The organism is Acidaminococcus timonensis (genome assembly GCF_900106585.1).
Taxonomy (GTDB): Bacteria; Bacillota; Negativicutes; order Acidaminococcales; family Acidaminococcaceae; genus Acidaminococcus; species Acidaminococcus timonensis.
This window is the reverse complement of record NZ_FNWH01000006.1, coordinates 1381783-1439301: the sequence shown is the minus strand read 5'-3', so window position 1 is coordinate 1439301 and position 57519 is coordinate 1381783. Positions and strand designations below refer to the sequence as shown.

Genomic DNA, 57519 nt, shown 5'->3' with positions numbered 1-57519 from the left:
AAGCGGAGGAAACACGGAAACTCCTGGTTGGTCCGGAACCCTGGAATGCAAAGGACACAAGGAGGAATCTTCATGAACAAGAAACTGGTAATGGCTCTGGCCATGGCACTGGGGGTCAGCGCTACGGCATTTGCCGCCAACCCCTTTTCCGATCTGCCGGCCGGTCACTGGGCCTACGGCGCCGTAGCCAAACTGGCGGCTGCCGGCGTAGTGGATGGCTATCCGGATGGTACCTTCAAAGGGGACAAGACCATGACCCGGTACGAAATGGCCCAAATCGTGGCCAAGGCCCTGGCCAAAGGCGCCATTGGTGCTGATGACAAACTGGTCAGCGAATTTGCCGACGAGCTGGACAACCTGGGCGTTAGAGTTGCCAAACTGGAAAAGCACGCCGACAACGTGGCCATCTCCGGGGAAGTCCAGATGAGCTACCGGAACGATTCCGGTTCCGCCACCGGCAAGGGCAGCGAATCTGATCTGCGGACCCGTCTGTGGTTCACCGGGGAAGTGAATGACAACTGGCATTATGTTTCCATGCTGGAAAACCACCAGTACTTCGGCGGCCGGAACGAATCCGGTGACAGCGACACCGATTTCCAGAGAGCCTTTCTGGATGGCCGGATCGGCGCAGTGGAACTGAAAGCCGGCCGGTATGACGAATTCCTGGCGGATGGGAACGTCTATGATAACCCGGTGGATGGGATCAAAGCCAAGGTACCTCTGGGCCACGGTTCCTATCTGCAGGCTGCTTATGGGAAAATGGCCGATGTGTCCGGGTTCGGTTATATGAGCGATGAGGAAAAGGTTTCCACGGCAGACAAATTCTGGACGGCCGAACTGGGCGGCGACACCGGAAACCTGCACCTGGCAGCCACCTACACCAAAGCCGGTAACCTGACCTTCCTGGACGGGGACGACAACAAGATCTGGACCGCCGGAGCCGGTTATACCGCCGGCAAGCTGGGCATCAACGCCATGTACCTGCGGGGCAGCAATGACTATGCCGATGCCCGTGACTGGGACAAGGACGGCTGGGTGGCCGGACTGACCTACGGCGGTGCGGACAGCGACAAGCCGGGCAGCTGGGGCCTTCTGGCAACCTATTATGACCAGAGCGCCTCTACGGTGATCGACCACACCATGGATGGCAACTGGGATGCCTTCATCCCCGGGGACAACGGCGTCACCAACGGCTTCAAAGGCTGGAAAGTGAGCGGCAACCTGACCCTGGCCAAAAACATGGTGGCCGAAGTGGATTACTACGACCTGAAAGGCAAGGAAGGGGACCAGAATGGCAAGCACGCCCGGACCCTCTGGAGCCAGTTCGTAGTAACGTTCTAATTCATTCCATAAAAAATAGACCGTCTTCGCAACGGTCTATTTTTTTTGATCGAAACCCTCCGGGAGACCTGGATTCGGACTCCCCTTACGGGTAGTCCCTACGCATGCATCGTAACTGGTGTGTATTCGTAGGGACGGTCCATGAGGGACGTCCGTTCCCAGGTCGGCCAGCGGCCTTTTTTTGCCAGCGTCAGCTGGCTTCCATCGGCTAGTGACTAGTGACGGGGTGTGAAAAAGCATTTTTTCACAGCGCTTTTTTTACCTCTTTTGTCCTTCCCGCGACGGCCGTGACGAAGAGGAACGGCCTAGTCCCGGGGAAAAGGGAAGGGGGACCAGCCCAATGGCTGGTGGATGGGTTTTTACACCTTCTGTGAGACTCCTTTTATCTCCACGTATTGCATTGTGTCATCTGGTCCACCAGCGGGGTTCCGCTGCCGGCCATTAGGTCCACTTTGCTGACCACCACCTGCATGATCCGGTTCTTCACCACCCCATCACCGGTATTGACCCCGTAGGACGCCAGCGAATGGATCATGTAAGGTGTACCGTTCTTGTTCCCCAGCAGCATCATCACATGGTAGGGGGTGAACAGCAGGGAACCGGGGGCGGCCGTCCTGATATAGGCCAGCTTCTGGTCGTGGCTCATACCGTAGAAGCTCTTGCCCGGGAAGGACTGGGCCTGCTCATCTCCATTCCGGGGCAGCTGGATGCCCATGGTCTTGTACACGTCCTGGACAAAGGCGGAGCAGTCCACACTGTTGTGCATGCCGCCCCAGCCGTAGGGGGCACCCAGGTGCTTGAAGGCCATCTGGATGGTATTGTTGGTGGTGTAGGGCAGGTATCCCTGGTGCAGGTCGGCCCCATAGGTGGCCTTCACTGGTACGATCTGCAAATAGCCCCTGTGATCCCGGGTGGGCAGCAACAGATTGCCGTTGGAAGTGGGGATGGCCGTGCCCATCTGGTACAGCTGGGTGTCGGTGCCGGCCTTGAAGCTCAGCAGCTTGCCGGTGACCACGGCGGGAGAGGCCGGGCTGGCATAGGTCTGCCAGGTTTTGGCATCGGTGATGGCCACCTTGTTCCGGGGGACCCAGCCCCGGTAATGGGGGGTACGGACAAAGATGAAGTTGCCCTGGGGATTGGTATGGTACACCCGCACCGGTGTGGAGGGATCCACTGCCGTTTCCTGCCAGTTGTCGAACTCCCGGTCGGAGGCGGAATCAAAGGCCCGCTGCAGGGTGGGGAACGAACGCAGATCCACCCGGTCCACCACCACGCCGTATTTTACCGTGTTGGTGGGCTGGATGTTGGCTTTGGCGTCGGATACCAGCTGCCGGGCGAAGCTGTGGCTCAGGGGTGCGCCCTGGACGTACTGGTCTTCATCCATGGTAAAGGCGTTTACATAGGCGGTGAGCTTGTCGCCGGAAATGGTGGCGCCCAGATCCTGGATGGAATCCCCGAAGATGGCCTTGTCCATCTGGGCGTTCATGGCCCGGATCCGTTCCGGGGTGGCCAGCACGGTATTGCCCTGGGCCGAAGTCCAGGCAGAAGGGGAATTCAAGGCGGCTGGCGTGCCGGGCATGGCAGCAGCCCCCAGGGCCACAGAAGCCGAAAGGCAGAGAGCCCCGGTAAGGACAGAAATCCGTTGCAATGTATGGGTAAACAAAACAAAAACCTCCTTTGGGATATCGGGTACTATTATAACATACAGAGTATAAGATGTCAGATGCCAGACTCGGCTCTGACGAGCCTCCAGATGTCAGAAAGCAGAATATGGTATAATAGATGGGATTTGAAAATCGAGTTGTGAAAGGAACTGTAATCATGGGAAAATATGTCATTGCCCAGCCGGCGGTCAGTGAGCTGGTGGTGGAAAAATCCCGCTTCATCTGCACCCTGGCCCGGGTGGAAACGGAGGCCGAGGCCCAGGCCTTTGTGAAGGCCATGAAAAAGAAATACTGGGACGCCCGGCACAACTGCTCTGCCTACATCGTGGGGGCCGACAACCGGGTGGAACGGTCCAGTGATGACGGAGAACCCGGTGGTACCGCCGGCTCTCCCATGCTGGAGGTGTTGCGGCGGAAGGGATTGTACAACACGGCGGCCGTGGTTACCCGGTACTTCGGGGGCATCAAACTGGGGGCCGGGGGCCTGACCCGCACCTACGGAAAATCCGTGGCTCAGACCGTGGAAAAAGCCGGTCTGGCAGAACGGATCCCCATGGGGGATTACACCTTCCTCTGGTCCCTGGACGATGTGGGACGGGTGCTGAACCTGCTGTATCAGCAGGACCTGTTCACCGTGGGCGATGTGGAATATGACAACCGGGCAAGACTCCACCTGATCATGCCCGAAAAGGACAGGGCAAAGGCGGAAGCCTGGCTGACGGAAGCCCTGAGCCGGCCGGTGGAGCTGGAGGAGAAGAGAAAATTCTTTAAAGAGTGCAGAGTGAAAAGCGACCCTGTATAAGATGCCAGATGTCAGACTCGGCTCTGACGAGCCTCCAGATGTCAGCTTGTCAGGCGACAAGAAAATCTTGCCAGTGCTGCTTGGCAAACAAAGCTGACTTCTGACTTCTGGAAGCCCGTAAGGGCGCTCTGCGATTTCATCCAGTCCCGTCCCCTTGATTTTCCCACCCCATTACAGTACACTAATACTATTGACTCCAATGGATGATTGGATGAGGGAAATCCATTTTATAGAAGAAAGCAGGCTTTACTGATGTTGAAAAAAACGTGTGCGGTCCTGATGAGCTGTCTGGTGCTGGGCACCACGATGGCTCCGGTATGGGCAGCGGATCTGGAGGTACCGGTCAAGACGGTGACCAGTACCCAGAATAAAGTGACCGTTGAATGTCCCCAGGTGGTGGGGGGCAGCAAATCTGCCGACGAGAAGATCAACCGGGCCCTGAGCAGCCAGGTGGCTTCCTTTGCCAGCGAGGCCTCCACCCTGGGCGGCGGCAAGGTCCATTACGATGTGCACAAGGCGGATGGGGATGTGATCAGCTTCACCATCGTCATGACCCCCAACATGGGGGTGGAAGAAAGCCAGGGTATGACCTTCGACCGGAAGAGCGGTCAGCTGCGGCCCCTGAGCTATTACTACACGGACGACCAGCTCCATGTGCTGGCGGAAAATGGCCTGAAATACCTGTATGACGTGGATCCGTCTAGGCTCCAGACCCTGCCCGACACCTATTACATTGACAAGGATGGCAGCCTGATCGGGCTGTACCATGCCGGTGCCGTCCTGGACAAAAGTGAAGGGGAAATCGAAGTGAACCTGTCTGCAGCCGGGGTGGATGAGGACGGCAATGTGGTGGAGACGCCCATTGCCCATCCTTCCGATGCTTCTGCAACAGCTGTAAAGCAGGAGAATCACGAGGAAGAGGTTCCGGCTGAAACCGGCAGAGGCAAGGGCCTGGCCAATCTGCAGAAACGGGCTGCTGCCCGGGAAGCCGCCCGGCAGAAGGCTGCAGAAGAAAAGGCCCGGAAAGAGGCTGAGAAGCAGGCTGCTAAAGAGCAGGCGGCAAAAGACGAAGAACAGCTGGACGACGATAGCCAGGCCAAGGCAGATATTTCCCGCCTGGCTGCCAAGTACCGGGCCGCCAAGGCTGCCGATGCCAAGTTGGATGCCCAGATCGCCGCAGACCAGAAGGCCCAGCTGGCCCAGGAAGCGGCTGCGAAGAAGGCAGCGGCTGAAAAGGCCAAGCGGGATGCCCGGGAAAAGGCTGAGGCAGAAAAAGCCAGAGCCAGAGCGGCAGAACTCCGGAAGGAAGCTGCCGCCGCAGCGAAAACCGCTGTAGAAGCAAAGAAGGAAACGAAACCGGAAGCCAAGGCAGAAACCAAAGTGGAAACACAGGCCAGACCTATGACCGTAAAAGAAAAGGTGGCCATGATCCAGGCGGAAGAAGCCAGGAAGGAAGCGGAAGAAGAAGCCGCCCGGATGAAACAGCTGGTGGCCATCAGGGAAGCCGCTGAAAAACGGGCTGCCGAAGAAAAAGCCCGTCAGGAAGCCGCCGCACGGGCTGCTGCCGAAGAACGGGCCCGTCAGGAAGAAGCGGAACGGCAGGCTGAGGCAGAACGCCAGGCCGCTGCTGCCGAAGCCGCCCGCCAGGCGGCCGTGGATTATGACACCAACGGTTCCGGGGTGATCACCGGCACCGAGGTGCGGATGCGTTCCGGTGCCGGCACGGATTATAATGTCATCGGAGCGTTTGACAACGGCGAGACCGTACAGGTCCTGGGCAGCGCCCAGGCTGATGGTGCGACCTGGTACAAGGTGCAGCGCAGTGACGGCAGCACCGGCTGGGTGTCCGCGGATTACTGCAGCCTTGGCGGGGATACCGCCAGCAGTTCCACCGGGACCATCAGCGGCACGGATGTCCGTATGCGGGCCAGCTACAGCACTGACAGCGACGTGCTGGGGTATTTCGACAACGGCGAAAGCGTCACTATCCTGGACGACGTGACCAGTAATGGCCAGCGCTGGCTGAAAGTACAGCGCAGCGACGGAAGCGTAGGCTGGGTGGCCGCCGATTTCGTGGCAGAAGGATAAAAGTTGTCCTTTCCCCCTTTCAGGGGGACACAAGTATTAAATCCTGCTGGTTCTCTTGTAAACTTCGTGATACAATGACTACATAAAAGAAAGAAATCGATCGCATAAGCGTGAGAGGAGGCAGACCATGATGAAGAAATTGGTACGGATCGTCGCTGCAGCCTGCTGTCTTTTCGGTCTGACATTCCCCCTGGAACGGAAAGCAGATGCGTCTGCCACCGGGACCATCATCGGGACGGAAGTCCGGATGCGCAAGGGGGCAGGGACAAATACGGAAATTATCGGCTATTTCGATGACGGCGAAAAGGTGGAAGTCCTGAAAAGCAATGTGAACGAAGGCCGCAAATGGTACGAAGTGAACCGCCAGGACGGTACCCAGGGCTGGGTGGCCGGCGAATACTGCCGGGTGCCGGAAGGTTCCCTCATCCCTTCGGAAACCCGCCTGCAGGACCGCAAAGGCAAGATCATCGGTACGGAGGTGCGCATGCGCAGCGACCCTAACCAGAATGCCGATGTGCTGGACTACTTTGAAAAAGGCGAAGTGGTCACCATTCTGGATGCTGCCGATGGAGGCGGACTGCACTGGACCCGGGTGGAACGGGAAAACGGAGATATCGGCTGGGTGGCTTCGGACTACCTGCAGGAAATTTAATTGACTGGTCAAATACCGGCTCCTATGATACAATATATAGAACGACAACTAGGAGGTTGTAGCAATATGAAAAAATTCTGGCACACTTTGTCTGCCGTCGCTTTTTGTGCAGCGCTGACGCTGCCGGTACTTCCGCAGGCGGAAGCCGGGACCTTCACCTTTACCCCGACCAAGCCGGCGGAAACCACTTCCCAGCAGCAGACCCCTGCTGCCACTCCTCAGGTCAAATCCCTGAAACTGGCAGTGGTCCCTCTGATGATCGGTGAAAAGGTGGAAGACAACGAGGGCATGAAACCTATCGTATACAGCAACGAAATTGCCAAGAAATTCCAGTATCCGGAATATGACATGGTGGATTCCGATACGGTCCGGAAAGTGGCCCTGCAGGAACAGGACAACCTGTTCACCAAAGAAGGTCTCCAGGCCGTAGCCAAGGCCAGCGGAGCGGATGTGGTCATTGCCATGGCCGTGGACAAGTTCGATGTGACGGAAGACAATTTCCGCCGGGAACCCATGACCATCCTGGATTACAGAGGCCGGTTCGCCACCCTGAACACCATCAATGGCAAGTTCAAGGATGACCACTGGAGCTACAGCCGCGAAATGGAAAGCGGCGCCATCAATCCCCGGTCTGACTGGCCTCACCACGAATTTGGCCTGTTCGTGCGGAGAGAGCTGAACAAGGTCATCAAGAACAACAAATAACAGACAGAGGGCTATCGCACCAGCGGCGACGGCCCTTTCTTCATGAAGAAAGGAATGGCACAGCATGGATTGGGCGGAAATCAAAGCGGCGGGAAGGGCCTGCTACAATTTGGAACATTTGAAGGAACGGAAGCGGTACTGGGTGTACCTGCTGCGCTGCCGGATCCACAGCCAGCAGATGGCGGCACTGCAGAAGTTTTTCCAGGCCACGCCCCTGCGCCGGGAAGTGCTCCAGGGCATGCCCTGCCTGCTGGAACAGGCGACCCGGGCCTTTTTCTACAAGGGGGCTTCCTGGGCGCAGCGGTGCCGGCTGATCACGTACCACATCTTTGCCCTGGAACAGCTGCTGCAGCCGGATTTTTTACGGCGGATCTATGTCGAACACGGCCGGGTGAACCTGTGGACCGATGCCTTCCAGGACAGGCCCCTGACCCTGGATCTGCTGTTCCACCCGGGCCAGCGGAAGGAAGGGTGCCTGTCCCTGGTGCTCCACTGGGGCGACCTGGATTTCTACCAGATCATGTTCTGGCTGAGCCCGGATCCGGAAACCGGGAAGCCCTGCGTGTGGGTGGGGGCCCTGCAGGGAACCACCCTGGGGAATGATGCAGTGAAGGCCATGACGAAGAAATTCTTTGGCTACCGCACCAAGAACCTGATCTTCTACGGGCTGCGGACCCTGGCGGACCTGATGGGCTGCGAATCCATCTATGCCGTGTCCAATGCAGGGTACTATGCCATGAACCATGTGCGCATGGACCGGAAATTGAAGACGAACTTCGGGGATTTCTGGGAGGAATGCGGAGGCACGGCCTGTGCCGATCCCCGGTTCTACAAGATTCCGCTGGAGGAGAAACGACGGGAACTGTCGGAATTCAAACCGTCCAAGCGGGCCAACCATCGCCGCCGCTACGAACTCATGGATCGCATGCGGGCGGAGATGGAAGAAAAGCTGGCCCCGTGGAAAAAATAAGGCAACTATGGTACAATGAAACTACATTATTCTGAAATTACCCTGACGGAGGTGTCTGGAGTGAAGAAAAAATTCATCAGCCTGTTTTTGACAGCGCTTCTTTGTCTGACCTGCCTGGTCCCGGCCTTTGCCGAGGAAATGGCAACCAGCAATACGGTGGCTGGGAAGCTGGAAACGGCGGAAAGTTTCCTGTATGGTGCGGTGCAGACCGGTTCCCTGGTGTCCCGGGTGGACAAGATGGAAATGGAAATGTACGGCCAGAAGAGCACCGGATCGGTGATGAGCCGGGTGGATCACCTGTATAACGGTCTGGAGGGGGCTCCGGCCAACGGCAAGCTCTCGGCTGCCACCATGCTGAATGTGATCGAATGGCAGTTCTCTGACCGGATGAGTACAGAGGCCGCCAGAGAACGGATCGGTTCTCTGGAAACCCAGATTTTCGGAACCCAGTATACGAAGGATACTTTCAGCAGCCGCCTGAACCGGCTGACCAAGGCCGCCTTCTCCAGTGGCAGCCTGACCTCCAGTACGGTGGTATTGCCCAAGGACTCCCTGATCAAAGTGAAATTCATGCAGGATATCAGCAGCAAGACGAACCAGCAGGGCGACAGCATCGACTTCATCGTGGACGATAACGTGTATGTGGGCGATGCCCTGGTACTGCCCAAAGGTTCCAAAGGCTATGGCCAGATCAAAAAAATCGTGCAGCCCCGGATTTTCGGCCGGGATGCCCGGATCGATCTGGACTTCTCCCATGTGGTAGCCGTCAATGGCGGGGCCATCCCTGTCACCGTGGGTGAACTGGCCAAACAGCAGGCCAAGACCGCAGCCGGTGCTGCCGGTGCCTCCATTGGGGGCATGGTCCTGTTCGGGCCGGTGGGCATCGTAGGCGGTGCTTTCGTGAAGGGCTCTTCCGTGACCATCCCTGCCGGGACCAATACCTATGTGCAGGTTTCGGAAGACACCAGCGTGGACGGCGTGATCCTGGCCGGGAACACCGCCAGGGGCCAGCAGCTGGACAGCAATGCGGTGGTGAATGGTCCCGCAGCTGCCGAACCGGCTTCCGGCGTGGCTGTGGCCGCCGGTGAAAACGCAGCGGCCCAGCAGCCCGCTGTCAGTGGAGACACTTCCACGAAAGAACCGGCCGCTGCCGTGACTCCCAAAAAGGACAGCGGCATCTCTCTGGATGAATCCGATGCGGATGTGGTGGCAGCCCAGGACAAGACTATTTCTCAGGATACCACCGAAGCCAACGCTGCAGACAAGGCAGAAGGCGGCGACAAAGCGGATGCGGAAACGGAAGCCGCGGCAGACGCTGCCCAGAAGCAGAAGGACGACGATGCCGGAAAACGGGTGCGCAAGAACGACAGCAGCAACCAGCCCCTGCTGGATGAAGACGACGGTTCTGCCTACGACGCCAGCACTCTGTAAGACAAGGAACAAAACGGTGGGTACCGATGGTACCTGCAGCCGGGACCCGGCTCTTTCACACAAAGTTGCGGAAGAGCCGGGTCTTTTGTGTTATAATGATGAAGAGTGTATCTTTGTTTATGAATTTGATGGAAACGATTGACAAGCGAATTTTACCAGTGGAGGACAAGATCCTATGAACAAGAAGGCATTGGCCTTAGGAATTACATTGGCGCTGTCGCTGCCGGGGATGGCCAGCGCAGCTGTCACCTATGACGGGGGCAAGCTGAGCAGCAAGGATGGCCCGGCGTATCAGCCGCGGGCGTTTCTGAACGAGCCCCAGAGCCTGGATGAAGTGGAATCCTATGCCCACCAGCATGAGGGAATCCGCCGGATCCAGGATCAGCCCGATGCCAAAGTGGAAGCCATCACCCAGGCTGGAAAAGAAACGTCCAAAGAGCAGAAGGAACGGGAAAAAAGAGGGGAGACCGTCCCCAGTGAATCCACCCTGCCCATTACCATCTATGGGGATCAGGTGAAATACAATACGGAAACCGGCGATTTTGCGGCTTCCGGGAATGTGCGTCTGTACCAGGGCAATCAGAAACTGTATACGGCCCAGGCCCAGGGCAATTCCAAAACCGGGGATGTGTACCTGCTTACCGGCGGCCGGATCGTGGATGACACCAGTACCGGCACCAGTGTCACGGATGGGAAATGGGGACACTACAATTTCCTGGACAAGACCGGAACGGTGAAGAATATTTCCGGCCATAACGGGAAGGATATCTACAAGGCGGATATCGGGGAAATCTACCCCGACCGGGTGGAACTGACCAGCGGCGGGTCCACCACCCGCTGCCCGGCCATTTACCATCCCCCCTGTGTGGAAGTGAAGGCAGACAAAGTGGTGATCTATCCCAAGGACAAGATCATTGCCTACAACGTCAAGGTGTATGTAAAGGGCAAGCATATCTACTCCCGGGATCGCTGGATCAACCGGATGCAGGATGACGGGAGCAAACAGAGCCTGCTGCCCCATATCGGATATGATACGGATCATGGGGTGAAGATCCGCTACAATCTGGACATTCCGGTGAGCAACAAAAACAACCTGGATGCGGAATTGAAATATTATTCCAAGATCGGCTGGCGGCCCCTGTTCACGGATGTGCAGAATGAAAAGAATTTTTACGTGCAGATCCAGGACGGCCATACGGAAGACTCGGACAACAACTGGATCCGCAAAGAGCGGGATGTGAAGTTCGTTTACAAGAGCCACAAGTTCGATAAGAATGTACCGGTGAACTATTCCGCCTACATCAGCCACGGCCTGTGGAAGGACAACTGGAAGCGCAGCTGGCATACGGAATACGGGGTCTATCTGAATCATGATCCCATCCGGCTGACCCGGGAAAAACAGCCTCTGTACCTGAACCTGGGTGTGGGCCACAAGTGGGTCCGGGAAAGCATCAACGACGAAACGAAGAAGACCATGCTGTATTCCGCCACGTTGAATAAGGCCTTTGAAGGCGGCTGGAACACCTGGCTGGGCTACTACTACGAAAAAGAGCACAGTTCCGTCTTCTCCTACTCGGATCCGGATATGGCCAAGGAGCTGCAGTGGGGCCTGTCCAAACAGCTGGGGAAGAACGACTGGGTGAACTTCGTAATGCGGTATGACCAGGGCAAGAGCGGCGTCTATGAGTACATCTATCGCTGGTACCATGATTTCTGCTGCTTCCGGCTGGGACTGGAATACCGGGATAAGAAATATGACAATGATCATGAATGGAGTGTGACTTATGACCTCTATCGGTGGTAAGGTGCAGGAAACGATCAGCGCTCGGCTGCTGGAACATGAGAAGCTGGTCCATAAAGTCATGGGCAGCAAACGGCTGCTGAAGGCGGTGGAGGAAGCCGCAGGGATGATTTCTCTTACCCTGGCTTCCGGCGGCAAGGTGATGTTCTGTGGCAACGGCGGCTCGGCAGCCGATGCCCAGCACTGGGCCGCGGAGATCGTGGGACGGTTCCAGAAAGAACGGCCGGGGATGGCAGCGCTGGCGCTCACCACGGATACGTCCATCCTGACGGCCATTGGCAATGATTACGGCTATGACAAGATCTTCGCCCGGCAGGTGGAAGGCCTGGGCCGGGAAGGGGATGTGCTGGTGGGGATTTCCACTTCCGGCAACAGCGGCAACGTGCTGGAAGCCATAGCCAAGGCCCGGGAAAAGGGCATACGGGTGATCGGTTTCACGGCCAAGGGGGGCGGCAAAATGGCTGACCTGTGCGACGTGCTGCTGGATGTGCCGTCCACCAATACGGCACGGGCCCAGGAAATCCATGAGATCCTGGGACATATTCTCTGTGAGCTGGTGGAAGACTATGCGTAATACGAAAAGCACCCGGTTCTTAACGGAAACCATCCAGAAACTGCGGATTGCCGTTATCGGCGACGTGATGCTGGATCGGTATATCTACGGGGAAGTGAAACGGATTTCTCCGGAAGCCCCGGTGCCGGTGAACCATGTGCGCCATATGGAAAGCGTGCTGGGGGGCGCCGGTAACGTGGCAGCCAACCTGGCCGGCCTGGGGGTGCAGGTATATGCGGCCGGGGTCACGGGCCTGGATGCCCATCGGGAAGACCTGGAACAGAAAATGGCCGGCGCCGGCATTGATTTTTCTGGCCTGTTTCCCATGCCGGGACGGAAGACCATTACGAAACTGCGGGTGATCGGTGGCCGGCAGCAGATGCTGCGGCTGGATTTCGAGGAACCCGGGGACCTGGATCCGGACGAGGAGAAACAGCTGCTGGACTGGCTGCAGAAACGGCTGCAGCAGGGCCTGGACGGCATCGTACTCAGCGACTACGCCAAGGGTGTGTGTTCGGATCATTTCTGCCAGACGGTGATGGCCCTGGCCCATCAGTCCCAGGTACCCGTGCTGGTAGATCCCAAGGGCAGTGACTGGCGGAAATACACGGGCTGCGATTTCATCACCCCCAACGTGAAGGAAATGTGTGAAGCAGGGGGCAAAGTGGTCCCCAATGAAACAGGACCTCTGGTGGAACTGGCGGCTAAAGCCCGGGATACCTTCCACATCAGGAATGTGGTGGTGACCCGTTCCGAAAAAGGGGTGTCCCTGATCAACAAACAGGAAGTCATCACCGAAGCGGCTACGGCCCGGGATGTGTTCGACGTGTCCGGGGCCGGAGATACGGTGGCAGCGGTGCTGCTGGCAGCAGTGGCCGGTGGCCTTTCCCTGGGGGAGGCCCTGAACCTGTCCAACAAGGCAGCCGGGATCGTGGTGTCCAAAGTGGGGACCTACCCGGTGCACAGGGAGGAACTGCTGAAGGAAGTGCTGGCCAGCGAAGAACGGGAGGGCCGGGACTACCGGCCTTTGAGCTGGGAGGAAGTGACCAGCCTGGCCCGTACCTGGCAGGCAGCCGGGGAACGGATCGTGTTCACCAACGGGTGCTTCGACATTTTGCATGCCGGCCATGTGCAGTATCTGGAACAGGCAGCCAAACTGGGCCAGCACCTGATCGTGGGTGTGAACACCGATGCGTCAGTGAAACGGCTGAAAGGGGAGACCCGTCCCCTGAATCAGGAAAACGACCGGGCACGGCTGCTGGCCGCCCTGGCCTGCGTGGATGCCGTAGTGCTGTTCGGGGAAGATACCCCCACAGAGCTCATCAAACGGATCCGTCCGGACATCCTGGTGAAGGGCGGAGATTACAGGCCGGAGGAAGTGGCCGGCCGGGAATATGCCGGCAAGGTGGAGATCCTGCCCTTCAAGGAAGGGTATTCCACCACCGGTGTGATCCAGAAAATCGTGAAACTGGTCAAGGAGGGCAAATTATGATCATTGTAACCGGCGGCGCCGGTTTTATCGGCAGCAATATTATCAAGGGCTTGAACGACAGGGGACGGGATGACATCCTGGTGGTGGACAACCTGACCAATATGGTGAAGTTCAAGAACATCCAGGGTCTGAAGGTGCTGGATTACCTGGATAAATATGATTTCATCCAGCGGGTGCGGGACGGCAAATTCGATTATGAACCCATCGACGTGATCTTCCATGAAGGGGCCTGCTCCGATACCATGGAATACAACGGCAAGTACATGATGGAAAACAACTTCGAATATACCAAGACCCTGATGCACTTTGCCCTGGATCGGCGCATCCAGTTCCTGTATGCCTCTTCTGCCTCTACCTACGGCAGCGGCAAGAACGGGTTCCGGGAAGAACCGGCCTGCGAGGAAGCCCTGAACGTGTACGCGTTCTCCAAGCTGTTCTTCGACAACTATGCCCGCCGGTACTTTGACAAAGCGGAAAGCCAGATTGCCGGGTTCCGGTATTTCAATGTATTCGGGCCCCAGGAGAACCACAAGGGCAAGATGGCATCCATGGTGCGCCAGATGTTCCTGCAGTGGAAGGCAGAACATAAGGTAAAATTATTCGGAGAATACGACGGCTACGGCCCCGGTGAACAGACCCGGGACTTTGTGTACGTGAAGGACGTGGTGAAGGTCCTGCTGTACTTCTGGCAGCACCCGGAACTGAAGGGCATCTACAACCTGGGCACCGGCCATGCCCATACGTTCAATGATATGGCCAGAGCCGTACTGGAATTCTTCGGCAGCGGCGAGCTGGTGTACGTTCCCTTCCCGGAAGTGCTGAAGGGCAAGTACCAGAGCTACACCCAGGCCGATGCCACGAAACTGCTGGCCACCGGCTATGACGGCGGGTTTACGGACTTCAGCCAGGCCGTGAAGGAATACTGCCAGGTGCTGCAGGATTCCGACGGTTATTACAAGGCATGACAACGGGCAAGAAAGCGGTGTTCCTGGACCGGGACGGGGTGCTGGACATGGATAAGGGCTACATCTACCGTCCGGACCAGGTGGAATGGGTGCAGGGTGCCAGAGAAGCGGTGGCCCTGCTCCACAGCCTGGGCTATGCCATCTACGTGGTGACCAACCAGAGCGGCATCGCCCGGGGCTACTATACCCAAAAAGACATGGAAGCCCTCCATGCCTATATGGCAAAAGAAATGGAGAAAGCCGGCGGTCAGATCGACGGCTTCTATTTCTGTCCCCACCATCCCACCAAAGGGGTGATCCGGTCGCTGACCATCGAGTGCAACTGCCGGAAACCCAAACCGGGGATGATCCTGCAGGCGATGGCGGACCATGATCTGAGCCGGGAAGGGTCGTTCCTCATCGGGGACAACGAAAGCGATGTACAGGCGGCCCTGGCGGCCGGCATCCCGGGCTATCGGTTTACGGGCACGGATCTGAAGACCTTTGTGGAACGGGTGCTGCAGCGGCAGGCGGAGGTATGATGGACTACAAGAACATCCTGATCATCAAAATGAGTTCCCTGGGGGACGTGATCCACGCCCTGCCCTTTGCGGTGGCCCTGCGGCAGACCTTCCCCCAAAGCAGGATCAGCTGGCTGGTCCATCCCCAGTTCAGCGCTTTTGTGCCTGAACCGCCCATCATTGACGAAATCCTGTATTTTGACAAGGCGGCCTTTGGGAAGATGGGCTGGGGCAAACGCTGGGAGACCCTGAAGAAGACCCGGGCCATGCTGCACAGCAAACACTTCGACCTGGTCATCGACCTCCAGGGGCTGTTCAAGAGCGCGGTCATGGCCTGGCTCACCGGTTGTCCCAACCGGATCGGCTACTGTGAGATGCGGGAGGGCAGCGGACTGATCTCCAAAGCTATTACCGGGCCCAACGCCCATAAACACGTCATCGAACGGTACCTGGATGTGGCCCGGTACCTGGGGGCGAAGGTGGAGTCCATTACGTACCCCATGCCGGCTCTTACTGAAGAAATGGAAGAAATCCGTCTGCGGCTCATTGGGGCGGGGATTCCGGATAAGGAGGGACCGCTGCCCTATGTGGTGTTCGTGCCCGGCGCCCGCTGGGATACGAAGCGCTGGCCCCTGGACCATTATGCGGCCCTGGCGAAGAAGTTCCTGGAACGGGGGCTTTATGTGGTGCTGGCCGGCGGACCGGGGGATGCTCCCCTGGGCGAGGCCATCCTGCAACAGGTTGGAGAAGATCCGCGGCTCATCGACTTCATCGGCAAGACCAGCCTGCGTGAGTTGGGGGCGCTGATCAAGGGAGCCCGATTCTATGTAAGCGGGGATACAGGGCCGCTGCACATCGCCACGGCGCTGCAGAAGCCCCTGGTGACCATGTACGGTCCCACCCGGCCGGACCGGACGGGCCCCTATGGCAATCCCAACGCTACGGTACTGCTGAGCCCCGTGGAGTGTGCCGGTTGCCTGAAGAAACATTGTGACCACTGGACCTGTATGGGGGCTGTGACCCCGGAGCAGGTGTTCATGGATTTTTTGAAGAAGGAGGGGAAGGCCTGTGATTGAACTGGCAGGAAAGAAGATCATCGTCACGTTTTTGATGCATCTGGGGGACCTGGTGCTGACCACGCCTTTCCTCCACGCCCTGCGCAAAGCGGCGCCGGGGGCGGATATCACCTATCTGGTGGATGAGAAGCTGAAGGACATTGTGGCCCATAACCCCAACATCGACCATGTGTGGACCATCGACAAGAAGGGAAGGGACAACAACCTGCCCGCCCTTTGGCGGATGAGCCGGAAGATCACTGACGCTCATTTTGATGTGCTGATCAACCTGCACCCCAACGAGCGGTGTTCGTTCATCGATGCCATGGCTGTGGTACCGGTGAAGGTGGGGGCCTCCCACTTTCTGTTCCGGGGATTTTTCCATCCCTGGCTGAAACTGAACCGGAAAATCCATGCGGCCGATATGTACCTGGATGTACTGAAGCGCATAGGGGTCCGGGACCTTTCCAACAACGGGCTGGAGGTATTCCCCGGACCGGAGCACAAAGCCCGGGCCGAAGCTTTCTGGAAGGAACAGGGTCTGAATCCGGGCGCCAAACTGGTGGGCTTCAATATCGGCAGCGCCGTGGTGACCAAGCGCTGGGCACCGGAACGGTTTGCCCAGGTGGCGGATACCCTGGCGAAGGAAGGGGACCGGACCGTGTTCTTCGGCGGAACCATGGATGAAGAGATGGTACAGGAAGCCGTGGGTTTCATGAAGAGCCAACCCATCATCGCCACGGGAAAATTCGGGCTGGGAGAACTGGCGGCGGCCATGAGCCGGTGCTGTCTGATCATCACCAACGACAGCGGCCCCATGCATGTGGCCATCAGCCAGAAGGTGCCCATTGTGGCCATGTACGGCCCCAGCCATCCGGAACTGTACGGTCCCTATACGAAGCAGGCCACCATTGTACGGGCCATTCCACCCTGCGACGGGTGCCGAAAGGGCATGAAGCACCATTGTGAGGATATGCGGTGCATGAAGGAACTGACCGTGAAACAGGTGCTGAAGGCAGCTCATAAATGGCTGAAATAAAAAATCTGGATTTTTTTTGAAAAAGGGCTTGCCAAAATTATAAAAATCGGGTATACTAACATAGTCGACGGTTGAGAGATACCGAAAGACATGATGGTCCGCTAGCTCAGCTGGTAGAGCACCTGACTCTTAATCAGGGTGTCCAGAGTTCGATCCTCTGGCGGATCACCATTTTTTTTGGCCGGATGGTCAAGCGGTTAAGACACCGCCCTTTCACGGCGGTATCGAGGGTTCGATTCCCTCTCCGGTCACCATTTTATGGGCGCTTAGCTCAGCTGGGAGAGCGTCTGCCTTACAAGCAGAATGTCAGCAGTTCGATCCTGTTAGCGCCCACCACAAAGAAGACGATACATGCGTAACGCTGTATCGTCTTTTTTTATTGCCCAAAAGAGCGGAGCGGGCGAATCGGCTGCCAATTAGCAGGGATTTCCTCTTTGGTCTCGAATATATCTTCTATAACTTTTTCTCTGTGGAAAGGAGGAGGCTATGAGAATCCCATTGGTAGTTGCCGGGCTCCTGTTCCTGGTCATCGAAGCCTTTATCCCCGGATTCGGGGTTTTCGGGTCCCTGGGGATCCTTTGTCTGCTGGGCTCTCTGTACCTGTATCTGGGTGCCACCACCCAGGCAGCGGCTCTGGTGGGCGGTCTGCTGGTGGTGCTGGTACTGGCGGTGCTGTGGCTGGTGCGCCGGGGACCCGGAAGCTGGCTGGGGCGGCATTTGACTCTGCACCTGCGTTCCACGAAAGCCAGGGGCTATACGGGGAACCGGGAACGGACGGACCTCATAGGGAAGAGCGGCGTGGCCCAGACGGTGCTGCGGCCTTCAGGCCGGGCCCTGATTGACGGTCAGCTGGTGGATGTGATCACCGATGGAGAATTTTATGAACCGGGCACCCGGATCAAAGTGGTTGCGGTGACCGGGGGTCGGACAATCGTCCGGAAGGAGGCGTAATATGGTTGCAGTGTTAGGCAGTTCTGTTTTGATTGTGGCCCTGCTGGCGGTCATCCTGCTGTTTTTGCATTTCGTACCGCTGGGCCTGTGGATCTCGGCCATGGCGGCCGGGGTCAATGTCCATATCTTTACCCTGGTGGGGATGCGGCTGCGCCGGGTGGTCCCGTCGAAAATCATCCTGCCCCTGGTGAAGGCCAACAAGGCCGGGCTGGACGTGAATGTGGACCAGCTGGAGGCCCATTTCCTGGCCGGAGGTGACGTGGACCGGGTCGTGGATGCCCTGATCGCCGCAGAACGGGCAGACATTCCCCTGACCTTCGAGCGGGCGGCGGCCATCGATCTGGCCGGCCGTGATGTGCTGGAAGCTGTCCAGATGAGCGTCAATCCCAAAGTCATCGAGACCCCGCTGATTTCTGCGGTGGCCAAAAACGGCATCGAACTGAAGGTACGGGCCCGGGTAACGGTGCGGGCCAACATCGACCGCCTGGTGGGCGGTGCCGGGGAAAGTACCATCATTGCCCGTGTGGGCGAGGGCATCGTTACCACCGTAGGGTCTTCGGAGGAACATACGGATGTGCTGGAGAATCCGGATCACATTTCCCGGACGGTACTGAGCAAGGGTCTGGATGCAGGCTCTGCCTTTGAAATCCTGTCCATCGATATTGCCGACGTGGACGTGGGCCGGAACATCGGGGCCCAGTTGATGACGGACCAGGCGGAAGCGGACAAGAACATCGCCCAGGCCAAGGCAGAGGAACGCCGGGCCATGGCTGTGGCCAAGGAGCAGGAAATGCGGGCGTATACCCAGGAAATGCAGGCCAAGGTGGTGGAAGCCCAGGCCCAGGTGCCCCAGGCACTGGCCCAGGCGCTGCGGGAAGGCCATCTGGGGGCCATGGATTACTACAACCTGAAGAACCTGATGGCGGATACCAAAATGCGGGAAAGCCTGGTCAGCAGCGGTCAGGAGGAACTGCCGCCCACCAGGGATCCCGGCAAGTAACAGGAGGCTGCCATGGGCTCTGAATTTTTATTCTTTGTGCTCTGGATGGCGTTTGTGATCGGCATCCAGGTATGGAACAGGCGGAAGCGGCAGCGGCCCCGGATGGCCAGGCCCCTGCCCCCGCTGAAAAAGAAAAGAGAAGTCGCCCAGCCCGGAACGTTTGTATGCCGGGAGGCCCAGGAACCGGAAAAGTGGTCGGATACAGGAGTGGAACCTACGGTGAAGCCGGTGCGCAGCGACCTGGTGGACGAAATCCGGGACCTGAAGCCCACGGTGGCACCCCAGGTGGTGGAACATTCCCGGAAAATGGCGGCAGCAGGGCCTGTCCATCCGGCGCTTACAGGCAATCTGCGGGAAGGGATGGTCTGGACCATGATCCTGGGGCGGCCCCGGTGCAGGCAGAGCTGGATGCAGGAGAGGAACAAACCTGTATAAGAACCCACCACCAGCCATGCGGCTGGTCCCCCGCCCTTGAAAAGGGCGGAGAAGGGTGGGATCTCTGAAAGGAAGGGATGATTTATGGAAGAAATACAGCCAAAGCAGAACTGGGTGGACCGGTTCCTGAACGGAGTGGAGAAGGTCTGCGATAAACTGCCGCCTCCGGCCATCCTGTTCTGCCTTCTGTTTGTGCTGACAGCCATTGCCGGAGCCCTGCTGACGGCCTCCGGACTGAGCATGGTGAACCCGGCCAACGGTAAGGTGGTCACGGCCCAGAATCTGTTTTCTCCGGCCGGGGTGGACTGGCTGCTGAAGAATATGGTGAAGAATTTCTCCGGGTTCGCCCCTCTGGGACTGGTGATCACCATGACCCTGGCCATTGGCTTCTGTGAGGAAAGTGGCCTTCTGGTCAGTCTTTTGCGGCGCAGCATGAAGGACGTGCCTCCGGGCATCGTACCCTATCTGATCGCTTTTGTGGGGACCCTGGGGAACATTGCCTCCGATACGGCGGCGGTAGTGATTCCGCCCCTGGCAGCCCTGGTTTACATCGGGGTGGGGAAGAATCCTCTGGCCGGCATGATCGTGGGGTATGCAGGAGCCAACGCCGGCTTCACCGCCAACCTGATGATCGCCGGCACCGATACCCTGCTCCAGGGGCTGACCAACCAGGCCCTGGACGGCTTTCTGGGCAAAGGGGCCTATGCCGTGGATGTGACCTGCAACTGGTACTTCATGGCGGCTTCCACCTTTCTGGTGGCCCTGGTGCTGGGCTATGCTTCTCAGAAAATCGTGGAACCCCGGTTTGCTCCCTATGAAGCCAGAGAACTGGAAGCCGTACAGGATCTGACGATGGACGAAAAACGGGGGCTGCACAACGCCGGTCTGGTCACCTTGGTGTACGTGGCCCTGATTGCTGTGGGCTTTTTCACAGGCATCCTGTCCAGGGACGGCCATACTCTGGTGGGGTCCCTGCTGCTCAAGGGACTGATCCCCATCCTGTTCTTCCTCATGAGCCTGGCCGGCATTGCCTATGGGCTGACCACGAAGAAATTCAAAACGGTGAAGGACATCAACGGGGCCATGGTGAAGCAGATGTCCCATATGGGATCCTATGTGGTGTTCTGTTTCTTCTGCGGTCAGTTCCAGGGGCTGTTCAACTGGAGCCATATGGGGACCCTGCTGGCCATTGGCGGGGCGGACTTTTTGAAGGGGCTGGGCTTTACGGGGATGCCCCTGTGCGTGGTGTTCGTGCTGGTGTGCGCCTTTGTGAACATCTTCATGTCCTCCGGGTCTGCAAAGTGGGCCATCTTCGCGCCCATCTTCGTGCCCATGTTCATGTTGCTGGGATATCATCCGGCTTTTGCCCAGCTGCTGTACCGGCTGGGGGATTCTCCGGGCAACAGCGTGACGCCCATGATGCCCTATCTGTGGATGATGCTCAGTGTGGCCCAGGAAAAGTATGATCCCAAGTGCACGGTGGGGACGTTTATTTCCAACCTGATCCCCCTGGCGGTGATCCTGCAGATTGCCTGGATCCTGTTCATGATGATCTGGGTGGGGCTCAACATCCCTCTGGGACCGGGTGTTACGGTCCATCTGCCGGCTGGGATTTTGTAAAAAGGAAGGATTGTATGAAACTGAATCCGGAAATTCAACAATCGATCATTGATCTGGCAAAAGAACATGGGATTGGGAAAGTGATCCTGTTTGGCTCTCGTGCCAGAGGAGACTGCCGTGAGCGCAGTGATATTGATCTGGCCATCCAGGGGGGCGATACCCTTCGTTTTTCTCTGGATGTGGAAGAAAAAGTACCCACACTGTTGTTTTTCGATGTAGTCGACCTGGATGCATCGGTTCAACCAGAACTTTTGGAATCCATCAAAAGGGAGGGAATCACCCTGTATGAAAAAATATGACAATTTTTGCCGTGCCCTGGAAAACTTGAAAAAGATACAGCATGTCGAACCTCCTTATGATACGATTACGCAGACAGGAATGGTGGCTTTGTTCGAAATCTGCTTTGAACAGGCATGGAAAGCCATGAAGGAACTGCTGGAACAGAGTGGCTACAGTGAAGCAAGGATGGGGTCACCCCGGTCAATCCTGAAGCTGGCGTATCAGGCGGGAATGATCAGTGAGGAAACGGTATGGCTGCAGGCTCTCAAAGATTGCAATGATGTAACCCATTCATACAACGAACTGATTGCATTACGGATCATCCAGGATTGCCGGGAAAAATATCTGGGACTTTTTGAACGGCTTCAAAAGACAATGCAGGAAGCATGGCTGTAGGCCGGTTGTTTCTTTCCCTGGCAGCCGGTATAATAAGGGTTGTATTATCAGGAGGGGAGAATGATCCGATGAACGAAACATCCAAACGGGCGGAAAAGGCCGTGGAACTGAAACATTCCACCGGTGTGCATACCAACTGTGCCCAGGCAGTACTCCTGGCTTACCAGGACGAACTGGGAAAATCCACCGAAGAGCTCCGGGCTCTGGGGTCCGCCTTCGGAGGCGGCATGGGCGGCATGGACGCCACCTGCGGGGCACTGACGGGAGCGGCAGTGGTGTTGGGACTCCTGGACAAAAGCGGCCGGGAACCCAAACTGGTGATAAATGAGATCCTGCAGGAATTCAGGGAAAAGGCCGGTGCCACCCTGTGTAAGGACCTGAAAGGCGTGAAGACCGGAAAGATGCTCTGTTCCTGCGACGACTGCGTACGGCTGGCGGTCCTGGGACTGGAAAAACACCTGGGCTGAGTAGTCAACATATCCGGTGGAAAAAAGGGGAGTTATCCACGATTTGGTGGATAACTCCTTTTTTTTGCTTTTCTCTTTCTTTCTTCTTCCAGATACGGTATAATTTAAATTTGTGAGTCCGCACGGAACTGTTTTTTCCGGCTGCGGATTTCCCCAGAACTGTACTTTTTGGAGGATTGATCAATGAGAACCAAAGAAGAATTGCGCGGTGTCACAGAACTGGGCAGCGGCCATACGGAATACCGGAATACCTATGCCCCGGAAGTGCTGGAGTGCTTCCCCAACAAACATGAAGAAGCGGACTATATGGTGAAACTGAACTGTCCGGAATTTACCAGCCTGTGTCCCAAGACGGGCCAGCCGGATTTCGGCCGGATCGTGATCAGCTACATCCCGGACCACAAACTGGTGGAAAGCAAATCCCTGAAACTGTACCTGTTTTCTTTCCGGAACAACGGGGATTTCCACGAAGACTGCGTGAACATCATCAAAAACGACCTGGTGGAACTGCTCCAGCCCAAGTACCTGGAAGTGGCCGGATATTTCAATCCCCGGGGCGGCATCAGCATCCTTCCCTTTGCCGTGTATTACCAGCCGGACTACAAAGACATGGCCCAGCGGAGAATGGAGGCGTTCGTCCATGAATAAGAAAGCCCTGGTCCTGTCCAGCGGCGGCGTGGATTCCACCACCTGCGTCTCCGTGGCCATCGAGGAATTCGGAAAAGAGAATGTATCCACCGTATCCATTTTCTATGGCCAGAAGCATCGAAAGGAACTGGAATGTGCCCGGAAAGTGGCTGATTACTATGGGTTGCCCCATTATGAATTGGACCTGTCCAGGATTTTCCAGTATTCCAACTGCTCTCTGCTGAGCCATTCCACGGACGAAATCGTCCATGAAAGTTATGAACAGCAGATTGCGGAAAACGGGGAAGGGAAGGTATCCACCTACGTGCCTTTCCGCAACGGGCTGATGCTGTCTGCCGTTGCCAGCCTGGCCATGAGCATCTACGAAAACGATGATGTATCCATCTTCATCGGGGCCCATGCAGACGATGCGGCGGGGAATGCCTATGCGGACTGCAGTGAAGCCTTCATCCAGGCCATGGGGCAGGCCATCTCCATCGGTACCTACAACCAGTGTCACATTGTGGCACCCTTTGCGGCCTGCAATAAGGCCGGGGTGGTGAAACGGGGACTGGAGCTCCATACCCCCTATGAACTGACCTGGAGCTGCTATGAAGGCGGGGACAAACCCTGCGGCACCTGCGGGACCTGCATCGATCGGGCCCGGGCGTTTGCTGCCAACGGGGTGAAAGACCCGGCACTGGAGGACTGACCATGTATACAGTAACGAAACGGATCGAAGTCAGCGGGGCCCACTGCCTGCAGCTGCCCTATAAAAGCAAATGCACCCGTCTGCACGGGCACAACTGGATCATCGATGTGACCTGCAGGCGACAGGAGCTGGATGAGAACGGCATGGTGGTGGATTTCACCAAAATCAAGGAAGTGGTCCAGCAGCTGGATCATGCCTTCATCAACGATGTGATCAAGGTAAACCCCACGGCGGAGAACATTGCCAAATGGCTCCACGACCAGATACCCTATTGCACCCGGGTTTCCGTCCAGGAATCAGAAGGGAATGTGGCCATCTATGAAGAGTGAGGAATTTCCCATTGTTGAAATCTTTGATTCCGTGGAAGGGGAAGGGAAGCGGACCGGTTATATGGCCGTGTTCGTCCGGTTCGCCGGCTGCAACCTCCGTTGCAGCTATTGCGATACCGGGTACGCTCTGAAGCGGGAGGATGCAGTGGAGACCCTGGACCGGTCCCGGCTGCTGGAACGGATCCACCGGTATCCCTGGAAAAGAATCACCCTGACCGGGGGAGAACCCATGCTGCAGCCCCTGGAAGGGCTGTGCCGGGACCTGAGCGCCGAAGGGTATGAAATCAACATCGAGACCAATGGGGCTGTACCTCTGCTGAAGGACCGACCCCGGAACCTGTTCTACACCATGGATGTGAAGTCTCCGTCTTCAGGGATGCGGGGCCGGATGCGCATGGAGAACCTGACCCGGCTTACGGAGGACGATGTGGTGAAGTTCGTGGTGGGCAGCCGGGAGGACCTGCTGGATATGGCACAGGTGCTGCAGGAGTATCCCATCCGGGGACAGATTTACGTCTCCCCGGTCTATGGGGCCATCCAGCCGAAAGAACTGGTGGAGTTCGTAAGAGAGCATCAGCTGGCCCGGGTCTGTACCCAGGTGCAGCTGCACAAGGTGATTTGGGACCCCAACGAGCGAGGGGTGTGAAAAAGGAGGAGGACATCGAGTCCTCCTCCTTTTTTCATACCCGGAACCGGGTGGTGCTTCCCTGGTTGGTGGGGATGATCTCCAGCTGGGCGGAGATCCGTTCCTTCAGTTCCGCCACATGGGAGATGATGCCCACCAGCCGGCCCCCCTGCTGCAGTTCCAGCAGGGCGCTGACGGCGCTGTCCAGGGTCTCCGGATCCAGGGATCCGAACCCTTCATCCACCAGGATGGTATCCAGATGCAGCCCGCCGGCATAGGATTCCAGCACATCGGACAGCCCCAGGGCCAGGGACAGGGAGGTGAAGAAGATTTCGCCCCCGGACAGGGTGGTCACGGCACGGGCCTGTCCTGTAAAGGCGTCCATGATCTCCAGTCCCAGTCCCTGTTCCTTCCGGGCATCCACAATGTCCTGGCTGCGGTACAGGCTGTAGCGCCCCTGGCTGATTTTGCCCAGCCGCAGGTTGGCGGTCTGGAGCACATCGTCCAGCACCGCCTGGAGGACAAAGGAGGAAAAGGTCAGCTTCCGGCTGTTATTCCCTTTGGCTGTATCCGCCAGAAGACCGATGGGCCCGTAGGCTTCCTGGAGCTTTTCCAGTTCTTTGCCCAGTCTGGCCAGTTTTTTCAGGGTTTCCTCTTCCCGGCGCAGGGTTTCCTGCAGGGCTCCTGCCCGGGTGACCAGTGCCTGGGCCGTATTGCGGGTTTCCCCGGCTCTTTTTTCCAGGGGCTCCAGTTCGGGCAGCGTCCGTCCGGCAATCTGCTGGTCCAGCAACTGGAGTTCACCGGCCAGGCTGCTGCGCTGATCCTGGTACTGCTGCACCTGCTGCTGCCACAGGGGCTTTTGGGAAAGGGCCTTGTGGGCGGCCAGGAAGGAACGCTGATCCGGGAAGGGAGAGGCAGCCAGGGTCGCTTTATATGCTTCCACATCTGCGTCGAAAGCCTGCTGGGCAGTGGCTCGGCTCTCTTCGGCGGTACGACAGGAACCGGCGGCCTGGTCCGCGGTTTTCTGGGCCTCTTCCAGGGCTTTCTGCTTCCGGTTCAGTTCCCGGATCTGTTTTTCCATGGCCTGGGTCTTCCGGTCCAGTTCTTCCCGTTCCTTCCGGGTCTGGGTGGCAGGCCGGGGATGATCCGGGGAGCCGCACACCGGACAGGGCTGGCCCGGCTGCAGTCCCTGGGCCAGGCGAACCGTTTCACCGGAAACGGCGGTCATCCGGGCCAGCTGTTCCCGGACCCGGACCACCTGCTCCTGCAGGGCCTGGGTGTGATCCTGGGTGGCGGCCGCCAGCAGCTGCTGCAGGGTCTGCCGGGAAGTGGTTTCCTCGGCCCGGGCCTTTTTCAGGATTTCATCTGCGGTATCCAGCTGGTTTTTGGCTTTCCGTGTGCGGTCGTAGATGGAATGGATTTTCTGGGCCTCTTCCAGCCAAGCCAGTTTTTTCTTCAATTCCACCATGGCCGGTTCCTGGGCGGCCATGGCGGCCTGGCGTTTCTGGCAGGATTTCCGGTCCTGGAACAGCTGGGCCAGCTGCCGGGCCTGCTGCAGGGCGGTCAGGGCCGTGCTGGCGGCCTGCTGGGCCTTTTGGGCCTGGGCGGCCAGGGTTTTGTTTTCGGCTTTCTCCTTTTCCAGCCGCTGCTCCAGTTCCTCCGTTTTTTCCACCTGGGCGCTTTCCAGCAGCAGGTCGTACCGGCTGCGGCAGTCCTCATACTGCTTTTTCAGGGCTTTGGCCCGGGCATCCAGGGCGTCTTCCAGGGCACTGTACTGCCCGGTCTTGAACAGGGTCTCCAGGATGCCCTTTCGTTCCTTGGAATCCGCCACCAGGAACCGGCGGAATTCACCCTGGGGCAGCACCATCAATTGGCGGAACTGCCGGGCCTGGAATCCCAGCAGGCTTTCCACCGCACGGGTCACCGTGTTGTTGGTGGTACCCAGTACTTTCCGTTCTCCAGCGGGCAGCAGTTCCACCAGGGAGGCTCCGGCGGGAACGGTTCGGGTGCCTTCTCCCCGCTGTTTGTTCAGCACCTGCTCCGGGGTCCGGGTCACTTCAAAAGTCCGGTCCTGGTTGGTGAACCGGAATTTCACTTCCGTTTTCTGGTCCGGGGTGGCGTAATCGCTGCGCAGGGACCGGTTGTCTCGCAGGTCTCCGCTGGGGGTGCCGTACAGGGCAAAGGTGATGGCGTCCAGGATGGTGGTCTTGCCGCTGCCGGTGGGACCGGTGATCAGGAAGAACCGCTTGTCTCCCAATTGGGTGAAATCGATGGTCTCCACGCCGGCGTAGGGACCGAAAGCCGTCATGGTCAGGATCTGGGGCCGCATCAGGCATTCCTCCCTTCTGCGTCATTGTCATTGACCACCTGATGGAACAGGGCTTTTTCGGCTTCCGTCAGGTCCCGTCCCTGTACTTCCCGGAAAAAGGCCTGGAACAGGTCGTCGGTGGAAAGCCCCTTCCGCCGAGCGGTTTCCTGTTCCTCCGTTTCCCGGGGCTGCAGCCGCTCATAGCCCAGCTGCAGGATTTGGGGATAGACCTGCTCCAGCCGGTGTTTGGCATCCAGTACCGGGGTGGGGTCCGTCAGGACGATCTGCAGGTAATCGGAAATATGTTCAGTGCGGGGATTTTCCAGCAGGTCCTGGAAGGAGCCCTTCAGCACGGCCAGTTCGTGGGGCGCCGTAAGGGGGATGGTTTCCACGGAAACGCTGCCGTCACCGGAGAGATCCACAATATGGACGGCCTTTTTCTGGCTGGCTTCCGCAAAAGAGTATTTCAGCAGGGAACCGCTGTAGCGCACGATGGGGCTGTTGTTCTGACAGGCGTGGAGATGGCCCAGGGCTGTGTAGTTGAAATCTTTGAAGCAGTGGATGCTGACGGTGGTGGCTCCTCCGGCCGCCAGGGGCCGTTCGCTGTCCGGGGTGGTCCGGGCACCGGTCAGGAACACATGGGCCAGGGCCACCTTGCGGGCCCCTTCCGGAATCTGCAGGAGCATCCGGTCCACCTGCCACTGGAGGGCGGCTTCGTGGGTGGGCTTCTTTTTCCCGCTGAGTTCCGTGGCGGTCAGGGGTTCGCAGTAGGGCAGGGGGGCGAAGTAGACAGGGCCGGTTGCGTCCTCCAGCACAATGGGAGGGGTGTCCGCCGCCACCGGACCCACAATGTACAGCTGCCGGGTGGCAAACAGGGTGCGGCCGAAGTTCAGCCGGTCCGGGTTGTCGTGGTTGCCGGCAATGAGGATCACCGGCAGTTTCAGGTCCACCACCAGCCGGCGCAGGGTTTCGTCCAGCAGGTTCACGGCTTCCGTGGGGGGGACGGCCCGATCGTAGATATCCCCGGCCACCAGCAGGGCATCCACTTTGTAGTCCCGGGCCAGGGTGATGATCTGATCCAGGGCAGCCCGCTGGTCCTCCAGAAGATGGAGACCATGGAAGATCCGTCCCAGATGCCAGTCAGAAGTATGTAAAAATCGCACAGCAAAGCCTCGCTTTCCTTAGATGGGTTCATTGTGTACATCATACCATGGACCGGGGGAAGGGGACAATGGTACCATGTATGCGTGGGGCGGCCCATAAGGGACGCCCGGACCCAGGTCATCAACGGGATCCGGTTCCGAAAGGTGGACCTGGATGGCCCTCTGGGTGACCTGGGAACGGTCTCCCCTGACGGGTAGACCCTACGGAGATAAGTCGAACCGTACGCTACTTGCGTAGGGGCGACCCATAAGGGGCGCCCGGACCCAGGTCGCCCAGAGGGCCTGATTCATTTGCTGATTCCCTGTAATATTCCTTGTCCAATTCCCACTTCTGGGGATTGTTCGTCATATATTCCCGGATCCGCATTTCGTCCTGCTCATTCCGTACCAAATGGTCATAATATCCCCTTTGCCAAATGGAGCATCCACAGGCGCGCGTGGACCACCCTTTGAAGAGGTTCACGAATTGGCCCAGGGCAATCCCCTCCGATGACCGGGCCAGCAGCATATGGAGGTGATTGGGCATCAATACAGATTGTTCAATGGAAAGGCCTTCATATCGGTGCTGGAATGCATCCAGCTGCCGGGAAACCATGATTCCGATGGGAGTGGGGTGCAGCAGGTCGTTTTCAATGTACCCAAAAATCGGTTGTTTTCCTTTGGCACACAAGGTCAGGAAGACCCGTCCATTTTGGGCATAGACATCAGGACGGAGCCGGGTCCAGCGGCGTTTGGGATGGAGAAGGACAGGGGCTGACATGGAAACACCTCCAATAAAAACATATGTTCATAATTACGATATTATGTTCATTATAACAAATCACAAAAGAAAGACAACCCCCATCGACAAAAATACCCAAAGCGGCGTGTATATGCGTAGGGGCGGCCCATAAGGGACGCCCGGACCCAGGTCTGGTGGTTTTCTGTTTGCCAGGGAATTGAAAAGGGGCAGGGTATGCACACCCTGCTCCTTTTCGTGTATAATAGCAACGTACGACTCAGGAGGAACCTTTCTATGTTGAAAATCATATTTACCCTCTTACTCTGCCTGTTTTCTCTGCTGCCCCTACCCAAAGCGGAAGCAGCCATGATCAGCCAGAAACAGGAAATCGAAATGGGCCGGGAAGTGGCCAAACAGCTGGAAAACCAGTATGGACTGGTCCAGGATGACGATGTCCAGGCCCGGGTGGACCGGATCGGCCGAAAGCTGCTGGAACACGGCACCCGTCCCGGACTGGACTATACCTTCAAGGTATTGAACACCCCGGATGTGAATGCCCTGGCCTGTCCCGGGGGTTTCATCTACGTGTACAAAGGGCTTCTGGACTACATGACCAGTGACGATGAAGTGGCGGCGGTGCTGGGCCATGAAATCGGACACATCGAAAAGCGCCATACGGTACACCAGATGGAAAAACAGATGGCCCTGTCCCTGCTTACCCTGCTGGCCGGGGTGGCTTCCGGGGATCCGGGAGCCGGTTTTGCCCTGTCCACGGTCACCAGCCAGGCCCTGATGGCCGGCTACAGCCGGGCGGACGAAGGTCAGGCCGATCAGGAGGGCTTCCGCCTGTCCATCCTTGCCGGGTACAATCCCTATGCCTCCTATGTGACCATGTCCAAACTGGAAGATATGAGCAAGGATTTGGGGGACGCGGCCGGCGGCCTGTTCGCCTCCCACCCGGATCCGGGCCTGCGGATGGTCCGGGCCCTGAAATGGACGGAACCCTTCCATATCCCGGAAACGGTTACCGTGGCCAAGGACGGAGCGGCCACGGTACGGCTGGGCACATGGTCCTTTACGTTCACGGAAACTGCAGGGTATGACAAACCGGAATACCGGGCCCGGATGCTGGCCGGGGGCCTGTACCTGGCCCAGAAGCGGGGGAACCTGGATGAATCCCATTTCATGACCGTGGACGGAGACAATTGGACCGATATTTATTATGAAGACATCCACCTGCTCCGGGTCTATCCCCAGGATCACCAGGAAGGGGATACCACTGGCAGTCTGGCCCTGAAAATCGCCGGAAAACTCCAGGAGTGGGCAAAAATCGCGAAAACCATACCTGTGATCCAGGTGGATCCGGCGGCTGCCATCCAGCAGGCCATCAGAGAGAAAGGAAAGAAAGCAGCATGAACTGGCTTGATTCGATCTTACAACAGCCTTATTTCTGGGAGCATCTGTCCCGGGCATCCAAACCCATCGTCCTCTACGGCATGGGCAACGGGGCCGATGCCATCCTGGACCGGTGTGCCGCTCTGGACATTCCTGTAGCCGGGGTCTTTGCCAGCGATGAATTCGTCCGGGGCCAGCAGTTCCGGGGGTACCAGGTCCTGACCTACAAACAGGCCAGGGCCCAGTGGGGAGACTTCGTGCTGCTGATTGCCTTTGCCAGTGAGCGGCCTGAAATCCTGCGCCGGTTCTTCCATCTGGCGCAGCAGCAGGAAACCTATGCCCCCCATCTGCCCCTGTTCGGCGATACCACTGTGGTGACGCCCCAGTGGCTGCGGGAAAACCGGGGCGTCCTGGAGCGGGTCCATGACCATCTGGCCGATGACACCAGCCGGCAGGTGATGGAGGACATCCTTTCCTATAAACTTACAGGAAAACTGGAATATCTGTCCCGGGTCACCTGCCGGCAGGACGATCTCACCAGCCTGTTCACCTTCGGGGAAGAGGAAACCTATGCGGATCTGGGAGCCTACAATGGGGACACCCTGCGGGAATTCCTGGAGCTGACCGGCGGTCATTACGACCATTTGTATGCGGTGGAGCCGGACCCGAAGAACTTCCACAAGCTCCAGGCCTATGTGGAAGGGGAGCAGCTGGGCCGGTGCACCCTGGTCCCGGAAGGCATCTGGGCCCAGCCGGCGGCACTGCCCTTTGCAGCCAGGGGGGGACGGATGTCTTCTCTGGAGGAAAGGGGCAAAAAAGTGGTACCGGTACCGGTGACCAGCCTGGATGCCCTGGTGGGGGACCACAACCTGACCTACGTGAAGATGGATGTGGAAGGGGTGGAAAAAGAGGCCCTGGCAGGGGGCGCAAATGTCATTGGCCGCTGCGCTCCCAAGCTCCTCCTGGCAGGCTATCACCACGACGATGATCTGTGGGCGATCCCCCTGGAGCTGTGGTCCCTGCGGCCGGATTACCGGATCTACCTGCGCCGGCATCCCTATGTACCCTGCTGGGAGATTAATTTTTTCGTCACCTTGTAGAATGGCAAAGTGACTTTACAAAAATATACTTTTGATTGCCCCTGTTCACAGGATATGATAAAATGAAAAAATAGACCAAAGCAACTGGAGGAGAGGATCCTCTGCAGCATCACACCTTTCCGGAAGCGCCGGAAGGAAACCAGTGTAGAATGGTAAGAAAGCAGGAGGGATGTATGATGATGATGAAAAAAAGTATGAAATGGCTGGCCACCCTGGCCCTGGCCGCCATGGTGGTGGGAGCTGCCGGCTGCGGCAGCAGTACCCAGACCGGGTCCAAGGACAAGAAGTCCTATAAGGTGGGTGTGCTCCAGCTGGTCCAGCATCCGGCCCTGGATGCCGCCAACAAGGGATTCATCGATGGCTTGAAATCCAAGGGGTTCGAAGAGGGGAAGAATGTGACCTTTGACCAGCAGAATGCCCAGGGGGATCAATCCAACCTGCAGACCATCGCCCAGCGGTTCGTCAGCAACAAGGATGATCTGGTCTGCGCCATTGCCACGCCGGCTGCCCAGACCATGGCCAACGCCAGCAAAGAGATTCCCATCGTAGGCACGGCCATTACCGATTACAAGGTGGCCAAACTGGTGAAGGACAACAGCAAACCGGGGACCAACGTGACCGGGACCACGGATATGAATCCGGTGGAAGCCCAGATCGACCTGCTGGTGAAGATCATGCCCAAGGCCAAAACCGTAGGCTTCATCTATAATTCCAGTGAAGTGAACTCCCAGCTGCAGATCGACCTGGCCAAGAAGGCCGCTGCCGCCCGGGGACTGGCCACGGTGGAAGCCACCGTCTCCAGCGTCAATGACATCCAGCAGGCCGCCCAGAGCCTGATGGGCAAAGTGGATGCCCTGTACATCCCTACGGATAACGTCATGGCCTCCGCCATGCCCAACCTGATCAAGATCACCGACGAAGCCAAGATCCCTGTGTTCTGCGGGGAAGCCGGTATGCTGAAATCCGGCGGCGTGGCAACCTTGGGTATCGACTACTACAAACTGGGCTTCCAGACCGGGGAAATGGCGGCAGATATCCTGTCTGGCAAAGCCAAACCCCAGGATATGGCCATCCAGTCCCAGAAGACCTTTACGGTTTCCCTGAACGAAGAAGCCATCAAGAAACTGGGGCTGACCATTCCGGATGACATCCGGAAGGAAGCCAAAGGAGCCAAATAATCCATGATTGATCTATTGCTGCCAACCATTTCCCAGGGTCTGCTGTGGTCGTTGCTGGCCCTGGGCGTGTATATCACCTTCCGGGTACTGGATATCGCCGATCTGACTGTGGAAGGATCCTTTCCCCTGGGGGCCTCCGTGGCGGTGACCCTGCTGGTGAAAGATGTGAATCCGGTGACGGCCATCCTGGCCGCAGCCCTGGCCGGCGGGATTTCCGGCGTGGTTACCGGTCTGCTCCATACAAAGTTGAAGATCCCGGCTCTTCTGGCCGGGATCCTGACCATGATCGCCCTGTATTCGGTGAACCTGCGGATCATGGGCAAAGCCAACATTTCCCTGCTGGGGAAGGAAACCGCCTTTACAGTCCTGGAAAATGCGCTGGGCGTGGCCTATTCCCAGGCGGTGCTGCTGGTGGGCATCCTGTCCTGTGTGGTGTTTTCCGCATTGATGTACTGGTTCTTCGGCACGGAAATCGGAGCTGCGATCCGGGCCACCGGATACAATCCCCAGATGATCCGGGCCCAGGGTGTGGACACCAATGGAATGCTTCTCATCGGGCTGTTCTTCAGTAACGCCCTGGTGGCGGTAGCCGGGTCCCTGGTGGCCCAGAGCAACGGCTTTGCCGATGTGGGCATGGGGGTAGGGACCATCGTGATCGGCCTGGCCTCTGTGATCATCGGCGAAGTGCTGTTCGGTACCCGCAGCTTCAAGAATTCCCTGATCTCCGTGATCCTGGGTTCTATCGTATACCGTCTGGTGATCGCCATTGTCCTGCAGATGGGGATGCCGCCCAATGACTTGAAACTGTTCACGGCCGTACTGGTGGCCATCGCCCTGAGCCTGCCCATGGTGAAAGGGAAGTTCCAAAGCAGAAAGGCGGGTCTGTAATGCTGGACATCAAACATCTATCGAAAACCTTTTTCCCGGGTACGGTCAATGAGAAAAAAGCCCTGACCGATGTGAACCTGCACATGGAACCGGGAGATTTCATCACCATCATCGGGGGCAACGGGGCCGGGAAATCCACCCTGCTGAACTCCATTGCCGGGGTATTCCCCATTGATGCAGGACAGATCCTCATCGACGGGGTGGACGTGAGCAAAATGCCCGAACACAAACGGGCCCGGTACATCGGCCGGGTATTCCAGGATCCCATGATGGGGACTGCCGCAGGCATGATGATCGAGGAGAACCTGGCCATCGCCTCCCGGCGGGGCAAAACACCGGGCCTTTCCTGGGCGCTGAAGGACAGCGACCGGGAGCGGTTCCGGGAAATGCTGAAGGAATTGGATCTGGGTCTGGAAGACCGGCTCACCAGCCGGGTGGGACTTCTTTCCGGGGGCCAGCGGCAGGCCCTGACCCTGCTCATGGCAGCCATGAACAAGCCCCGGCTGCTGCTGCTGGACGAACATACGGCGGCCCTGGATCCCAAAACTGCCGAGAAGGTCCTGAACATGACGAAAAAAGTCATCCAACGGGACCATTTGACATCTTTGATGATTACGCATAATATGAGAGATGCACTTCGCTTCGGCAACCGGTTGATCATGATGAACGCCGGACACATCGTGGTGGATGTGGGTGCAGAAGAAAAAGCCAAATTGACCATTCCGGACCTGCTGGCCCTGTTTGAAAAGGCATCCGGCTCTGAACTGGACAATGATCGCATGATGCTGGGCTGACCAGCCATATAATGAGGGGGTAATGACCAACATGAAGAAAGTTCCATTTGTCACGAAAGAACAGGTAGAAAAAATCGCGGAAACATTTCCGACACCATTCTATGTCTACGACGAAAAAGGCATCCGGGAAACGGTGCGCAGCATTTATAAGGCTTTTGCCTGGAACAAGGGCTACAAGGAATATTTTGCCGTCAAAGCCACGCCGCTGCCCGGCATCCTGAAAATCATGAAAGAAGAAGGCTGTGGAACGGACTGCTCTTCCTATCCGGAACTGCTGCTCAGTGATGTGTGCGGATTCAAAGGGCACGATATCATGTTCTCCTCCAATGATACGCCTGTGAAAGATATGCAGGAAGCCTACAAACTGGGGGCCATCATCAATCTGGATGATTTCACCATGATCGACTTCCTGGAACAGGTGGCCGGCATTCCGGAAACCATCTGCTGCCGGTACAACCCGGGTGGTGTGTTCTCCCTGGGCAATGACATCATGGACAACCCCGGTGATTCCAAATATGGGATGACCAAGGATCAGCTGCGGGAAGCCTTTAAGATCCTGAAGAAAAAGGGTGTCAAACATTTCGGCATCCATGCGTTCCTGGCCAGCAACACCGTATCCAATGGCTATTATCCGGAACTGGCCCGGCAGCTGTTCCAGCTGGCCGTGGAAATGAAACACGATACCGGTGTGGCTGTGGAATTCATCAACCTGTCCGGTGGCGTGGGGATCCCCTACAAACCGGATCAGGTCCCCAATGACATCGCTGTGATCGGCGAAGGGGTCCATAAGGTATACGATGAAGTCCTGGTACCGGAAGGCATGGGCAATGTAGCCCTGTTCACCGAAATGGGCCGCTTCGTCACCGGTCCTTATGGTGCCCTGGTTACCAGGGTGCTGCATTTCAAACACATCTACAAGGAATATGTGGGTGTGGATGCCTGCGCCGCCAACCTGATGCGGCCGGCCATGTATGGAGCGTACCATCACATCACCGTGCTGGGCAAGGAAGATGCCCCCTGTGACCATACCTATGATGTGACCGGCGGCCTGTGCGAAAACAACGATAAATTTGCCATCGACCGGAAACTGCCGGAAATCGAAAAAGGGGACTACCTGTTTATCCACGATGCCGGGGCCCATGGTTCGGCCATGGGGTACAACTACAACGCCAAACTGTGGTGTGCAGAACTGCTGCTGAAGGAAGATGGTTCTGTAGAATTGCTGCGGCGGGCCGAGACTCCCAAGGATTATTTCGCTACCCTGGATTTCACCGGCCTGTTCAACAACCTGAAAGATGAATGAGGCAGATAGACAGAAAACCCTGGAGGGGATGCTGCACATTCCCAACCTGAAGCTGAAACTGGCTTTTGAGGGGATCCTGGTGGGGGTGGCGACCGGGCTGTGCATCATCCTGCTGCGGCTCTGTCTGGGCTTTGTGGCGAAGAACCGGTCCCGGATGGTGCATTTTCTCCAGAATGTACCCCCGTCCTATACCCTGATCTGGGTGGCTGCCCTGATCCTGGTTGCCCTGATCATTGCCCTGCTGGTACGCTGGGCGCCCATTGCCGGGGGAAGCGGCATTCCCCAGGTGCGGGGCATTGTACTGGGGCTGGAAAAAAGTACCCACTGGGCCCGGGTCATCCTGGTGAAACTGGTGGATACGTCCCTGGGCATCGGAGCCGGGCTCTCCATGGGACGGGAAGGGCCTTCGGTGCAGATCGGGGCCATGACAGGCCAGGGCGTGGGCAACGCCCTGAACAACACCAACCTGGAAAAACGGGCCCTGATCAGCAGCGGGGCCGGTGCCGGACTGGCAGCCGCCTTCAATGCGCCCATGGCCGGGGTCATGTTCACCATGGAAGCCATCCACAAGAACCTGTCCTCCATGGTCATGGTACCCACCCTGATGGCCTGTATGACCACCACGGTGATGGTCCACTGGTTCTTTGGCAGAGAAACGGTGCTGACCTTTCCTGAGATGCCGTTCCTGCCTCTGGAACTGCTTCCCCACGTGATTGGCCTGGGGCTGTTTTCCGGATTTTTGGGCGTGGCCTTCAACAAAGGGTCTCTCCGCATCGGAAGATTCTACAGCCTGCCCATTTTCAAAAAGGACTGGATGAAGATTGCGTTCCCCCTGCTGCTCACCATTCCCCTGACCTATTTCCTGCCCCAGGTGCTGGGCGCCGGGGATGGGGTCATCGAGGCCATGATCAGTCTGAAGGGAACCTTGTCCATGATCCTGGTGGTGCTGCTGGGCAAGTTCCTCTTCACCATTTTGAGCACCGGTTCCGGAGCTCCCGGCGGCAGCCTGCAGCCCATGCTGGTGCTGGGCAGCCTGTGCGGCGCTCTGTATGGGAATCTGATGGTGCTGCTGGGACTTTTGCCGGAAGCTTACCGGCTGAACATGGTCATGCTGGGCATGGCCGGCTGGTTTGCCGGGTCTGTGCGGGCACCGGTGACAGCCATTCTGCTGCTGCTGGAAATGACCGGGCGGTTCTACCACCTGGTGCCACTGGGCATTGTTACCCTTTTCGCCTATGCGGCCGGGGAAATGGTCCACGATACGCCCATTTTTGATGCCATGCTGGAACGGGCCCTGAGGAAAACTTCCCGGGTCAAGGAGCTGGTGGAGGCACCGGCGGAACAGATGCTGGTGGAAGTGGCGGTGGAAGGAGGATCCCCGGTGGAAGGGAAGACCCTCCAGGAAATCCGGCTGCCGGGCAGGGCCCTGGTAATCTGTGTACGGCGGGGAGATGCGGATATCATTCCCCAGGCCAATACGGTGCTCATGGGGGGGGACTATGTGTACCTGATCCCCAATCATGCCCATCTCCATCAATTGAATCGATTGTTCAAGACCCAGAATGAAACCGTGTGAGCGCAGCTCCCCGGTTTCATTTTTTGTTTCTGTGGAAATCATGGTATAATGAAAGTTACGGAAACAAGGAGGTGGATTCCATGGAAGAAGACAGTCTGTTCGCTCCCCCGGCGGAGGAACCCCTGGCGGCCCGGCTGCGCCCCCGCACCCTGGATGAGTTCGTGGGGCAGGAGCAGCTGCTGGGCCCCGGCAAGATCCTGCGGAATCTGATTGAGGAAGACCGGATTTCTTCCATGATCTTCTGGGGACCTCCCGGTGTGGGCAAGACCACACTGGCCCAAATCATCGCACATACCACCCGGGCCAATTTCATCAATTTTTCAGCCGTCACCAGCGGCATCAAGGAAATCCGTACGGTGATGCAGAGAGCGGATGACAACCGGCGGTTCGGGGGACGGACCATCGTGTTCGTGGACGAAATCCATCGGTTCAACCGGGCCCAGCAGGATGCGTTCCTGCCTTTTGTGGAAAAAGGGGCCATCATCCTGATCGGGGCCACCACGGAAAATCCTTCCTTTGAGGTGAACGGAGCCCTGCTCAGCCGCTGCAAGGTGTTTGTACTGAAGGCGCTGGGCAGGGAGGATATCAAAAAGATCCTCCAGCATGCCCTTAGGGATCCCCGGGGCTTTGGCAATGAAAATGTCCATATGGAGGAGGGATGCCTGGATTTCCTGGCTGAATTCTCCAACGGGGACGCCCGGTCAGCCCTTTCCACCCTGGAAATGGTGGTGCTGAACGGGGAAAAGAAGGACGACGGCATCCATGTGACCCGGGAACTGATCGAGCAGTGTACGGCCAAAAAATCCCTGCTCTACGACAAGTCCGGGGAAGAACATTACAATCTGATCTCCGCCCTGCACAAATCCATGCGGAATTCGGATCCCGATGCGGCGGTGTACTGGCTGGCCCGGATGCTGGAAGCCGGGGAGGATCCTCTCTACATCGCCCGGCGGGTGGTACGCTTCGCCAGTGAGGACGTGGGACTGGCCGATTCCCGTGGTCTGGAGATCGCAGTGGCGGCCTACCAGGCCTGCCACTTCATCGGCATGCCCGAATGTTCTGTGAACCTGACCCATGCAGTGATCTATCTGGCCATGGCGCCCAAATCCAATGCCATGGAGCTGGCCTACAATGAGGCGAAAGGGGATGCCCAGAAGCACCTGAACGAACCGGTACCCATGAATATCCGCAATGCGCCGACCCGGCTCATGAAGGACCTTGGCTACGGCAGGGGGTATGTATACGCCCACGATACGAAAGAGAAGATGGCGGCCATGCAGTGTCTGCCCGATGCCTTGAAGGACCGGACCTACTATCATCCCACGGAGCAGGGCCTGGAGGCCCGGTATAAGGTCCGGCTGCAGCAGATCAAGGACTGGAAGCGGGAACACAGCCGCTAGAAAATTCCGAAAGGACACGGATTTGTCAAGAGTTTGTTACATTCATTCTTTATGATAAAAAAGCATTGAAAGAAGGAATTGGGTATGATCATTGGAATCGGTGTGGATATCCTGGAAGTGGGCCGGATGGAACGGGCCCTGAAACAGACAGGCTTCAGGGAAAAAGTATTTACCGACGAGGAAATCGCCTATTGCGAAAAGAAGGGCGCCCACAGTGTGGAATCCTATGCAGCCCGGTATGCGGCCAAGGAAGCCCTGGGCAAGGCCCTGGGGACGGGCATCCATCTGAGCCAGCTCCAGCAGGTGGAAATCCTGGTGGATGAAAAGACCGGGGCTCCCCGGCTCCATCTCATGGGACAGCTGCGGGTAGCCGCTCTGACCCGGCAGGTGGAACGGATCCATGTAAGCCTGAGCCATACTGCGGAAAATGCCATTGCCCAAGTACTGTTGGAGGAATAAGATGAAACTCATTGCAAGTGCAGCCATGAAAAAAGTGGATACGAAAGCCATCGGCGAGATGGGGATCCCGGAAGCAGTCCTGATCGAGAATGCAGGCCGGGCTGTGGCCGATGCTGCCCAGGAACTGCTGGAGACTGTGAAGGACAGGAAAATCATCCTGTTCGTGGGCAAGGGCAACAACGGCGGAGATGGACTGGCCGCTGCCCGGTTCCTGTTGAAGCGGGGTGCCCTGGTGACCCTGGTACTGGCCGAGGCGCCGGAAAGCTTCGGCCCGGGAGCCGCTCTCCAGTATAAGATCGATGCCAGCTTCCCCTTTACCATCCTGCGTTGGGAAAAGGACCAGAACGATGTGCTCCAGGCCTGTGCCCAGGCGGATCTGTTTGTGGATGCCCTGCTGGGAACCAGCTTCCACGGCAAGGTGCGGGAACCCATCCGGTCCCTGCTGGAGACCCTGCAGATGGTTCCTGTACCCGTACTGGCCGTGGATATCCCCAGCGGGGTGGCTGCTGATACGGGCCATACGGACGTGGCCCTCCACGCCCGGCTGACCGTGACCATGATTGCGCCCAAACCGGGGCTGTATCTGTACCCCGGTGCCGGTTATACGGGCAGGATCGTCCTGGCCGATCTGGATACACCGCCTTCTCTTGTCCTGGAAGCAGAAAGCCGGGCAGAACTGTTGACAGAGGATCTGGTGCAGCACACCCTGCCCAAACGGCCTCCCAATGCCCATAAGGGCATGAACGGGCGCATCGGCATCCTGGCCGGCAGCCTGGGCTATGCCGGGGCGGCGGAACTGTGCTCCAAGGCCGCTGTGCGGGCCGGGGCCGGTCTGGTGACCCTGTATACCCAGCCGGAAGTGCTGCAGCCGCTGATCATCAAATCCACGGAAGTGATGGTGCGGCCGGTGACGGAAGCAAGTCTGAAAGCCTTCCAGGCCTACGATGTAGTAGCCGCCGGACCGGGCGCCGGAAAGGCACCGGAAACCGTCCAGTATCTGCGGGAACTTCTGCCCCAGTTGCAGCAGCCGCTGGTCTTGGATGCGGACGGGCTCAATGCCCTGGCCGGGGACGATGCCCTGCTGCAATCCCTGAAACATAAAATATTTACCCCCCATCCGGGAGAAATGGCCCGGTTGCTGGGCGTACCGGTCAGCCAGGTGCTGGAGGATCCGGTGGCGGCAGCCCGGGAAGGGGCCAGGAAGTGGCAGGCTGTGGTGGTGCTGAAATGTACCCCCACCATCATTGCCCAACCCGATGGCCAGATCTACATCAATACCACCGGGAACGAAGGGATGGCCACCGGCGGCTGCGGTGATGTGCTCACCGGTACCATTGCCGCCCTGCTGGGCCAGGGACTGAACCTGGTGCGGGCTGCCTGCTGCGGCGTATACCTCCATGGGCTGGCCGGTGATCTGGCCGCTGCAAACGGTACCATCGGCCTGGCAGCCGGTGATCTGCTGGAAAAACTGCCCCAGGCCATCGACCGGACAAAAGCCAGATGACCCTGACCATTTGCACACAGAGGAAGAACGTGTTACAATGGCCGGGTATGTCGGAAGTCGGCGGAAAGCTCGGCTGATTTCCCCAGAGGAGGTTCAAGGTGTTAAAAAAACTGCTGTTACTTGTTTTCTGTCTGGTGGCGTGTCTGGGAACGGGCAACGCCCAGGCAGCGTCGAAAATCCAGAATGTGGTCTACGGTGTCAATCCCAATGGACGGTTGCGGATCGTCCTGGATACCAACCAGGCGACGAAATATAAGACGGAGATGCTGGACAATGAACTGCGGGTTACCGTGTACGGCAATCTGAAGTCCTCCATTCCCCGGGTGACCACGCCCAAGAATGCCACCTATGTATCCCGGGTGTATCTGGAACGGAAGGTCAATTCCACAGTGGTCCATGTGAATATGAAGAAACCCCTGCAAAAGGGAATGTTCAATGTGTTCAGCCTGAAGGAAGACCGGGTTGCCAAACGGCCCACCCGGGTGGTGGTGGACGTGATCGCGGCACCGCCTCAGAAAACGTTCACGCCGAAGAATACCAAACGGCCCAGCAGCTCTCCCTGGACCAAGCCCAGCGGACCCCGGTTCGGCAATACCTATTCCGTAGTGGGCGGCATCCGGGGCAAACGGATCACCCTGGATGCCGGCCACGGCGGCACGGATCCCGGGACCCACGGACTGCGCACAGGGACCTTTGAAAAGGACGTGACGCTGCCCATCACCAAGAAGGTGAAGGCTCTGCTGGAGAAGAAGGGTGCCATTGTCTATATGACCCGGACCACGGACGTGGATGTGTACGGGCCCGATGCCACCGATGCCGAAGAACTGCAGGCACGGGTGGATGTGGCGGAAAACAGCCATTCGGACATGTTCATCAGCATCCATATCAATGCCAGCGAAAATACCAGCGTAGGCGGGTTCTCCACCTATTATTATCCCAAGACCAAGTATGATATCCAGGTGGCCCAGTGCATCCAGGACCAGCTGATGAAGACAGCCGATGTGGATGATCTGGGCGTACGGTTCGCCAACTTCTATGTGAACAAGCGGAGCACCATGCCGGGTGCACTGGTGGAATGTCTGTTCCTGACCAATGCCCGGGAAGAGAAACTGCTGATTTCCGATTGGTTCCAGAATAAGGTGGCCAACGCTATTGCCGACGGAATCGAAGACTTCTACAATCAGCACCAGGGAGGTTGAAGCCTATGCAGAAAACGCTGACCCAATGGACCGCCGTGCTCCTGGTGGGAGCCGGACTGTTTCTGGGCGGCTGCGGAGCGGCCCAGACGACGAACCCGGATGCCCCGAAAAGCGGGCAGACCGTGGCAGAACAGGATCAGAAAGCATCTCGGACCCAAGCCAGCCAGTTTACTATCTACCGGGCCGGGAAGGGCGGCAAGCTCACCGCCGGTACGGTGAAGCTCACCGCCAGCCGGGAGAAGCTGCCCCTGCAGCTCCTGAAGGAACTGGTGGAGAAGCGGCCGGAGGGGGACACCACGTTCCCCAAAGGCTTGAAAGTCAACAAGGTCACGGTGAAGGGCCAGGTGGCTACGGTGGATTTCAGCAAGGAATTCCGCACCCGCAGGGGAGACCAGGATACGGTGCTGATGCTGTATGCCATCGTGGATACCCTGACGGAACTGCCGGAGATCCAGTCCGTACAGTTTACCAGTGCCGGCAAAAAGGTTACGGTGCTGGGAGGACAGGACCTGGAAACCCCGTTGAAGCGGAACAAATCATACATTGCAAAGTAACAGCCGTCCCCAGATAAAAAAGAAGCCGTGAGCAAATGCCTGGCATTTGCTCACGGCTTCTTTTCTCTTTCGTAGGATCATTCTTCCCTCAGCTTTGCAACGGCTTCGTCGTACCGGGCCACCACGTCCGGTTCCGGTTCCTTGTCCAGCTTGCTGACCAGCAGGATGGCCAGGGAGGACAGGATGAATCCGGGAATGATTTCATAGACCCCGGTGAAGGCGAAGAAGTTCTTCCACACCAGGACCGTGGTACCGCCCACCACGATGCCGGCAAAGGCCCCGTCCGTGGTCATCCGCCGCCAGAACAGGGAGAAGAGGACCAGAGGTCCGAAGGCGGCTCCGAATCCGGCCCAGGCATAGGACACGATGTTTAGGATCATGCTGTCAGGATTCATGGCCAGCACCAGGGAAAGCGCGGAGACCACGATGATCATCATCCGGCTCATCCGTACCAGTTCCCCTGCGGAGGCTTTCGGATTGATCAGGATCTTGTAGAAGTCCGTGGTGAAGGAGGAGGCAGCCACCAGCAGCTGGCTGTCCGACGTACTCATGATGGCACCCAGGATACCGGATGTGATGATCCCGGCCACAAAGGGATGATAGAAATGACCGGTCATCTGGATGAAGACCGTTTCAGCGGCGCCCCCCTTGAGGACGTCTCCCAGATAGACCCGCCCGGTGAGCCCCACCAGCACGGCCATGGCCAGAGAAATCACCACCCAGGTCACCGCGATGTGGGTGGCCTGTTTGATGCTTTTGGGATCCCGGATGGCCATGAAACGCACCAGGATATGGGGCTGGCCGAAATATCCCAGCCCCCAGGCCAGCAGGGAAATGATGGCGGTCAGGCTCAGCATGCTGCCATCAGCGCCCTGGAACAGGTTGAAATAGTTGGGGCTGATGGAATTCAGCCGTTCCATGGTGGCATCCACCCCGCCGATGGTGTACATGGCCGTGATGGGCACCACCAGGATGGAGAAGAACATCAAAAAGCCCTGGAACAGGTCCGTCCAGCATACGGCTGCAAAACCGCCCATCAGGGTGTAGAACACCACGATGCCCGCCGTCAGGAACAGGGAATACCGGTAATCCAGCCCGAAAGCCGTATTGAACAGCTTGCCACCGGCTACAAAGCTGGAGGAGGTGTAGATCAGGAAAAAGATGAAAATGAAAAAGGCAGAAGCAATCCGCAGCTTTTTGTGTTTGTCGTAGAACCGGTTGTCGAAGTATTCCGGCAGGGTGATGGCATTGCCCATGACCCGGGTGAAGATCCGCAGCCGTTTGGCGATCACCACCCAGTTCACCCAGGTGCCCAGGATCAGCCCTAGAGCAATCCAGAAGGCGCTGATGCCGGCCATGTAGGCATAGCCCGGCAGCCCCATGAGCATCCAGCCGCTCATGTCCGAGGCTTCGGCACTCATGGAAGTGACCCAGGGCCCCAGGGCCCGTCCCCCTAGGGCGTAGCCTTCCATGTCCTCATCCTTTTTATACGTGATCAGTCCGATCCCGATCAGGACCGAAAAATACAGGACCAGGGCGATCACCGTGCTCAATGCGATGTGCATAGACACACTTCCTTTCATATATCGTAATAACCTTCATTATATAATAGAACCCATCATTGTGGCAACAAAGGAAAGAATTCCATCTTTCCCGGAGCTTCCTCTTGCCTTTTGGAGAGGATTAATATAAAATAAACAAGAATAAGGCAAGGATACTACATTTTTTGCTGCACAAAACAACCATAACGAAATCCGAATGAGGGCTTGCTCCTTCGCCGCGCTGATGGTGCTGGCTTGCACAGGGGCAACCCTCTACTTATTGTGGAGACGCCATGACACCAGTTAAGATTACCATCCATAGTGAAAGCCAGGGGCTGGGAGATACGAAGCCCATTACACTGGTGGCCTTCGGGCAGCTGACGGAAAAGAATGGGACCACCTATGTCCGGTATGAAGAAACCAAAGTCACCGGCATGGAGGGGACCCGTACCACCCTGAAATGGACGGAGGATTCTCTGACGGTAATCCGGCACGGCCGTTATGAACATCGGCAGCAGTACGAACGGGGCCGGAACAGTACGTTTCAATACAGGACCCCGTATTTTACTGTGCCCATGACGGTGTTCACCCGCAGCCTGGCCATTGACCGGCAGGAACACAGCTGGAAGGTGGGGCTGTCCTACGATTTGGAAATGGACAATCAGCCCAGTGGAAGGATTTGTTTGCGAATTGAGATCGAGGAGGAAAAAATCAGTGGACATGAAGAATGTACTGGCGGAAGCCGTCACAGCTGCCGTCCGGAAAGCCATTGAGGCAGGTAAACTGCCCCAGGGTGAACTGGCACCGGTGGTATTGACCGTACCGCCCCAGAAATCTTTTGGCGATTTTGCCACCAATTTTGCGTTGCAGGCGGCCCGGAATTTCCATTGTGCACCCCGGGTGATCGCTGGAGCTGTCCAGGAATTCCTGGATTGCCCCCAGGTGGAGAAAGTGGAAATCGCCGGTCCCGGATTTTTGAACTTCTACTTGAAGGAAGACTGGCTGGCTGCCGCTCTGAAGGCCATTGTGGACAAAGGGGAGAGCTATGGGAATCTGCCGCCGAAAAAGGGCGAAAAGATTCAGATCGAGTACGTCAGTGCCAATCCCACCGGTCCGCTCCATGTGGGCCATGGACGGGGAGCGGCTGTGGGCAGTGCCCTGGCCAATCTGATGAAGGCCGCCGGGTACGATGTGACCCGGGAGTATTACATCAACGATGCCGGCAACCAGATGCACAACCTGGCCCTGTCCGTGAATGCCCGGTACCTGGAACTGTTCAACATCCCCTGCGAATTCCCGGAAAACGGGTACCACGGGGAAGACATCAAGGTGACGGCCAGACGGATCCGGGACAAATACGGCGACAAGTTCATCCATATGCCGGAAGAACAGCGCCTGGAGCAGTTCCAGACCATTGCCAAGGAAGAGAAACTGGCTGCCCTGAAGGAAGACCTGGAAGCCTTCAATTGTGAGTTCGACGTCTGGTTCAGTGAACAGTCCCTCCATGACGCCGATAAGATCCACCAGGTGGTGGACGAACTCCAGGAAAAAGGGTATGTGTACGAAAAAGAAGGAGCCAAGTGGTTCAGATCCACGGCCTTCGGAGACGATAAAGACCGGGTGGTCATCCGCGACAATGGGGTATCCACGTATTTTGCCGCGGACATCGCTTACCACCAGAACAAATTCCAGCGGGGCTTTGACCGGGTCATCAACCTGTGGGGTGCCGATCATCACGGGTACATTCCCCGGGTGAAGGCGGCCATGCAGGCCCTGGGCTATGATCCCGAACGGCTGGAAGTGCTGATCCTCCAGATGGTGGCACTGTACCGGAACGGCCAGCTGGTGAAGATGAGCAAGCGGACGGGCAAGAGCGTCACGCTGAACGAACTGATCGAGGAAGTGGGCACCGATGCGGCCCGGTTCTTCTTCATCATGCGGAGCATGGACAGCCAGCTGGACTTCGATCTGACGCTGGCTACGGAACATTCCAATGACAATCCGGTGTACTATGTACAGTATGCCCATGCCCGGATCTGCAGCATCCTGCGGCAGCTGGAAGAGGCCAGTGTGGTCCTGGATAAGGACTGTGACCTGACCGTCCTGAAGGAACCCATCGAAATCGATCTGATCAAGAAACTGAACGATTACGAGGAGCTGATCGAAACGGCGGCAGCCGAACGGGCTCCCCACAAGATCGCCCATTATGTGTACGACCTGGCCGGACTGTTCCATTCGTTCTACAACCAGTGCCGTGTCCTGGGCGTGGAACCTGCCGTGCAGCAGGCTCGTCTGGTATTGATTACAGCTGTGGGCAACACCTTGCGCCATGGTTTGAAGATCCTGGGTGTCAGCGCTCCGGACCATATGTAAGTTAGGCGAAAGCCAAAAAGGGAGGAAGAAAATGACCAAGTATATTTTTGTAACGGGCGGTGTGGTATCGTCTCTGGGTAAAGGGATTACGGCGGCTTCTCTGGGACGTCTGCTGAAGAGCAGAGGCTATAAGGTCACCATCCAGAAGTTCGATCCGTACATCAACATCGACCCCGGTACCATGAGCCCCTACCAGCACGGCGAAGTGTTCGTCACTGACGACGGTGCTGAAACAGACCTGGATCTGGGCCATTATGAACGGTTCATCGACATCAGCCTGACCCGGAACTCCAACGTGACCGCCGGCCGGATCTATCAATCGGTCATCAACAAGGAACGCCGGGGCGATTATCTGGGCCGTACCGTACAGGTCATTCCTCATATCACCAACGAAATCAAGGAACGGGTCTACCGGGTGGGCCGGGAAGAACATGCGGATTTCGTGATCACCGAAATCGGTGGGACCGTGGGGGATATTGAATCCGAACCTTTCATGGAAGCCATCCGGCAGGTCAAGAAGGATGTGGGCCGCAATGATGTGCTGTACATCCATGTAACCCTGATCCCCTACATCTCCGCTGCCGGCGAACTGAAGACGAAACCCACCCAGCACAGCGTCAAGGAACTGCGCAGCATCGGGATCACTCCGGATATCCTGGTGTGCCGCAGCGAAAAAGAAATCAGCAAGGAAATGCGGGAAAAGATTTCCATGTTCTGCGACGTGGATGCAGATGCGGTGTTCCAGTCCATTACCGCTCCCAGCATTTACGAAGTCCCCATGCTGCTGGAAGACCAGGGCATGGACAAAGTGGTGCTGCGGAAACTGGGCATGGAAGACAGACCGAAAGACATGGCTGCCTGGCATGCCATGGTGAAGAAAATCCTGGCTCCCCACGACAAGAAATCCACCATTGCTGTGGTTGGGAAATACGTGGAACTGCCCGATGCCTACATCAGCATCGTGGAAGCCCTGAAACATGCCAGCTATTTCCATGACGCCGATGTGGACATCGAATACATCAACGCCGTGGATCTGGAAGATCCCAAAGCGGACTTTGCAAGCATCTTCAAGGGCGTGGACGGCATCCTGGTGCCCGGCGGCTTCGGTGACCGGGGAATCGAAGGCATGATCCGTGCCATCCAGTATGCCCGGGAAAACAAGATCCCCTTCTTCGGGATCTGCCTGGGGATGCAGTGCGCCGTCATCGAATATGCCCGGGATGTGTGCGGTATGACCAAAGCCAACTCCACGGAATTCGATGAAGCCACTCCGTACCCTGTGATCTATCTGATGCCCGAACAGATGAGCGTGGAAATCAAGGGCGGCACCATGCGTCTGGGGGCTTATCCCTGCAAGCTGGTACCCGGCACCCTGGCCTACCAGGCCTACGGCACCGAAATGATCAGCGAACGGCATCGTCATCGGTACGAAGTGAACAATGAACTGCGGGACGACCTGTTCAACCACGGACTGGTGCTGGGCGGTACCCTGCCCAATGGCAAACTGGTGGAAATGGTGGAACTGCCTTCGGATGTACATCCCTGGTTCATGGGCGTACAGTTCCATCCGGAACTGAAATCCCGTCCCACCAATCCCCATCCTCTGTTCAAGGCCTTCATTGCTGCAGCATTGAAGTATCATAACCATTGATTTCTGGACGAATAGCAGGTACAATGAAAGGGCAATGAAAATTGCCGAACTAATGGGAGGCGTAGTGAATGAATAGAGAATTATCCATGGAATTTGTCCGCGTAACGGAAGCTGCCGCCATTGCCAGTGGTCGTGGCGTTGGCCTGGGGGACAAGAACGGCATTGACCAGCTGGCTGTAGACGCCATGCGGAAAATGTTCGACACCGTGAACATCAGTGGTACGGTTGTCATCGGCGAAGGGGAAATGGATGAAGCCCCGATGCTGTATATCGGTGAACATGTAGGGGCCGGCGGTCCGGAAGTGGATATCGCTGTGGACCCTGTAGAAGGCACGAACCTGGTGGCCAAAGGCCAGAACGGCGCCATTGCCGTCATCGCCATTGCTCCGAAAGGCTGCCTGCTCCATGCTCCCGATATGTACATGGATAAGATCGCTGTGGGTCCCCGTGCCAAAGGCTGCATCAACATCGACGATCCTGTGGCTGTGAACCTGGAACGGGTTGCCAAGGCCATGCACCGGAATGTCAACGACCTGGTGGTGGTTGCCCTGGATCGTCCCCGTCACCGCAAGATCATTGAAGAAGTCCGTGCAGCAGGTGCCCGGATCCGTCTGATCAGCGACGGCGATGTGAATCCCATCATCGAAACCGGCCTGGAAGGGTCTGGCGTGCATATGTACATCGGCCGGGGCGGCGCTCCGGAAGGCGTACTGGCTGCTTGCGGGCTGAAATGCCTGGGTGGCGATATGCAGGCCCGTCTGGTTCCGGAAAACGAGGACCAGGTGGAACGGTGCCGCAAGATGGGGATCGAAGATACGAAGAAAATCCTGACCATCGACGATCTGGTCAAGGGCGATGATGCCATGTTCACGGCAACGGCCATCACCAACTGTGACAACCTGCGGGGTGTCAACTACTTCGGCAATGGTGCCCGGACGGATACCATTTCCATGCGGTATGCCACCGGCACTGTCCGGTTCGTGGATGCCGTACATACCTTTAATCGGGACGACATCAACGTCAAACTGTAAGAAATCAGAACGGAATAGCAGCAAAACAACCGAAAGCCGGTATCACGGCTTTCGGTTTTGCTTGTTGCTGGTAAAGAGAGAATCCTATGGCAAATGAACTGACGAAATTACTGCTCCAGGAAAAAAATGTACAGGAAGCAGGGGAGCTGTGGAAGAAAGCAACAGGACCTGTGAATCTGACCGGCCTTACCGCATCGGTGAAAGCCGGCTTTTTGTGTGCTCTGCAGGAAATGACGAAGGCGGCTCCGCCTCTGATTTTCCTGACGGTGAACCGGGAAGCCATCCGGGGCCTCCGCCGGGAACTGGCCTATTTCTATCCGGATCTGGCCATGCGGGAACTGTACCCGGCCAGCCTGATCCACGGTCAGGTGGATACCCGCAACGAACAGGTGCTGGCGGAACGGGCGGCCGCCCTGGAGATGATCTATAGAAAAGAACCGGGGATCATTTTTGTCACGGCAGAGGCAGCCATCCAGAAGCTGCCCCAGCCTGACAGCCTGGTACGGGAGAACATCAAACTGGCTCCAGATCAGGAAATCGAACAGACCCTAGTGGTGGAAAAACTGGTGAAGGCCGGTTATGAACGGACGGAGCAGGTGGATACCCTGGGGCAGCTGGCCGTACGGGGGGACATCCTGGATGTATTCCCCATCAACGGCAAGGATCCGGTGCGGATTGAATGGTTCGACAACACCATCGACGTGGTGAAACGGTTCGACCTGGATACCCAGCGCAGTACCGGGACCCTGAAGCAAGTGGCTATCATGCCCCTGGCGGTGGAGAACCAGGAAGCTAATGCCTCCCTGTTCCAGTACTTTTCTCCGGAACAGCTGGTGATCATCGATGAGCCGGCTGGCTTCTTTGAAGAATGTAAAAAAAGCTACGGGGACAACCGGGAATTCGCCGACCAGCTGCTGGAACCGGAAACCATGATCCAGCAGACCGGAAAGACCCACAGCCTCCTGGTCAGCGATCTGGGCCATCCCCATTTTCCGGAGGCGCCCAAGCTCCACGTCCAGGTGCGGGCCATGGCTCCCTACAACAAGAACACGGACCTGCTCCAGAAGGACCTGAAGGGCTGGCTGGACAAGGGCGTCCATCCTCTGATCATGATGGGGACGGCGGATAAGGCGGCCGGCCTGGCGGAGAGCCTGAAGGGGAACGGTCTGGACATGGTCTACCGGAATCAGCCGCCCCTGCTGCCGGAAAAGGGTGGCGTGGTGTTCACGGGCAGCTTGACCAACGGGTTCTATTTCTGGGACCAGTCCTGGCTCCTGATCACCGAAAGCGATATCTTCGGGATGCAGAAAAAACGCCGGCTGGCCAAACAGAAGGGCAAAGGACCGGCTCTGAACTATTTCTCTGACATCAAAGTGGGAGATTACGTGGTCCACGACGTCCAGGGCATCGGCCGGTATATGGGCGTGGAGACCATTGAAATCGACGGGGTCCATCGGGATTATCTGCAGCTGCAGTATGCCAAGGGGGACAAGCTCCATGTGCCCGTGGAACAGGTGGGCCTGCTCCACAAATACGTGGGCAATGAGGGCACACCGCCCAAGCTGTCCAACATGGGCCGCAAGGACTGGCAGAAGGCCACGAAGAAGGCCCAGAAGGCCATCACCATCCTGGCCACGGAACTGCTGCGGCTGTATGCCCAGCGGAAGATCACGCCGGGCCATGCCTTTGCGCCGGATACCCACTGGCAGAAGGAATTTGAGGCCAGTTTCCCCTTTGAAGAGACCCCGGACCAGCTGAAGGCCATTGCCGAAATCAAGGCAGATATGGAAAAGCCCGTCCCCATGGAACGGCTGCTGTGCGGGGACGTGGGCTACGGAAAAACAGAAGTGGCCATCCGGGCGGCCTTCAAGGCGGTCATGGACGGCAAGCAGGTGGCCGTACTGGCGCCCACCACGGTGCTGGCTCAGCAGCATTTGCTTACCTTCAGCCAGCGCATGGGCTCTTTCGGGGTGCGGGTGGAGATGCTCAGCCGGTTCCGCACGCCCAAACAGCAAAAAGAAATCATGGACCGGCTGGCTGAGGGCAAGATCGATGTGCTCATCGGCACCCACCGGATCCTGAATCCGGATGTGGAGTTCCACGATCTGGGGCTGCTGATCATCGACGAGGAGCAGCGCTTCGGGGTGGCCCAGAAGGAAAAAATCAAGCAGCGCAGTGCAGGGATCGATGTGCTGACCCTGTCGGCCACGCCCATTCCCCGGACGCTGCATCTGGCCCTGGTGAAAGGCCGGGATATGAGTATCATCGAATCCCCTCCGGAGGACCGGCTGCCGGTGGAGACCTATGTGGCCGAATACGATGATGGCATGGTGCGGGAGGCTCTGGAGCGGGAAATCCGCCGGGGCGGACGGATCTACTACGTCCACAACCGCATCGAAGGCCTTTCCCGGATCGCCGCCCATCTGCGGGAACTGGTGCCGGGCATCACCATCGGCATCGCTCACGGGCGGATGACCGAGGACGAGCTGGAAGATGTGATGCTAGGCTTCTATCATGGAGACTTCGATGTGCTCCTGTGCACCACCATCATCGAAAACGGGTTGGATGTACCCCTGGCCAACACCATCATCATCGATGGAGCCGAGAACTTCGGGCTGTCCCAGCTGTACCAGATGCGGGGCCGGGTGGGCCGTTCCTCCCGGCTGGCCTATGCCTATTTCCTGTACAAGAAGGATAGGGTGCTCAGTGAAGTGGCCCAGAAACGGCTGCAGGCCATCCGTGATTTCACGGAACTGGGTGCCGGATTCAAGATTGCCATGCGGGATCTGGAGATCCGGGGTGCCGGCAACCTGCTGGGCGCCGAACAGCACGGTCAGATCGCCGGTGTAGGCTTCGACCTGTACTGCCGGCTGCTGGAAAAGACCATCAACACCCTGCAGAACGGAGGCAACCCCGACGAACCGGTGGCACCGGATCCGGTGATCGAAATGAAGCTGGATGCCTACATCCCCGATGGGTACATCGACAATCCCCGGTACAAGCTGGAACTGTACCATCGCTTCGGAGATATGAAATATGAAGACCGGAACGACCTGATGGATGAAATCATCGACCGGTTCGGCAATCCGCCCCAGCAGGTGGTGAACCTGTGGCGGGTGGCGGCGCTGCGGGATCTGTGCCGGAAACTGAAGATCACCGGCATCGCTGTGCGGCCCGGTGAAATCCGGATTACGTTCGACCCCCACAGCAAGGCCAATCCGGATGTGCTCCAGGCACTGATCCGGGAATACGTGCCCCGTGCCACGCTGAAGATGGGACCCCAGCCCCAGTTCATCCTGAAAACCCGGGGCTTGAAGGAAGAACCCCTGCAATGGCTGGAAAAGAACGTTTCCCGTATGGTATAATCCGGGGAGCGTGTGTGTGATTAGTGATTAGTGATTAGTGGCTAGTGACTGCTATAAAAACTGGAGGGGCTGCTTCGGGCCGGCCCGCTGAGAGGAGAGAAACATGGCTGACCGCTTTATGAAAGGGACACTGATCCTGACGGCTGCCGGGCTGCTGGTGAAAATCCTGGGGTCCGTGAATCGGATCCTGCTTTCCCGGCTGTTGGGCGGGGAGGGCATCGGGTTGTACCAGATCGCCTATCCCCTGTACCTGCTTCTGGTAGCCCTGTCCTCCGCCGGGGTCCCGGCGGCCATGTCCATCCTGATTTCCCGCCGGGCGGCAGTGAATGACCGGAAAGGGGCCCGGCGCATCCTGGGGATTTCCACCGGGCTCATGGCCCTGGCCGGAGTGGCCTTTGCGGCCCTGGCCTGGGTGCTGGTTCCCTGGCTGATCGACGGAGGTATCGTCAAGGACGGGCGGGCCAGGATGGCCATGCTGGCCCTGGTGCCCGCCATCGGCCTGTCCATTCCGGTGGCCTGCTTCCGGGGGTATTTCCAGGGGTTCCAGGAAATGACGCCCACGGCTGTTTCCCAGATCCTGGAACAGTTCACCCGGGTGGTTTCCATGGTGGTCCTGGCCTGGCTGCTGCTGCCTCAGGGACTGGCCATGGGAGCGGCCGGAGCAGCTTTCGGGGCTGTCCCCGGTGCCGTGGCCAGCCTGGGGATCCTGCTGTGGTTCTATTACCGGCAGCAGCAGCGCTGGCGGCAGGAGGAGCTGTGCCCGGGACCTTCGGAAGAGCTGTCCCTGGGTTCCACGGCCTGGCAGCTGATTTCCCTGGCACTGCCGGTGACCTGCGCCAATCTGATGGTGCCCGTGGTCAGCGGCATCGAGATGATCCTGGTACCGGACCGGCTGCTGGCCGCCGGATTTACGGTGGCAGCCTCCACACGGGGGCTGGGCTACCTTTCCGGGATGGCCATGCCTCTGGTGAACATGGGGACAATCCCCACCAATTCCCTGGCGGCCTCTGTGGTGCCCGCCGTGGCGGAAGCCAAAGCCAAAGGCCGGAGGGACCTGCTGGAGAACAAGACGAAACGGGCTTTCCGGTTCTTCCTGCTGCTGAACGTACCGGCGGCGGTGGGAGTGTACCTGCTGGGCACGCCCATTTCCCAGGTATTGTACGGGACCCGGTTCGCCGGGCCGGCCATTACGGCCCTGGCCCCGGCCATCCTGTTCCTGGGGCTCCACCAGGTGTCCACGGCCCTGCTCCAGGGGCTGGGCCATACCCGGGTACCCATGTGCAACATGCTGTTGAGCCTGATCGTAAAGGTGGGACTGCTGTGGACCCTGACGGCCATACCGGCTTATAACATCCGGGGCGCCGCCTGGGCTACGGATGCCAACCTGGCAGCCGCCGGGCTGGCCAACCTGGGTTTTCTCTACTACACCGACCGGCTGACCCTGCCCTGGAAGGACCTGGTCCGTATCACAGTTTCGGCTGTGGTCATGGGCGGAGCAGTGTACGCGCTGGGTCCGATGCTCAGCGGGGTGCTTTCCAACAGGATCCTGTGGCTCATGGCGGAAGTGATGCTGGGGGCTGGGGTCTACGGCCTGATGCTGGTATTGACCCGGGAGCTGCGGATTTCAGATTTCAAGAGGAGAGAACAACCATGAAAACACTCCATGAAAAAGGCATCCACGAAAAAGGGGTGCTGGACCTTCGGCCGCTCATCGAACTGGTGCGGGTGCTGCGGGAACCCGGGGGCTGTCCCTGGGACCGTGTGCAGACCCATGCCACCATGCGCCGGGAGCTGGTGGAAGAAGTATACGAAATGCTGGAAGCCATCGACGATGACAATGTGGCCGGCATGCGGGAAGAAATGGGGGATGTGCTCCTCCAGGTGGTGTTCCATGCCCGCCTGGCCGAGGAAGAGGGCCTGTTTACCATGCAGGACGTGATCGACGACGTGGTGAAGAAACTGGTCCACCGGCACCCCCATGTATTCGGCCATACCCGGGTCAGCGGCGCCGGTGAGGTCATGGAGAACTGGGAGACCCTGAAGGCCCAGGAAAAGACCGAACGGACCCATGCCCTGGATGGCATCGCCAAAGGGCTGCCGGCGCTCATGCGGGCGTACAAGCTCTGTGCCAGGGCCGCGAAAACCGGTTTTGACTGGCCGGATGCAGCCTCTGCCTGGAAGAAGGTGCAGGAAGAGGAAAAAGAGCTCCAGCAGGCAGTTGCAGCCTCTGACAGAGATGCCACAGAGGAGGAACTGGGCGATCTGTTCTTCGCCCTGGCCGTGTACACCCGCAAACTGGACCTGGAACCGGAAACCACCCTGAACCGGGCCAACAATAAGTTCCAGAAACGGTTCGAAGCCCTGGAAGCCCAGGTGAAGGCCGAAGGAAAGGATTGGAAGGAACTTTCCCTGGAAGAGCTGGAAAATCGCTGGCAGCAGGCCAAAAAAGTCTCGAAACGCCCTTGACAATCCCCTGAAACCCTGTTCCCATGCGGGTTTTTCAAGATTTTCCCAAAAAAGGCGTGCAATTTTCCAGTGTTTGTGCTAATATGACCATAGTCAGGCGCCACAACGTAGGCGCAATACCTATTTAGGAGGATTTTCTTATGAACAAAAGTGAATTGATCTCTGAAGTTGCGTCTAAAACCGCACTGCCCAAAAAAGATGCTGAAAAAGCTGTCAACGCCTTCATCGATACGGTAAAAGAAGCGGTTGCCAACAAAGATAAAGTACAGCTGATCGGCTTCGGCACGTTTGAAGCTCGTGTACGCAACGCCCGCAACGGGAAGAATCCTCGCACTGGCGAAACCATTAAAATCGCAGAAGCCAATGTTCCTGCTTTCAAAGCTGGCAAGGCTTTCAAGGATGCCGTCAACAAATAAGAGGCAGACTCCGCAACCTGATGCCCCGGCATCAGGTTGCTTTTTTATCCAGGCAGCATGACGGATATTGTCTCAAGAGGGAAGGGCAAGCGTATGATTTCCAAAGACAAGACCCAGAAGCGCTTTCTGATCCTGGTCCTGTTCTGCTGCCTGCCACTGATCGTCAGTGCAGTCCACCAGGGCTACCGGATCTTCCAGATCCATCAGGAAAGTGTACGGACCGAGAAAAAAGTCGAAAAACTGAAAAAAGAAAATGCCGCCCTGGCAGAAGAAAAACAAAACCTGGGCGATCTGAAATATATTGAAAAAGTGGCTCGGGATGAGCACAATATGGTAGGGAAGAACGAAATTCCCCTGTTCATGGTAAAAAATAACCAGGGTTCCAAATAGGAATCCTGGTTATTTTTTGTTCCTTAGCAAGTATGACAAGAGAAGCATCCGGGGAGCAAGCCGGCTTGTCGCCGCCGGGCAGGGCACCCCTTGCCGACGCAAAGTCGCCTCCCTGCCATTTTCTGCCTCGCCGTTCCAATCCGCCTTCCGCCAACGCGCTTCGCTTGAACGAGGCTCACGGCGGATGAGCGAAACAGAAAATGGCTTTACGCTCGGCTCCATGGTCGGCCAGCGGCACCCTGCCCGCCTGAGGGAGTACGGTATCGCTATGATCTCAACGCTGTAGGGGTCAATCGTCCTGATCGACCCGCTTACAGACCTGCCTGGCGTGCAAAAAATTCTCTCCCAATCACTACCCACTATCCACCAGCCACTGAAAAAGAGGTTGTGATTTTCACAACCCCTTTTTTGTTTTTTATTCTTCTTTCCCGAACACCTTTTCCTTCAGCGCCTTACCCGTCCTGGTTACAGCCAGGCCGCCGCCGGCGGTTTCTTTCAGGCTGGCAGGCAGGGCATTGCCCACCGCCTGCATGGCTTCGATGCATTCGTCCACAGGGATGCAGGAATGGATCCCGGACAGGGCCATGTCGGCGGAGGAGAAGGCGATGACCACGCCACTGGCATTCCGTTTGATGCAGGGGATTTCCACCAGTCCGGCCACCGGGTCGCATACCAGTCCCAGCTGGTTGGCAATGGCCATGGCACAGGCATCAGCTGCCTGCCGGGGCGTTCCCCCGGCCAGTTCTACCAGAGCCGCTGCCGCCATCCCGGAGGCACTGCCACATTCAGCCTGGCAGCCGCCCTGGGCACCGGCGATGCAGGCGTTCTGGGCGATGACCATGCCGAAGGCACCGGCGGTGAAGATGGACATAATCACGTCCTTCCGATCCGCCCCTTTTTCTTCCAGCATGGTCAGCAGGCACCCGGGCAGGATGCCGCAGCTGCCGGCAGTGGGGGTGGCCACGATCCGGCCCATGGAGGCGTTGCAGCCGGCCACGGACAGAGCCCGGGCAATGGCGTGATTGAGGAAGGTGCCGGCCAGGCCGCCGCCGGTCTGTTTCACGTATTCGTTCATTTTCCAGCCTTCGCCGCCGGTGAGCCCGGAGGTGGACTTCTGGTCCTTCCGGGAACCGAATTTCACGGCATCGCTCATCACGTCCAGGTCCGTGGACATTTTATCGAACAGTTCCTCCGGCCGCTGTTCCAGGGCTTCTGCCTGGTCGGCCAGTACCAGTTCGCTGATTTTCCGGCCGCTCTTTTCGGCGGCTTCTACAAGTTCTGCAATGGATGAATAGCTAAACATAGGGCCCTCCTTAAATGGCACGGATCAGGATCACGTTGGTGACATTCTGTACGGAACGGATATCATCGATCATCCCTGCAGGAGGCATGCCGTCGATTTCAATGGTCATCATGGCGATGCCGCCTTTCACCGGACGGGACAGCTTGAAGTTGCCGATGTTCACATCCTTGTATTTTTGCCACATGATGTTGGTCACCGCTGCGATGACCCCCGGACGATCGTAATGGGGCACCAGGATGGTGTTGTGTTCACCGGTGAAGTCCACCTTCATGCCGTTGATGTAATCCACCCGGATGTTGCCGCCGCCGATGCTGGCCCCCTGTACCGTGCATTTGGTGCCGTTCACACCGGTCACCATGATCCGGGCCGTATTGGGATGGGTGTTGGGGATATCCTTTGGAATGAAGTGGTAGGTAATGCCTTCCTGGTCCGCAATCTTGAAGATACTGCGGATTTCAGAGGAATAGCTGTGGTAGCCCAGCACGCCGGCCAGCAGGGCCCGGTCGGTGCCATGGCCCTTGTAGGTACGGGCAAAGGAACCGGACAGTTCCACTGTCACGTCCTGGGGCTTTTCGTTGTTCATGACCTTGTTGGCCACCCGCCCCAGCCGGCAGGCACCGGCTGTATGGGAACTGGAGGGACCGATCATCACCGGTCCGATGATATCGAATATATTCATGATGTACCTCCTGAAAGGAATAGAAAAACGCTCTGCTCTTTTCTTTGGCTTCCTGGCAATGTCCTTGTACGTCAGAAAGGATAGCAACGAAGGGAGTCGGTGTCAAGTATTCGCTGCAGGGATGAAAGAAAGTGGGAGAAAAGAGCAGAGCGTTTTCAGCAGAAATTATTTTTTGATCCAGGTTTTGTAGATTTTGTCCACCACAACGGCAATGGCATTATCTCCGGATACGTTGCAGGCAGTCCCGAAGGAATCCTGGGTGA

Annotated in this window: 55 protein-coding genes, 3 tRNA genes and 1 pseudogene (1 of these 59 only partly in view); 51 read left to right on the top strand and 8 right to left on the bottom strand. The window is 57.7% G+C overall.

Annotated features, from left to right (window positions below):
* The first annotated feature begins 72 nt into the window (after positions 1-72).
* Positions 73-1341, top strand: a complete 1269-nt coding sequence (locus BQ5462_RS10670; RefSeq protein ID WP_071143274.1) for an S-layer homology domain-containing protein — start codon at positions 73-75, stop codon at positions 1339-1341.
* A gap of 382 nt (positions 1342-1723) precedes the next feature.
* Here the strand turns inward: BQ5462_RS10670 and BQ5462_RS10665 are convergent, their stop codons facing one another.
* Complete coding sequence (locus BQ5462_RS10665; protein WP_071143273.1) at positions 1724-3004, bottom strand: C40 family peptidase; 1281 nt, start codon at positions 3002-3004, stop codon at positions 1724-1726.
* Positions 3005-3162: 158 nt separating this feature from the next.
* Here BQ5462_RS10665 and BQ5462_RS10660 point away from each other — a divergent pair, with 158 nt between their 5' ends.
* The 28 genes and pseudogenes from BQ5462_RS10660 to queE all read left to right on the top strand — a co-directional run bounded on the left by BQ5462_RS10660 (position 3163) and on the right by queE (position 24520).
* Entirely contained in the window at positions 3163-3807 is a 645-nt protein-coding gene (locus BQ5462_RS10660; protein WP_071143272.1) for a YigZ family protein, read from the top strand.
* Positions 3808-4059: 252 nt separating this feature from the next.
* The gene (locus BQ5462_RS10655; RefSeq protein ID WP_071143271.1) at positions 4060-5895 is read left to right on the top strand and encodes an SH3 domain-containing protein; all 1836 of its coding nucleotides are present in this window, start codon (positions 4060-4062) and stop codon (positions 5893-5895) included.
* A 127-nt stretch (positions 5896-6022) separates the two neighbouring features.
* Positions 6023-6547 (top strand): SH3 domain-containing protein, encoded by a 525-nt coding sequence (locus BQ5462_RS10650; protein WP_071143270.1) that lies wholly within the window; start codon positions 6023-6025, stop codon positions 6545-6547.
* 66 nt (positions 6548-6613) lie between these two features.
* Positions 6614-7252 (top strand): hypothetical protein, encoded by a 639-nt coding sequence (locus tag BQ5462_RS10645; RefSeq protein WP_071143269.1) that lies wholly within the window; start codon positions 6614-6616, stop codon positions 7250-7252.
* 64 nt (positions 7253-7316) lie between these two features.
* Positions 7317-8222, top strand: coding sequence for a VirK/YbjX family protein (locus BQ5462_RS10640; RefSeq protein WP_071143268.1), 906 nt, complete (start codon positions 7317-7319; stop codon positions 8220-8222).
* A gap of 60 nt (positions 8223-8282) precedes the next feature.
* Positions 8283-9653: a hypothetical protein gene (locus BQ5462_RS10635; RefSeq protein ID WP_071143387.1), complete on the top strand. Its 1371-nt coding sequence runs from the start codon at positions 8283-8285 to the stop codon at positions 9651-9653.
* A 175-nt stretch (positions 9654-9828) separates the two neighbouring features.
* Positions 9829-11457 (top strand): OstA-like protein, encoded by a 1629-nt coding sequence (locus BQ5462_RS10630; RefSeq protein ID WP_071143267.1) that lies wholly within the window; start codon positions 9829-9831, stop codon positions 11455-11457.
* The gene (gmhA, locus tag BQ5462_RS10625) at positions 11438-12028 is read left to right on the top strand and encodes a D-sedoheptulose 7-phosphate isomerase (RefSeq protein ID WP_071143266.1); all 591 of its coding nucleotides are present in this window, start codon (positions 11438-11440) and stop codon (positions 12026-12028) included. The genes BQ5462_RS10630 and gmhA overlap by 20 nt, the downstream gene beginning before the upstream one ends.
* Positions 12021-13499 (top strand): D-glycero-beta-D-manno-heptose-7-phosphate kinase, encoded by a 1479-nt coding sequence (gene rfaE1 / locus BQ5462_RS10620; protein ID WP_071143265.1) that lies wholly within the window; start codon positions 12021-12023, stop codon positions 13497-13499. Before gmhA ends, rfaE1 begins: the two co-directional genes overlap by 8 nt.
* A complete protein-coding gene (gene rfaD / locus BQ5462_RS10615; protein WP_071143264.1) occupies positions 13496-14464 on the top strand; it encodes an ADP-glyceromanno-heptose 6-epimerase in 969 nt (322 codons plus the stop codon). The genes rfaE1 and rfaD overlap by 4 nt, the downstream gene beginning before the upstream one ends.
* Entirely contained in the window at positions 14461-14985 is a 525-nt protein-coding gene (locus BQ5462_RS10610; RefSeq protein WP_071143263.1) for a D-glycero-alpha-D-manno-heptose-1,7-bisphosphate 7-phosphatase, read from the top strand. Before rfaD ends, BQ5462_RS10610 begins: the two co-directional genes overlap by 4 nt.
* Entirely contained in the window at positions 14982-16040 is a 1059-nt protein-coding gene (waaF, locus tag BQ5462_RS10605; protein WP_071143262.1) for a lipopolysaccharide heptosyltransferase II, read from the top strand. Before BQ5462_RS10610 ends, waaF begins: the two co-directional genes overlap by 4 nt.
* Positions 16033-17058: a glycosyltransferase family 9 protein gene (locus tag BQ5462_RS10600; RefSeq protein ID WP_071143261.1), complete on the top strand. Its 1026-nt coding sequence runs from the start codon at positions 16033-16035 to the stop codon at positions 17056-17058. The genes waaF and BQ5462_RS10600 overlap by 8 nt, the downstream gene beginning before the upstream one ends.
* A 95-nt stretch (positions 17059-17153) precedes the next feature.
* Positions 17154-17229: transfer RNA gene (locus tag BQ5462_RS10595), tRNA-Lys, on the top strand.
* An 8-nt stretch (positions 17230-17237) separates the two neighbouring features.
* Positions 17238-17312 (top strand) — tRNA-Glu (locus BQ5462_RS10590).
* Between the two features lie 6 nt (positions 17313-17318).
* A tRNA-Val gene (locus BQ5462_RS10585) sits at positions 17319-17394 on the top strand.
* Between the two features lie 147 nt (positions 17395-17541).
* A pseudogene (locus BQ5462_RS11805) lies at positions 17542-17727 on the top strand (NfeD family protein); the annotation flags it as partial.
* A complete protein-coding gene (locus BQ5462_RS11800) occupies positions 17710-18009 on the top strand; it encodes an NfeD family protein (RefSeq protein WP_456236536.1) in 300 nt (99 codons plus the stop codon). The pseudogene BQ5462_RS11805 and the gene BQ5462_RS11800, both read left to right, overlap by 18 nt.
* Position 18010: 1 nt before the next feature.
* Entirely contained in the window at positions 18011-19009 is a 999-nt protein-coding gene (gene floA, locus BQ5462_RS10575; protein ID WP_071143259.1) for a flotillin-like protein FloA, read from the top strand.
* A gap of 12 nt (positions 19010-19021) precedes the next feature.
* Complete coding sequence (locus BQ5462_RS10570; RefSeq protein ID WP_071143258.1) at positions 19022-19444, top strand: hypothetical protein; 423 nt, start codon at positions 19022-19024, stop codon at positions 19442-19444.
* A gap of 84 nt (positions 19445-19528) precedes the next feature.
* Complete coding sequence (locus tag BQ5462_RS10565; protein ID WP_071143257.1) at positions 19529-21064, top strand: AbgT family transporter; 1536 nt, start codon at positions 19529-19531, stop codon at positions 21062-21064.
* Positions 21065-21078: 14 nt separating this feature from the next.
* Positions 21079-21363: a nucleotidyltransferase family protein gene (locus BQ5462_RS10560; protein ID WP_071143256.1), complete on the top strand. Its 285-nt coding sequence runs from the start codon at positions 21079-21081 to the stop codon at positions 21361-21363.
* Positions 21350-21739, top strand: coding sequence for an HI0074 family nucleotidyltransferase substrate-binding subunit (locus tag BQ5462_RS10555; RefSeq protein WP_071143255.1), 390 nt, complete (start codon positions 21350-21352; stop codon positions 21737-21739). Before BQ5462_RS10560 ends, BQ5462_RS10555 begins: the two co-directional genes overlap by 14 nt.
* 68 nt (positions 21740-21807) lie before the next feature.
* Positions 21808-22206, top strand: a complete 399-nt coding sequence (locus BQ5462_RS10550) for a C-GCAxxG-C-C family protein (protein WP_071143254.1) — start codon at positions 21808-21810, stop codon at positions 22204-22206.
* 183 nt (positions 22207-22389) lie between these two features.
* The gene (queF, locus tag BQ5462_RS10545) at positions 22390-22854 is read left to right on the top strand and encodes a preQ(1) synthase (RefSeq protein ID WP_071143253.1); all 465 of its coding nucleotides are present in this window, start codon (positions 22390-22392) and stop codon (positions 22852-22854) included.
* Entirely contained in the window at positions 22847-23545 is a 699-nt protein-coding gene (gene queC, locus BQ5462_RS10540; protein WP_071143252.1) for a 7-cyano-7-deazaguanine synthase QueC, read from the top strand. The genes queF and queC overlap by 8 nt, the downstream gene beginning before the upstream one ends.
* A gap of 2 nt (positions 23546-23547) precedes the next feature.
* Positions 23548-23874 carry a 6-pyruvoyl trahydropterin synthase family protein gene (locus BQ5462_RS10535; RefSeq protein WP_071143251.1) on the top strand — a complete coding sequence of 109 codons (327 nt, stop codon included), beginning with the start codon at positions 23548-23550 and terminating at the stop codon, positions 23872-23874.
* Positions 23852-24520 (top strand): putative 7-carboxy-7-deazaguanine synthase QueE, encoded by a 669-nt coding sequence (gene queE, locus BQ5462_RS10530; RefSeq protein WP_143038054.1) that lies wholly within the window; start codon positions 23852-23854, stop codon positions 24518-24520. Before BQ5462_RS10535 ends, queE begins: the two co-directional genes overlap by 23 nt.
* Positions 24521-24554: 34 nt before the next feature.
* Here the strand turns inward: queE and BQ5462_RS10525 are convergent, their stop codons facing one another.
* Entirely contained in the window at positions 24555-26828 is a 2274-nt protein-coding gene (locus BQ5462_RS10525; RefSeq protein ID WP_071143249.1) for an AAA family ATPase, read from the bottom strand.
* Entirely contained in the window at positions 26828-27970 is a 1143-nt protein-coding gene (locus BQ5462_RS10520) for an exonuclease SbcCD subunit D (protein WP_071143248.1), read from the bottom strand. The genes BQ5462_RS10525 and BQ5462_RS10520 overlap by 1 nt, the downstream gene beginning before the upstream one ends.
* Before the next feature lie 33 nt (positions 27971-28003).
* Here BQ5462_RS10520 and BQ5462_RS11295 point away from each other — a divergent pair, with 33 nt between their 5' ends.
* Positions 28004-28168 (top strand): hypothetical protein, encoded by a 165-nt coding sequence (locus BQ5462_RS11295; RefSeq protein ID WP_159429693.1) that lies wholly within the window; start codon positions 28004-28006, stop codon positions 28166-28168.
* Between the two features lie 28 nt (positions 28169-28196).
* Here the strand turns inward: BQ5462_RS11295 and BQ5462_RS10515 are convergent, their stop codons facing one another.
* Positions 28197-28730, bottom strand: coding sequence for a transposase (locus BQ5462_RS10515; protein ID WP_071143247.1), 534 nt, complete (start codon positions 28728-28730; stop codon positions 28197-28199).
* Between the two features lie 255 nt (positions 28731-28985).
* Between BQ5462_RS10515 and BQ5462_RS10510 the strand changes: the two genes are divergently transcribed.
* The 12 genes from BQ5462_RS10510 to BQ5462_RS10455 all read left to right on the top strand — a co-directional run bounded on the left by BQ5462_RS10510 (position 28986) and on the right by BQ5462_RS10455 (position 42041).
* Entirely contained in the window at positions 28986-30107 is a 1122-nt protein-coding gene (locus tag BQ5462_RS10510; protein WP_071143246.1) for a M48 family metallopeptidase, read from the top strand.
* The gene (locus BQ5462_RS10505; RefSeq protein ID WP_071143245.1) at positions 30104-31186 is read left to right on the top strand and encodes an FkbM family methyltransferase; all 1083 of its coding nucleotides are present in this window, start codon (positions 30104-30106) and stop codon (positions 31184-31186) included. The genes BQ5462_RS10510 and BQ5462_RS10505 overlap by 4 nt, the downstream gene beginning before the upstream one ends.
* A 173-nt stretch (positions 31187-31359) precedes the next feature.
* Complete coding sequence (locus BQ5462_RS10500) at positions 31360-32364, top strand: ABC transporter substrate-binding protein (protein ID WP_071143244.1); 1005 nt, start codon at positions 31360-31362, stop codon at positions 32362-32364.
* Between the two features lie 3 nt (positions 32365-32367).
* The gene (locus BQ5462_RS10495; RefSeq protein WP_071143243.1) at positions 32368-33252 is read left to right on the top strand and encodes an ABC transporter permease; all 885 of its coding nucleotides are present in this window, start codon (positions 32368-32370) and stop codon (positions 33250-33252) included.
* Positions 33252-34046, top strand: coding sequence for an ABC transporter ATP-binding protein (locus tag BQ5462_RS10490; RefSeq protein ID WP_071143242.1), 795 nt, complete (start codon positions 33252-33254; stop codon positions 34044-34046). The genes BQ5462_RS10495 and BQ5462_RS10490 overlap by 1 nt, the downstream gene beginning before the upstream one ends.
* A gap of 31 nt (positions 34047-34077) precedes the next feature.
* Entirely contained in the window at positions 34078-35349 is a 1272-nt protein-coding gene (locus BQ5462_RS10485; RefSeq protein ID WP_071143386.1) for a diaminopimelate decarboxylase family protein, read from the top strand.
* Entirely contained in the window at positions 35342-36925 is a 1584-nt protein-coding gene (locus tag BQ5462_RS10480) for a ClC family H(+)/Cl(-) exchange transporter (RefSeq protein WP_071143241.1), read from the top strand. The genes BQ5462_RS10485 and BQ5462_RS10480 overlap by 8 nt, the downstream gene beginning before the upstream one ends.
* 80 nt (positions 36926-37005) lie before the next feature.
* Positions 37006-38325 carry a replication-associated recombination protein A gene (locus BQ5462_RS10475; RefSeq protein WP_071143240.1) on the top strand — a complete coding sequence of 440 codons (1320 nt, stop codon included), beginning with the start codon at positions 37006-37008 and terminating at the stop codon, positions 38323-38325.
* Between the two features lie 84 nt (positions 38326-38409).
* Positions 38410-38784 carry a holo-ACP synthase gene (gene acpS / locus BQ5462_RS10470; protein WP_071143239.1) on the top strand — a complete coding sequence of 125 codons (375 nt, stop codon included), beginning with the start codon at positions 38410-38412 and terminating at the stop codon, positions 38782-38784.
* A gap of 1 nt (position 38785) precedes the next feature.
* Positions 38786-40288, top strand: coding sequence for a bifunctional ADP-dependent NAD(P)H-hydrate dehydratase/NAD(P)H-hydrate epimerase (locus tag BQ5462_RS10465; protein WP_071143238.1), 1503 nt, complete (start codon positions 38786-38788; stop codon positions 40286-40288).
* A 98-nt stretch (positions 40289-40386) separates the two neighbouring features.
* Positions 40387-41487: an N-acetylmuramoyl-L-alanine amidase family protein gene (locus tag BQ5462_RS10460; protein ID WP_071143237.1), complete on the top strand. Its 1101-nt coding sequence runs from the start codon at positions 40387-40389 to the stop codon at positions 41485-41487.
* Between the two features lie 5 nt (positions 41488-41492).
* Positions 41493-42041 (top strand): GerMN domain-containing protein, encoded by a 549-nt coding sequence (locus BQ5462_RS10455; protein ID WP_071143236.1) that lies wholly within the window; start codon positions 41493-41495, stop codon positions 42039-42041.
* A gap of 77 nt (positions 42042-42118) precedes the next feature.
* On the opposite strand, the gene putP is transcribed toward BQ5462_RS10455, so the two are convergent.
* The gene (putP, locus tag BQ5462_RS10450) at positions 42119-43606 is read right to left on the bottom strand and encodes a sodium/proline symporter PutP (RefSeq protein WP_071143235.1); all 1488 of its coding nucleotides are present in this window, start codon (positions 43604-43606) and stop codon (positions 42119-42121) included.
* 269 nt (positions 43607-43875) lie between these two features.
* On the opposite strand from putP, the gene BQ5462_RS10445 reads away from it, so the two are divergent.
* The 9 genes from BQ5462_RS10445 to BQ5462_RS10405 all read left to right on the top strand — a co-directional run bounded on the left by BQ5462_RS10445 (position 43876) and on the right by BQ5462_RS10405 (position 55274).
* Entirely contained in the window at positions 43876-44355 is a 480-nt protein-coding gene (locus tag BQ5462_RS10445) for a YwiB family protein (RefSeq protein ID WP_071143234.1), read from the top strand.
* Positions 44297-45955, top strand: coding sequence for an arginine--tRNA ligase (gene argS / locus BQ5462_RS10440; protein ID WP_071143233.1), 1659 nt, complete (start codon positions 44297-44299; stop codon positions 45953-45955). Before BQ5462_RS10445 ends, argS begins: the two co-directional genes overlap by 59 nt.
* Before the next feature lie 31 nt (positions 45956-45986).
* Complete coding sequence (locus BQ5462_RS10435) at positions 45987-47606, top strand: CTP synthase (protein WP_071143232.1); 1620 nt, start codon at positions 45987-45989, stop codon at positions 47604-47606.
* A 68-nt stretch (positions 47607-47674) separates the two neighbouring features.
* The gene (gene glpX, locus BQ5462_RS10430; protein ID WP_071143231.1) at positions 47675-48637 is read left to right on the top strand and encodes a class II fructose-bisphosphatase; all 963 of its coding nucleotides are present in this window, start codon (positions 47675-47677) and stop codon (positions 48635-48637) included.
* Positions 48638-48723: 86 nt separating this feature from the next.
* Positions 48724-52002: a transcription-repair coupling factor gene (gene mfd, locus BQ5462_RS10425; protein ID WP_071143230.1), complete on the top strand. Its 3279-nt coding sequence runs from the start codon at positions 48724-48726 to the stop codon at positions 52000-52002.
* Positions 52003-52105: 103 nt separating this feature from the next.
* The gene (locus BQ5462_RS10420; RefSeq protein WP_071143229.1) at positions 52106-53656 is read left to right on the top strand and encodes a putative polysaccharide biosynthesis protein; all 1551 of its coding nucleotides are present in this window, start codon (positions 52106-52108) and stop codon (positions 53654-53656) included.
* A complete protein-coding gene (gene mazG, locus BQ5462_RS10415; protein WP_071143228.1) occupies positions 53653-54468 on the top strand; it encodes a nucleoside triphosphate pyrophosphohydrolase in 816 nt (271 codons plus the stop codon). Before BQ5462_RS10420 ends, mazG begins: the two co-directional genes overlap by 4 nt.
* A 140-nt stretch (positions 54469-54608) precedes the next feature.
* On the top strand, positions 54609-54884 hold the full coding sequence (locus tag BQ5462_RS10410) for an HU family DNA-binding protein (RefSeq protein ID WP_071143227.1): 276 nt from the start codon (positions 54609-54611) through the stop codon (positions 54882-54884).
* Positions 54885-54977: 93 nt separating this feature from the next.
* A complete protein-coding gene (locus BQ5462_RS10405; protein WP_159429692.1) occupies positions 54978-55274 on the top strand; it encodes an FtsB family cell division protein in 297 nt (98 codons plus the stop codon).
* A gap of 415 nt (positions 55275-55689) precedes the next feature.
* Here the strand turns inward: BQ5462_RS10405 and sdaAA are convergent, their stop codons facing one another.
* From sdaAA to BQ5462_RS10390, 3 genes are all read right to left on the bottom strand, one after another.
* Complete coding sequence (gene sdaAA / locus BQ5462_RS10400) at positions 55690-56577, bottom strand: L-serine ammonia-lyase, iron-sulfur-dependent, subunit alpha (protein WP_071143226.1); 888 nt, start codon at positions 56575-56577, stop codon at positions 55690-55692.
* A gap of 10 nt (positions 56578-56587) precedes the next feature.
* A complete protein-coding gene (gene sdaAB, locus BQ5462_RS10395; RefSeq protein ID WP_071143225.1) occupies positions 56588-57256 on the bottom strand; it encodes an L-serine ammonia-lyase, iron-sulfur-dependent subunit beta in 669 nt (222 codons plus the stop codon).
* 165 nt (positions 57257-57421) lie between these two features.
* On the bottom strand, positions 57422-57519 hold the final stretch of the coding sequence (locus BQ5462_RS10390) for a dicarboxylate/amino acid:cation symporter (RefSeq protein WP_071143224.1). It continues 1093 nt past the right edge of the window; the window shows 98 of its 1191 coding nt (coding positions 1094-1191); its start codon lies off the right edge, out of view; its stop codon occupies positions 57422-57424.

Excerpts from the sequence above, each read along its gene's own strand:
- BQ5462_RS10670 (WP_071143274.1), top strand. The coding sequence starts at position 73 with ATGAACAAGAAACTGGTAATGGCTCTGGCCATGGCACTGGGGGTCAGC.
- BQ5462_RS10660 (WP_071143272.1), top strand. The coding sequence starts at position 3,163 with ATGGGAAAATATGTCATTGCCCAGCCGGCGGTCAGTGAGCTGGTGGTG.
- BQ5462_RS10655 (WP_071143271.1), top strand. The coding sequence starts at position 4,060 with ATGTTGAAAAAAACGTGTGCGGTCCTGATGAGCTGTCTGGTGCTGGGC.
- BQ5462_RS10650 (WP_071143270.1), top strand. The coding sequence starts at position 6,023 with ATGATGAAGAAATTGGTACGGATCGTCGCTGCAGCCTGCTGTCTTTTC.
- BQ5462_RS10645 (WP_071143269.1), top strand. The coding sequence starts at position 6,614 with ATGAAAAAATTCTGGCACACTTTGTCTGCCGTCGCTTTTTGTGCAGCG.
- BQ5462_RS10640 (WP_071143268.1), top strand. The coding sequence starts at position 7,317 with ATGGATTGGGCGGAAATCAAAGCGGCGGGAAGGGCCTGCTACAATTTG.
- BQ5462_RS10630 (WP_071143267.1), top strand. The coding sequence starts at position 9,829 with ATGAACAAGAAGGCATTGGCCTTAGGAATTACATTGGCGCTGTCGCTG.
- gmhA (WP_071143266.1), top strand. The coding sequence starts at position 11,438 with ATGACCTCTATCGGTGGTAAGGTGCAGGAAACGATCAGCGCTCGGCTG.
- rfaE1 (WP_071143265.1), top strand. The coding sequence starts at position 12,021 with ATGCGTAATACGAAAAGCACCCGGTTCTTAACGGAAACCATCCAGAAA.
- rfaD (WP_071143264.1), top strand. The coding sequence starts at position 13,496 with ATGATCATTGTAACCGGCGGCGCCGGTTTTATCGGCAGCAATATTATC.
- BQ5462_RS10610 (WP_071143263.1), top strand. The coding sequence starts at position 14,461 with ATGACAACGGGCAAGAAAGCGGTGTTCCTGGACCGGGACGGGGTGCTG.
- waaF (WP_071143262.1), top strand. The coding sequence starts at position 14,982 with ATGATGGACTACAAGAACATCCTGATCATCAAAATGAGTTCCCTGGGG.
- floA (WP_071143259.1), top strand. The coding sequence starts at position 18,011 with ATGGTTGCAGTGTTAGGCAGTTCTGTTTTGATTGTGGCCCTGCTGGCG.
- BQ5462_RS10570 (WP_071143258.1), top strand. The coding sequence starts at position 19,022 with ATGGGCTCTGAATTTTTATTCTTTGTGCTCTGGATGGCGTTTGTGATC.
- BQ5462_RS10565 (WP_071143257.1), top strand. The coding sequence starts at position 19,529 with ATGGAAGAAATACAGCCAAAGCAGAACTGGGTGGACCGGTTCCTGAAC.
- BQ5462_RS10560 (WP_071143256.1), top strand. The coding sequence starts at position 21,079 with ATGAAACTGAATCCGGAAATTCAACAATCGATCATTGATCTGGCAAAA.
- BQ5462_RS10555 (WP_071143255.1), top strand. The coding sequence starts at position 21,350 with ATGAAAAAATATGACAATTTTTGCCGTGCCCTGGAAAACTTGAAAAAG.
- BQ5462_RS10550 (WP_071143254.1), top strand. The coding sequence starts at position 21,808 with ATGAACGAAACATCCAAACGGGCGGAAAAGGCCGTGGAACTGAAACAT.
- queF (WP_071143253.1), top strand. The coding sequence starts at position 22,390 with ATGAGAACCAAAGAAGAATTGCGCGGTGTCACAGAACTGGGCAGCGGC.
- queC (WP_071143252.1), top strand. The coding sequence starts at position 22,847 with ATGAATAAGAAAGCCCTGGTCCTGTCCAGCGGCGGCGTGGATTCCACC.
- BQ5462_RS10535 (WP_071143251.1), top strand. The coding sequence starts at position 23,548 with ATGTATACAGTAACGAAACGGATCGAAGTCAGCGGGGCCCACTGCCTG.
- queE (WP_143038054.1), top strand. The coding sequence starts at position 23,852 with ATGTGGCCATCTATGAAGAGTGAGGAATTTCCCATTGTTGAAATCTTT.
- BQ5462_RS10525 (WP_071143249.1), bottom strand. The coding sequence starts at position 26,828 with ATGCGGCCCCAGATCCTGACCATGACGGCTTTCGGTCCCTACGCCGGC.
- BQ5462_RS10515 (WP_071143247.1), bottom strand. The coding sequence starts at position 28,730 with ATGTCAGCCCCTGTCCTTCTCCATCCCAAACGCCGCTGGACCCGGCTC.
- BQ5462_RS10510 (WP_071143246.1), top strand. The coding sequence starts at position 28,986 with ATGTTGAAAATCATATTTACCCTCTTACTCTGCCTGTTTTCTCTGCTG.
- BQ5462_RS10505 (WP_071143245.1), top strand. The coding sequence starts at position 30,104 with ATGAACTGGCTTGATTCGATCTTACAACAGCCTTATTTCTGGGAGCAT.
- BQ5462_RS10500 (WP_071143244.1), top strand. The coding sequence starts at position 31,360 with ATGATGATGATGAAAAAAAGTATGAAATGGCTGGCCACCCTGGCCCTG.
- BQ5462_RS10495 (WP_071143243.1), top strand. The coding sequence starts at position 32,368 with ATGATTGATCTATTGCTGCCAACCATTTCCCAGGGTCTGCTGTGGTCG.
- BQ5462_RS10490 (WP_071143242.1), top strand. The coding sequence starts at position 33,252 with ATGCTGGACATCAAACATCTATCGAAAACCTTTTTCCCGGGTACGGTC.
- BQ5462_RS10485 (WP_071143386.1), top strand. The coding sequence starts at position 34,078 with ATGAAGAAAGTTCCATTTGTCACGAAAGAACAGGTAGAAAAAATCGCG.
- BQ5462_RS10480 (WP_071143241.1), top strand. The coding sequence starts at position 35,342 with ATGAATGAGGCAGATAGACAGAAAACCCTGGAGGGGATGCTGCACATT.
- BQ5462_RS10475 (WP_071143240.1), top strand. The coding sequence starts at position 37,006 with ATGGAAGAAGACAGTCTGTTCGCTCCCCCGGCGGAGGAACCCCTGGCG.
- acpS (WP_071143239.1), top strand. The coding sequence starts at position 38,410 with ATGATCATTGGAATCGGTGTGGATATCCTGGAAGTGGGCCGGATGGAA.
- BQ5462_RS10465 (WP_071143238.1), top strand. The coding sequence starts at position 38,786 with ATGAAACTCATTGCAAGTGCAGCCATGAAAAAAGTGGATACGAAAGCC.
- BQ5462_RS10455 (WP_071143236.1), top strand. The coding sequence starts at position 41,493 with ATGCAGAAAACGCTGACCCAATGGACCGCCGTGCTCCTGGTGGGAGCC.
- putP (WP_071143235.1), bottom strand. The coding sequence starts at position 43,606 with ATGCACATCGCATTGAGCACGGTGATCGCCCTGGTCCTGTATTTTTCG.
- BQ5462_RS10445 (WP_071143234.1), top strand. The coding sequence starts at position 43,876 with ATGACACCAGTTAAGATTACCATCCATAGTGAAAGCCAGGGGCTGGGA.
- BQ5462_RS10435 (WP_071143232.1), top strand. The coding sequence starts at position 45,987 with ATGACCAAGTATATTTTTGTAACGGGCGGTGTGGTATCGTCTCTGGGT.
- glpX (WP_071143231.1), top strand. The coding sequence starts at position 47,675 with ATGAATAGAGAATTATCCATGGAATTTGTCCGCGTAACGGAAGCTGCC.
- mfd (WP_071143230.1), top strand. The coding sequence starts at position 48,724 with ATGGCAAATGAACTGACGAAATTACTGCTCCAGGAAAAAAATGTACAG.
- BQ5462_RS10420 (WP_071143229.1), top strand. The coding sequence starts at position 52,106 with ATGGCTGACCGCTTTATGAAAGGGACACTGATCCTGACGGCTGCCGGG.
- mazG (WP_071143228.1), top strand. The coding sequence starts at position 53,653 with ATGAAAACACTCCATGAAAAAGGCATCCACGAAAAAGGGGTGCTGGAC.
- BQ5462_RS10410 (WP_071143227.1), top strand. The coding sequence starts at position 54,609 with ATGAACAAAAGTGAATTGATCTCTGAAGTTGCGTCTAAAACCGCACTG.
- BQ5462_RS10405 (WP_159429692.1), top strand. The coding sequence starts at position 54,978 with ATGATTTCCAAAGACAAGACCCAGAAGCGCTTTCTGATCCTGGTCCTG.
- sdaAA (WP_071143226.1), bottom strand. The coding sequence starts at position 56,577 with ATGTTTAGCTATTCATCCATTGCAGAACTTGTAGAAGCCGCCGAAAAG.
- sdaAB (WP_071143225.1), bottom strand. The coding sequence starts at position 57,256 with ATGAATATATTCGATATCATCGGACCGGTGATGATCGGTCCCTCCAGT.